Source organism: Paracoccus sp. pheM1 (assembly GCF_018499825.1).
GTDB classification, from domain to species: domain Bacteria; phylum Pseudomonadota; class Alphaproteobacteria; order Rhodobacterales; family Rhodobacteraceae; genus Paracoccus; species Paracoccus versutus.
The window spans coordinates 938,215-994,283 of record NZ_JAGXCX010000002.1 but is presented as its reverse complement, the minus strand read 5'-3'; the positions used below and the strand labels follow the sequence as shown (position 1 = coordinate 994,283).

The following is a 56,069-nucleotide window of genomic DNA, read 5'->3' as shown; positions in this document are numbered from 1 at the left end:
AAGGCCTCGTTGTCCCAGCCGGTCTCGTTCCAGCTGCCGATGCTTTCGCGGGCATAGGCCAGCGTCAGCATCATGTCCTCGTTGACGCGGCCCGACCATTTGGTGGCGAACATCGGGCGCTTGCCCCAGATGTTCGACCAATAGCCGTCGTCCGGCTCGCGCTTGACGTCGATGGTGATGCCGGCGCGGGAGGCCTGCTCGGCATAAAGCTGGGCCATGTTGGTCGCGCCGGTAAAGGGCGCCTCGGCCACATGCAGCGGCACGGTCAGGCCCGAGACGCCGGCCTTGTCCAGCAGCGCCCTGGCCTTGTCGGGGTCGTAGGCATGCTGCGGCAACTGCGGGTCGAAATCGGGATAGGCCTCCGAGATCGGCTGGTCGTTGGCGATCGAGCCATAACCCGACAGGATCTTGTCCAGCATCTCCTGCCGGTCGATGGAGAGCTTCAGCGCCATGCGGACATTCGGATCGGCGAACAGCGCATCCTTGCAATTCATGCTGAAGGCATAGTGCTGCTTGCCCTTGGTCTGCAGCAGCTTCACGCCGGGCATGGCGCTGAGCAGCATGGCCGTCGCCGTATCCGCCGCGCCGATGGCGTCGATCTGCCCGGTCTGCAGGGCGGTGGTGCGGGCGTTCACATCGGCGATGGCATGGATCTCGACCGCGTCGAAATGGGCGCGGCCTTCCTTCCAGTAGTTCGGGAAGCGCTTCACGAGGCTGCGCACGCCCGGCTCGAAATTCTCCAGCACATAGCCGCCGGTGCCGATGCCCTTGCCGAAATCCTTGTCCCCGGCCGGCACGATCAGCAGGTTGACGAGCGCCATCAGTGCCGGGAAGCCGGAATTCGGCCCGTTCAGGCTGATGCGCACCTCGTTCGGGGCAGTCGCCGCGATGTCGGTGATCGTTTCCAGCAGGGACTTGACCTCGGACACCGTGTCCGGGCCGCGATGCAGGTTCAGCGAATAGACCACGTCGTCGGCGGTCATGGTCTTGGCATTGTGGAACTCGACGCCCTGGCGCAGCTTGAAGGTCCATTCGGTCAGCTCGGGGTTCGAGCCCCATTCGGTGGCCAGCTCGGGGATCAGCTTGCCGCCGGGGCCGACTTCGACCAGGCAGTTGCGCAGCTGGTATTGCAGCTGCATCATGAAGCGCGTCTCGTTCAGCTGCGGGTCCAGCGTGTCGGCGCTGTCGAAATCGGCCACGGCGACGCGGAAGGTGCCGCCCTTGCGCGGCGCATCCTGCGCCAGCACGGGCAGGGGCCGCAGGCCCAGCGTGGCCGCCGCGGAAAGCGCCCCTGCACCCAGCAGCACGGAACGCCTGGTAAACAAACTCGCCATCGGATCTTTCTCCCTGATCTCGTCCCGCCTGCCGGCCGTGCCTGGTCGTTGACGGGAACCTGTTTTTATGACTGACCTAAACGCTAGACTCGGGCCCCATGTCGGACAAATCAGTTTGCGTGGTGCGCGCGACAGTTCAGCTAAACTATCGAATCCAGCCAGGACCTTTCGCCATGAACCCGACGCTGCCGCCGTTGCGTGCCTTGCAGGCCTTCGAATGCTTTGGCCGGCTGGGATCGGTCAATGCCGCGGCGCGGGCGCTGGGGGTGACGCCGGGCGCGATCAGCCAGCAATTGCGGCTGCTTGAAGAGCATGTGGGCGTGGTTCTGCTGGTCAAGGACGGGCGGCGGGCGACGTTGACCCCGGCCGCGCGGGCCTATCACGAGCTGATATCGCAGGGCTTCGGACGGCTGATGCTGGCGCAGGACTATATCCTCGCGCACAAGCAAAGCGAGGAGCTGACCATCTCGGGTTTCCCGACGCTGATGCAGAAATGGCTGAATCCCCGCCTGCCCGAATTCCAGGCGACTGCCCAGGACCTGGCCATCCGCGTGATCTCGACCCATCAGGAACCCGATCCGCATATGCTGGAGCAGACCTTCCGCCTGACCTACGGCGAGGCGGCGCGGCGCTATCTGCACAGCCGCGCCCTGTTCACCGACTGCTGCTTTCCGGCCTGTTCGCCCGAATTCCTGCAACGCCATCCCGAGGCGCTGGATCCCGCCGTCCTGGCCCGCCTGCCGCTGATCGGCATCGACTGGGGCGGCGGCTACACGACCGAGCCGCATTGGCGCGACTGGTTCGAATCGCAGGGCCTTGGCGAGCTGCCGCCGATCCGCCCCGTCGCCGTCCATTCCATGTCCAGCCTGGCGCTGGAGGCGGCGATCGCCGGGCAGGGCGCGGTTCTGGCCCAGGGCTCCTTCGCCGCCGAGGACATCCGCGCCGGCCGGCTGGTCCGGCTGTCCGAGGCCAGCCTGCACATGCCCGACCCCTATTTCGTCTGCTGGGGCCCGACGACGCTGGACCGCCCCGTGGCGCGGGATTTCCTGAACTGGCTGATGCGCGCCACCAAGCCGCTGCGCAGCCGGACGGTTCAGTCCAGCTAAACGATCTGGCTGCGCTTCTGCGCTGAACGCTTCGGCATTCGCCTATACATTTGCCGAAACGCAGCCACATAAGGTGCAGCCATGTTCCTCAAGAACGCCTGGTATGTCGCGGCCTGGAGCCATGAGATCACCGACAGCCTTCAGCAGATCCTCGTCCTGGGCGAAAAGATCTGCATCTTCCGCAACAGCCAGGGCGAGGTGATCGCGCTCGAGGATGCCTGCCCGCATCGCAAGCTGCCGCTGTCCAAGGGCCGCATCAAGGGCGACAATGTCGAATGCGGCTATCACGGGCTGACCTTCGACTGCGCCGGGCAATGCGTCTGGGCGCCGGGCGGCGGGCGCATCCCCTCGGCCGCCAAGGTGCGGCCCTATCCGGTGCATGAGAAATACGGCCTCGTGTGGATCTGGATGGGCAACGCCGCCATTGCCGATGCGGACGAGATCATCGACATTCCGAATTTCGACAGCCCGGACTGGGGCATCAACTGCGGCGCCGCGATGGAGCTGCGCTGCAACTATCTGTTGATGTGCGACAACCTGCTGGATCCGACCCATGTCGCCTGGGTCCATGAAAGCAGCTTTGCCCAGGACGCGACGCGCGACACGCCGCTGAAGGTCACGCGGACCGAAAACGGCGTCATCGTCCACCGCTGGATGATGGATGTCGAGCCGGCGCCCTTCTACAAGAAGATCGTCGAGTTCGACGGCAATTGCGACCGGCTGCAGCATTACGAGGTGCGCTATCCCGCCCACGCCCTGATCCGCGCCGTCTTCACCCCGGCGGGGACCGGCGGGCCGGACGGCACGCTGCACGAAAAGACCTTCGTCATGGACAGCTACAACTTCATGACGCCGACGACCGAGACCGAGACGCGCTATTACTGGTTCCAGCTGCGCAACATCCGCCCGCATGACGAGGAACTGTCGAAGATGATGTCCGAGGACGTGCGCCACGCCTTCGAGGAGGACCGCGCCGTGCTGAACGAGGTGCAGATCGGCATGGCCAGCAAGACCTCGCCGCATATCGACCTGTCCATCGACGCCGGCCAGCTGCGCTTCCGCCGCCAGCTCGAGGCGATGATCGCCGAAGAGCGCATGGTCGACGAGAAGATGAGGGCCTGATCCATGGCCGATCCGTTCCGCCGCTTCCGCCTGGCCCGCAAGGTGCCGGAAAGCGCCTGCATCACCTCGTTCCATCTGGTGCCCGAGGATGGCGGCCCGCTGTGGGACATGCGGCCGGGCCAATACCTGACGCTGCGGATCCCGGCGGCCTCGGGGCCGGTGCTGCGGACCTATTCGCTGTCGGCGCTGCCCGAGGGGCGGGACCATCACCGCATCAGCGTCAAGCGCGAGCCGCAGGGGCTGGGCTCGCGCTGGCTGCACGACCAGCTGGCCGAGGGCGAGGTGATCGAGATCGCCCCGCCGCGCGGCGGCTTCGTGCTGGACGAGGCCAGCACCCGGCCGGTGCTGCTGCTGGCGGGCGGTGTCGGTCTGACGCCGCTTCTGGCCATGCTGCACCGGCTGGCGACGGGGGCGCGGCGGGTGTTCTTCGTGCAGGCGGCCGAGAACGGCGAGGTGCACGCGCTGCGGGACGAAGTGGCGGCGCTGGCCGCAGGCTCGGGCGGGCGGATCATCGCACGCACGGTCTACCGCGCCCCGACCGAGGCCGACCGCGCCGCGCGCCGCTTCGATGCCGAGGGCGTGGTGGACCGCGCCTTCCTGCAATCCCTGCTGCCGCTGGACGATTACGAGGTCTATCTCTGCGGCCCGACACCCTTCATGGTGGCGATGTGGAAGCTGCTGACGGGCTTGGGCATCGCCCCCGCCCGCATCGCATACGAGTTCTTCGGCAAGGGCGGCTCGCTGGCCGCGCTGGCGGCCGGGCCGGGGCCGGCATCCGCACCCGTGCATGGCAACCGCATCCCGGCGCGGGCGCCCAAGTCCCTGGCCAAGCTGGAATTCCTGACCGATCCCGATGCGCTTGGCCTGCCCGATGCGCTGCCCGGCACGGTGGCCGAGGCGACGGCCAAACAGGCAGAACCGACCGAATCCGGCGCCGAGGTGGTCTTTGGCCGCTCGGGCCTGACCCTGCCCTGGAACGGCGCCAGCCGCACCATCCTGGAGCTGGCCGAGGCCGCGGGACTGGAGCCCGAGTTCAGCTGCCGCGAGGGAATCTGCAACACCTGCCGCTGCGCCATCCGCGAGGGCGCGGTGGAATATGTCACCGATCCGCTGGACCCGCCGGGGCCGGGGCAGGCGCTGATCTGCTGCTCGCGCCCGGCGGGGCGGGTGGTGCTGGACCTGTAGGAAAGGGGGCGGTGTATCCGCCCCCTTTTCGTTTCAGCCGATGCGGCGGTCCAGCGCCTCGGGCGCGATCTCGGGGCCGATGACGAACAGGTGGTCGCCATGGCCGACCAGCCCGTTGCGGCGGCGGATCAGCACCCGACCCGCGACCGGCGCCGTCAGTACCTGCGGCGCCTGCGTGATGTCGAAGAGGTCGTAGAGTTTCGCGACCGGCTGCCCCTCGGCCACCTCGTCGCCCAGTTCGACCAGCGGCTCGGCCAGGGCGTGGCGCATGGCGGTGACTTGGCGGCCGCCCGCGCCCAGGTCGACGAAGCGGGTCTGGCAGGCCGGGCCCGTGGCCAGCCGCTTCGTCGCCTCGGGCGCCACGATCCCTTCATGCGCCAGCAGGTTCAGGATGCCGTTCCAGCCATGGCCCAGCGACCGGGGCGAGACCTGCGCCATGCCGCCCAGTTCGCAGGAGATCATGGCGCAACCCGCCGCCAGCGCGGCGCTGTCCAGGTCGCCCCCGGTGCTGCCCAGACCCACGACCATGGTCCAGGGCAGGCCGAAGGCGCGGGCCAGCGCCGCCCCGCGCCGGTCCTGGGCCGGATCGCCGGTCAGCGTCAGATAGGCGGCGTCGAGGTAATTCGTCGTGCCGCCGCCGGAATGCAGGTCGATCACCAGCCCGGCGCGCGGCAGCAGGTGGCGGTTCAGGAACCCCGCCAGCGCCCGCGTCGGCCCCTGTCCCGTCGCGCCGGGAAACACCCGGTTCATGTTGCCGCCGTCCAGCGGCGAGACCCGCGTCCGCGCCATCACCGCCGGCATGTTCAGCGCCGGCACCAGGATCAGCCGGCCGGCGACATCCTGCGGCTCCAGCGCCTCGAACAGCCGGCGGGTGATCAGCTGCCCCTCGTATTCGTCGCCGTGATTGCCGCCGACCACCAGCGCCGTCGGCCCCTCGCCGCCGGCAATGACGCCGATGGGGCTGCGGATCACGCCGAAATCGTGCCGGTCGTCGGAATGGCTCAGGTCGATCCAGCCCGAGGCCTTGCCGGGGGCATCGAGGTCGAGTTCGCAGGTGACGGTGTCGTAGCGGTTCATGCGGCGCCTTTCTCTTGCATCTGTCGCTGCCCCAGCAGGCGGGTCAGCCAGTCCGGGTCCATCTCGGGGACCGAGGACAGCAGTTTCTCGGTATAGGGATGGTGCGGCGGCTGGAACATCTGCGCCTTGGGGCCCTGTTCGACCACCGCGCCGTTCTGCATCACCACCACCTCGTCCGCGATGGAACGCACGGTGGCCAGGTCGTGGGTGATGAACAGATAGCTCAGCCCCATCTCGCGCTGCAAACGGTCCAGCAGGCGCAGGATGCCCTCGGCCACCAGCTGGTCCAGCGCGCTCGTCACCTCGTCGCAGATGATGAGCTCGGGCTCGGCCGCCAGCGCGCGGGCGATGCAGAGCCGCTGCTTCTGCCCGCCGGAAAGCTCGCCCGGCAGGCGGTCGATGAAGCGGTCCGGCTCCAGCTCGATCTGGTCCAGCAAGTCGCGGATGCGGTCCTCTTTCTTGCGGCCGCGCAGGCCCAGGAAGAACTCCAGCGGCCGGCCCAGGATCTCGCGCACCCTGTGACGCGGGTTCAGGGCGGTGTCGGCCATCTGGTGGATCATCTGCAGCCGGCGCTGCAGGGCGCGTGGCCGGTTGCGGGACAGCGGGTCCAGCACCTGCCCGTCGAAGACCACCTTTCCCGCGCTCGGCGGCAGCAATCCCATCACCACCCGCGCCGTGGTCGACTTGCCCGAGCCGCTTTCGCCGACCACCGCCACGGTGCGGCCGCGCGGCACGCTGATCGAGACGTCGCGCAGCACCGGATGCACGCCGTAGCTGGCCGAGACGCCCGCGATATGCAGGACCGGCTCCGGCGCGGCCGGCGCATTGCGCGGCGCGGGCTGGAAGTTCCGCACCGCCCAGAGCGAGCGGGTGTATTCCTCGCGCGGGGCGGCCAGCATCTCGCGGGTCGGGGCTTCCTCGACCTCCTCGCCCTTCAGCAGCACCTTGATGCGGTCGGCCATCTGCGCCACCACCGCCAGGTCGTGGGTGATGTAGATCGCGGCTGCGTCGTGGCGGCGCACCACCTCGCGGATCGCGGCCAGAACCTCGATCTGCGTGGTCACGTCCAGCGCCGTGGTCGGCTCGTCGAAGATCAGCAGCTCGGGGTGGCAGGACATGGACATGGCGGTCATCGCCCGCTGCAACTGCCCGCCCGAGACCTGATGCGGATAGCGCGCCCCGATCCGCTCGGGATCGGGCAGGCGCATCTCGCGATACAGCGTGACCGCCTCGGCCTCCGCCTGGGCACGGGGCATCAGGCGATGCTGGACCGGGCCCTCGCAATATTGCGCGATCAGCCGCCAGGCCGGGTTGAAGGCGGCGGCCGAGGATTGCGCGACATAGGCGATGCGCCGGCCCTGCACCTGCCGCAAGAGCCGCGCATCCGCCCCGGCCAGGTCCAGCCCGTCGAAGCGGACCTGTCCGCCGGTGATGCGGCAGCCCGGCTTGACATGGCCCATGGCGGCCAGCCCCAGCGTCGATTTCCCGGCGCCGGATTCGCCGATCAGGCCCAGGATCTCGCCCCGGTTCAGGTTCAGGTCCACGCCCTTGACGATCTCGGTCCGGCCCTCGCGGCTTTGCGCCTCGATGCACAGGCCGCGGATCTCCAGCAGTCGTGTCATCCTGTCACTCCTTCAATCCGCTGGACAGGTGCAGCACCCAGTCCACCACCAGGTTCACCGCCACGGTCAGCAGCGCGATGGCGCCGGCCGGCAGCAGCGGCGCCAGGCCGAAGGTCGCCGCCTGCCAGCTGGAGAAGTTGGCAAAGGCGATCAGCTTGGCGCTTTCGCGCACCATCGAGCCCCAGTCCGCCGTCGGCGGCTGCAAGCCCAGCCCCAGGAAGGACAGGGCCGAGATGAACAGGAAGACGAAGCAGAATCGCAGGCCGAATTCCGCAATCAGCGGCGCGCTGGCATTGGGCAGCACCTCGCGGCGGATGATCCAGCCCAGGCCCTCGCCGCGCATCCGCGCGACCTCGATGTAATCCATGGTCAGGATGCCCTGGGCCACGGCCCGCGACAGCCGGAACACCCGCGTGCTGTCCAAGACCGCGATCACCAGCACCAGCGCCACGACCGAGGTGCCGGCGATGGTCAGGATCAGCAGCGCGAAGATCAGCGAGGGCACCGCCATCAGCACATCGACCAGGCGCGAGCTCGCCGTCTCGAACCAGCCGCCGAGGGTGGCGGCCAGCAGCCCGGTGCCGGCCCCCAGCGCAAAGGCGAGGATGGTGGTCAGCAGCGCGATGCCGACCGTGTTGCGCGCGCCATAGATCATGCGCGACAACACGTCCCGGCCCAGCATGTCGGTGCCCAGCCAATGCTCGGCCGACCAGGGCAGGTATTTGGCGCCGACGATCGCCGCCTCGGGATAGGGCGCCAGCAGCGGCGCAAGGAGCGCCACCACGGCATAGGCGGCGATCAGCGCCATGCCGATCCGGGCCGAAAGCGGTGCCGTCCGCAGGGTCTTGAGCAGAGCGTTCATGCCTACCTCGGATGCAGGAGTCGGGGGTTCGAGACGATGCCCAGCACGTCCGCCAGCAGGTTCAGCACGATATAGGTGGCGGCGAAGATCAGGCAGGCGGCCTGCACCACCGTCATGTCGCGCTTGGCCACGCTGTCGACCAGCAACTGGCCAAGGCCGGGATAGACGAAGACCACCTCGACCAGCACCACGCCGACGATCAGATAGGCCAGGTTCAGCGCCACGACGGTGACGATGGGCGCCACCGCATTGGGCAGGGCGTGGACGGCGATCACCCGCCAGCGCCGCAGCCCCTTCAGCTGCGCCATCTCGATATAGGGCAGGGCCAGCAGGTTGACGATGGCGGCGCGCGTCATGCGCATCATATGCGCCATGACGATCAGCACCATGGTCAGCGCCGGCAGGAAGGTCACGTAAAGCCGCGCCCCCAGCCCCATGCCGGGCGAGACGGTGGCCAGGCTCGGGAACCATCCCAGCCAGGCCGAGAACAGCAGGATCAGGATATAGGCGACGAAGAATTCGGGAAACGAGATCACCGCCAGCGTCGAGGTCGAGATGAAGCGGTCCAGCGCCGAGCCGCGGTAAAGCGCCCCCAGCAGCCCTAGGCCGATGGCCAGCGGCACCGCGATCACCGCGGCATAGCCGGCCAGGAAGAAGGTGTTTGCCACGCGCTGCCCGATCAGTTCGGCGATGGGGCGCTGGTTGGCCAGCGACAGGCCGAAATCCCCGGTCAGCGCGCCGCCGAGCCAGTGCAGATAGCGCAGCAACGCCGGGTCGTTCAGGCCGTTCCTTTCGCGAAAGGCGGCCAGGGTCTCGGGCGTCGCGGACTGGCCCAGCACCTCGCTGGCGATATCCCCAGGAAGCAGCTCGACGGCCCAGAAGATCAGTGCCGAAACGATAAGCAACGTCAGCGCGCCGATGGCAAACCGGCGCAGGACCAGCTTTAGGATCATGGGTTCCTTGCTCTCTTATGGCTGGGCTTGGGGGTGGATATGACTAGGTATAATGACAGCCCCGCGCCACAGGTCCAGCCTCGCTTAGGTTAGCTGGCCTGTCGGACATGTTAGAGACACTGCGGATGGTTTTGTGCTCATCTGGGGCCAGCAACGCCAAGGTTCAGCATGTGCACGACGACCAGTTTCCGCGTCATCAAGGCGGATATCCTGCGCCGCATCAGCGGTGGCGAATGGCCGCCGGGCTCGCTGCTGCCGAACGAGCTGGCGCTGGCGCGGGAATTCGGCGCGGCCAGGGCCACCGTCAGCCGCGCCATGCGCGAGCTGGTCGACGACGGCATCGTCGAGCGCAAGCGCAAGGCCGGCACGCGGGTGCGGCCGGTGCCGCTGCGACAGGTGCGGCTGGACATCCCGCTGGTCCGGGTCGAGGTCGAGGCGCAGGGTTCCAGCTATCGCTATGCGCTGGTTTCCTCGGAGACCGTGCCGGCGCCGAACTGGCTGCGCGCGCGTCTGGACCTGCGCCAGGGCGCCGAGATGCTGCACCTGGTCTGCCTGCATCTTTCGGACGGCCATCCCTACCAGCTCGAGGACCGCTGGATCAACCTGGGGGCCGCGCCGCAGGCCCGGCAGGCGGATTTCTCGACCCTGGGGCCAAGCGAATGGCTGAGCCGGCAGATGCCCTTCTCGGACATCGAGATCAGCTTCTCGGCCAGCGCCGCCGAGGCGGAGCAGGCCCGGCAGCTGAGTTGCGCCGTGGGAGACCCGCTGTTTCGCATCGAGCGGCAGACCTTCTGGGAGGGCCGGCCGATCACCTTCGTGCGCATGGTCTATCGCTGCGGCCACCGGCTGATCGCCCGGTATTGAAGGACGGAACGGGTGATCCGGTTGGTATTTGCTATGGTCCTTCTTGAAGGAAGCAGGGGCGGCGGCAACGAATCTAGCATTACAGTTGCGTTTTCAGCTTGATATGAGCCTGTCTTGCCGCGGCCTGATGCGCCCTTCGCCACAATGACCATGCGATGATCTGTGCGGGCTGGATTTGACGCTGTGTCATGCGATTGGCGATGCGGCGGATTTCCCGGATAGACCACCGGATCAGGGGTGGAGGCGCGGGTTGCGCATCGTTTTTGGGGGGTGCGACATTGGCATGATGGCGGATGACGGCCATCATGGCGTAGGCAGCATGACCAGGGAAACATGGCGGTGCCAGCCGTGCCACGAGCGCGTCTCGTTGTGATCGAGGCCAAACTCGTTCTTCGCGGTCTCGAAACTGTCCTCGATCGCCCATCGGTGACCCTCGATCCGCACCAGAGTTTCCATAGGCGTGCCCTGCGGACACTAGGTTGAGAAGAAGGCCAGATCGCCGTCAGAGATATTGCGGCGGATCAGCAGACCTCGGGTCCAGAGCTCGCCGAAATTCGCGTCGAAATCCGCAGCATCGAGGTCGGCCAGTTCGATATAGGCCCAGTCATGAAGGCGCTCTCCCTTGGTTCCTGTGCCAGCCGATAAGCGCTGCCAGGCCTCCGGGGGCAGGTCTGCGGCGATATCCCTGGCGGTTCCGGCAACGGCATAAGGCTTGCCCCAGGAGTTGAACGCATGCTTTGCGCTGACCCCAAGCACATATCCCTTGCCAGCACGCCGCAGCGCCATCTCGATATCACCGACCCCATAGACGCTGTCGGCGGCCACCCAGGAAAACGGCACCCCTGTTGCCAGCGCCCGCTCGATCATGGCACGGGCAATCGCGGGTTTGGTAGCGAAGCCGAGTTCCTGCGGCGCATGGGTCTTGCGGCGCCGTTCGGGATCGTCCGCCCAAGCCGTCGGCAGATAGAGCGCCCGGTCAATGAAGGCGTGCCAATGGTGCGAGACATAGGCGGCAAAGACCCCGATCTGGCAATTGGTGATCTTGCCCGCCGAGCCGGTGTATTGGCGTGCAACACCACAAGAGGCATGACCCTGCTTCAGAAAGCCGGTTTCGTCTATGACCAGCACCGCACCCGGATCGGCCAGGGTCTCCAGCGCATAGTCGCGCACGATGTCGCGCAAGGCATCGGCATCTCAGGGAACCCGACCGAGGATCGCCTGCTGCCGCCAGGGGCCCTTGTCGCCGGCGGCTTCCGCCCGCATCCATCCGGTCTTGCGCCGCTCGTTCCCCAGCAGGCCATCAAGAAACTGACGGGCCGATACCGCAACCCGCTCCTGCGTGAACAGCACCCGCATCCGCGACTTCACCTCCCGAAGCGACGAAGCCCAGACCTCCGCGTTTCCTCGACAGGCAATCCCGCCATCCATGATCTCATCCAAATCATGGTAACCTTTTGATTCAGAGATCAGATGAAAACGCAACTGTAATGCTAGCACTACTTTGGCAGAAGTGCATTTTCAGGATTCCCAAGAGTCACTTGCAGTGATTCATAGAGTGCCAGCTTGTGGAGGCTGGCGATGGCGGATGATTGGCGGGACGATCTGACGGAGTGGCTTCGTCCCTTTGTAGCAACATTGGGCGACCGTCGCCGGGCGCGGATGTGTCCGGCTTACGTTGAGGGGCTGATTGGTCCTGGCGATCGCAAGAGCGTGCAGCCCATGGCGATGCGTTCGCCCGGGATTGGCTATGATCAACTTCATCATTTTATTGGTGCCGCGCTGTGGGACAGCGCGCCGCTGGAGAAGGAACTGTGCCGGCAGGCAGACGCCTTGGTTGGTGGCAGCGATGCCTGGCTGATTATTGATGATACCGCGTTGCCCAAGAAGGGGCGTGCCTCGGTTGGGGTAGCACCGCAATACGCGTCGGCGCTCGGCAAGAACGCCAACTGTCAAACCCTTGTGTCGGTGACGCTGGCATCAGGCGAAGTGCCCGTGATGATCGGGCTTCGGCTGTTTCTGCCCGAGAGCTGGACCAGTGATCCGGCGCGCATGGATCGGGCAAAGGTTCCTGACGAGGCGCGCACCTACCGTAGCAAGCCGGAGATCGCATTGGCCGAGATCGACCGTGTGCGCAGCGCAGGTGCGCGCTTTGGCGGCATCCTGGCCGACGCCGGCTATGGCCTGTCTGGCCCGTTCCGGCAGGCGCTCACCGAGCGTGGACTGACCTGGGCCGTTGGCATCCCTCACAAGCAGAAGGTCTACCCGGCCAACGTTGCCCTGATCTTCCCGGTCGCCGGTCGCGGGCGACCGCGCAAGAACCATGTCCCCGATGTCCCATCTCGCCCGGCGCAGGAGATACTTGAGAATGCGAAGTGGCAGGTCGTGAGTTGGCGGCGCGGCACGAAAGGCAGGCTCTCAGCCCGGTTCGCTGCCATGCGTGTCCGTGTCGCCGACGGACCGCCGCAGCGCATTGGCAATCTTGGCCAGCAGCATCTGCCCGGCGAGGAGGTCTGGCTGGTCGGCGAGCACCGTTCCACCGGCGAGCGCAAATACTACCTCAGCAACCTGCCGGCCGACACACCGCTCAAGAAACTGGCCGGGGCCATCAAGGCCCGTTGGGTCTGTGAGCAAGCCCATCAGCAGCTCAAGGAAGAGTTGGGCCTTGACCACTTCGAGGGCCGATCATGGCAGGGCCTGCACCGACATGCGCTCATGACCATGATTGCGTTCTCCTTCCTGCAAGCCCGACGCCTGAAGGCAGCGGGTCGGAAAAAAAAAGGCCCCAGCTCCCCCGCCGCAACCGAGCCTACCAGCTATCAGGCAGACGATCTTGATCCAGTTCAGTCAGCCGCCGCCCAACTGTCCCCACTGCCGTAGGAAGTGGCGAAAAATGCTCAACAGACTTCTGCCAAAGTAGTGCTAGGTCGTGTTGACAAAAGGGATTCCGCTGGTCGGCGACCTATGCTTCAAGCTCATCTCTACGTAGGAGATGATCTTGGCGCGCAACCTGATATCCGACGATGAGTGGGCCTTCTTCGAGGGCTTCATTCGTGCCGTCCGGCACCCGAATGGGCGGAAGCCTGCGGATCATCGTCTTGTTCTGGATGGTATTTTCTGGATCGCGCGAACCGGTGCGCCTTGGCGCGACCTGCCCCAGGAGTTCGGCAAGTGGTCGTCGGTCTACCGTCAGTTCCGCCGCTGGACCTTGGCGGGGCTGTGGGAGGATATCCTGGATGCGCTGAACCACGCGGGGATTGCGCCGGACAAGCTGCAGATGGTCGACAGCACAGTGATCCGGGCGCATCATCATGCGGCGGGCGTAAAAGGGGGGCTCCGAAAGAGGCTCTTGGCCGTTCGAGAGGTGGGTTTGAACCGCTCCGGGTTTTCCGAAGGCTCCATGTGTGGATGCCCCGGTTCATGCAAGGGCAAATTCGTGCCGCCGGGCATGTGATCGGGTGCGGTCATGTGTCAGGCCTGTCGATACGGCGATGTGGTTGCCGCCGGCCGTCATGGAGATACGCGGAGCAGGCGCAAATCAACTCAGCGAGCTTTTCGCTCTTGGAGCCTCGGTGCTTTTCCTGGTCCCGATCAGTCCGATCATTTGCCCTTGACGTTCACGACCTCCTCACATGCCCACCTCTCCTGATCTCGCGGGGACTGAGCTCTTGCTCAAGCGGCTGCGAGGCCGGGATCCCGATAGTCTTCTTCGCCTCACTCCGCACCGAACCGTCGCGCGGACCGGTCACCGGCGCCGAAGGTGGTGCAACGACAAGCGCCGCGAACATCGGCTCCGACGCCGTTTCGGCAGTCAGCGCGAGCTGGCCCGACGCCAGCTTCTTGCGCCAATCATAGATCTGCCAGCGCGTCACCGCGTGCCGACGGGCGACGTCCGAAACCCTTGCCCCGGGCACCAGGCTCTCGGCAGCGATCCGCTCCCGTTCCGGCTCGCTCCGAAGACGGCGACCAGATTACCCCTCCAAAACATTAATCATGCCCGCGTAGCTCTGGAAGATGCGGCGCACGATGGCGACCTCCTCCGGGTTGATCTCGCGATCACCGCGCTTGATCTCGCCATCCTCGGTCAGGCTGCGCAGCACCGTATAGCCGAAGGCATTGCCGCCGCCGGACTTGCCGGACTCGACGCGGCCGCGCAGGCCCCGGCGGATCTTGGCGGCGAGGTTCTTCAGGAACAGCGCGTTCATCGTGCCTTTCAACCCGATTTGCATCTCGTCGATGCGGCCCTCGGCCAGGGTCTCGATGGCGACGCCGGCGAAGGTCAGGTTCTGGTAAAGCGCCGCGATATCGGGCTGGTTGCGGCTGAGGCGGTCGAGGGCTTCGGACAGCACGACGTCGAAGCGCCGCTCGCGGGCATCCTGCTGCAGGCGCTGGATGCCGGGACGCATCGGCGAGGCGCCGGAGGTGGTGGCGGCCTCGTAGCTGCCCACGATCTGCCAGCCGGCGCGGGCGGCGTGCTCGCGGCAGAGCCGGATCTGGTCCTCGATCGACGAGGCCGATTGCAGGTCGGAGGAATAGCGGGCGCAGATGACGGCGCGCAAGGTCATGGGCGGATCTCCGATGGGGCAGGCTGCAGCTTGGCGGTGAAGGAACGGTGAGGGAAAGGGGAGCGGATTGCGGGATGGCTCTGCAACCCGGGCCAGCAACGCCACCCGCGCTGGAAACGCGGCCAACATTGCACTAACAATCAAAATGGACCCGCCAGCGGGGGCTGATCATCCGCGCTGTCGACGGCCAGAACAGCCACAGCCTTGCCACACCAAGATCTTGCCTTTGGCATACCCCGCCAAAGGGACAGGTTGCCGGGTTTCGTGACAGCGGGTAATCTTTTTCCCGACCCGTGGCAGACCGCTTCAGGCCCTCATGGCACCTGTGACATCATGCGCAAGCTGATCGAATCCCCTCCGACGCGTAAGCGGCTGAAGGAGATTTTTCTTGATCGCTACCAGCGGCAGCAACATCCTCCCGAGATGCTGAACTGTGTCGCGCATATGATCCTGGCCATCGACCAGCCCGACGAGATGGTCATGGTCGCGCTGGAGTACATGTCACGCCGGCTGGGAACGTGCCGCGGCGATTTGGGCTTTCCGTCGCCGCGCGATGCGATCTATGCGCCGGTGGTGGTGCATTACAATGACAGCACCGATCCCTTGCGCTGCGACGATGCGACCTATCGCAACCACAGCATGGTGTTCCGGCAGGCTTGGGGGCAGCCCGGCCCGGTGGTCTGCGACGATGTTGCCTCGCACCCGCTGCTGGCGGACAGCCGCGACGAGTTCTTGGCTATCGAAAGCCGGTCGATCCTGTTCCAACGCCTGTCTTTTGCGCATCGGACCGTCGGTATCATGTGCCTGGACTATACGCATGACGCCCATGCCTGGACCGATGCCGACAAGGGCTTCGTGCGCGAGTTCACCACCGTTTTTCTCGGGCCGCTGGCCGGGATCAGCCACCACTGGCACGGCAAGACCGGTGCGCTGGCTGATGGTCCTTCGCGTCGGCCTTCGCAGGCCGAGCTGGAGGCGATCCGGCTGGCCGCGCAGGGGCTGAGCTGCGACGAGATCGGAGAAGTGCTCGGCAAGTCCGGCCGAACCATCGAGAACCAGCTGCGCAATGCGCGCATCGGCTTGCAGGCGGCTAACCGCGCCGAGTTGATCCGCAAATGCGAGGTCTGGCTTTAGGTCCAGGGCCGGCCCTGGGCGCAGGGCGCGATCCCGCAGGCTCAGCCCGGGATCGGCCGACAGGAGGTGCTGGGGGCGGGCTCCGCCACGCGGTATTCCTCGGCGGGCGCGGGCACCTGCACATAATCCACGGGCGCCTCGACCGTCGGATAGGTGATGGTGACGGTCTCGGGCACGTCCATCTGCTGCGGGTTCGTCGCGCCGCGCGCCACGTTATAGGGGTCGGTGAAGGTGCCATAGGTGCCGGGCTGGACGGTATATTGCACCTGCCTGGTCCCGACCCCGGCATTGGCCAGATATTTGTGCGGGTCGTTCCAGTCGCGGCCGTCAAGATTGGCATAGAATTTCAAATCGACCAGCACCGCGTCGCAAAGCGGGGTGACTTCCTCGTATTGCGTCGGCCAGCCGCTGCCGCCGCTGGTATCGGGATAGCGGCCCCAGTCGCCACCCTTCAGCGGGCAGGCGCCGCCGGCATTGAAGGCCGCGCGGTTCGGGTGATGCACGCCATAGAGCGGCAGGCCGACCGCCTCGGCGGTCTCGCCGCCTTCCAGGTGGAAGCGCGGGGCGAGCGTGACCTCGGTCTTCAGCCCGTCCTTGCTGGGCAGGTCGTCCCAATAGGCGCCGTCCGGGCGGACATAGCGGAAGTCGTCATTGTCCGGGTTGTCGAACACCGCCATCAGGAACAGATAGGGTTTGTTGAAGAACGGCCGCTCGACCAGGTAATATTCCACCTGCGTGCGGCTGGCATCGACCGGCTTCCAATCGACATGCAGGGCGTCCTGCCCCGACTGGCCGATATTCACCCAGGAGCGCGCATCTGGGAATTGCGTCAGTTGCAACACCCGGGTGTAGTTTTCCTTGATGTCCAGCCCGGCGCGCTTGCCCAGCGGCCCGACCTGATTGGCACCGGGCTGCGAGAAGGCGAAATCCATGGCCAGCTTGGCATAGGGGAAATCGTTCTCGGACATGGTGCAATAGAAATTGGGCAGGTCGATGGGCACATGCTCGGCATATTTGCCCTCGTATTTCGGATGGGTCACCGGCAGGTCGATGAAGGTCAGCCGGCCCTCGGCATCGACCTGCTGGTCGGGATAGCGATAGCCGTCCCAGCCCTCGCTGGGCAGGTAGGAGGCATAATCCTGACGCACGGTCGCCAGGTTTTCCGGCGCCAGCGGGTCGGCGCCGGGCGCGAGGCCCTTGGCGCCGGGCTTGAGATATTCGCGGATCGTGCCGTTTTCCTGCACGCGCCACAGCCCGTGCTTCCCCTCGCCGATCATCGTCAGCACCTGCTCGGCCACGGTGATGAAGCGATAGGTATAGTTGGTGCTCATGTAGCCGATATAGACCGGCAGATGCGGGATCTGCGAATGGGTCCGCGTCGGCCGGCCGGTGCCGAGCAGCTTCGACTGCCCGTCATCGGCCTTGATCGACTGGTCGGCAGTGTAGAAGAACGGATCGCCCTGCGTCAGGTTGCCCAGATTGGGCATGTCCTCGGCGGCGGCCGCGCCTGCCGTCAGCGCAACCGTCACGGAGATCGCCCCCTTGATGTTCTTCTTCATTTTCTCCTCCCTTTCCGTCGCGCGCGCCTAGGCGGTATCGCGTTGGCGCGCGCCGCAGACGTAAGCCTTGCCCGCGGTCTTGGTGGTGAAGGTCACCGTGGCGCCCTTGGGCAGCAGCAGCACGTCCCCTTCGGTCGCGTCGAAACTGTTCGTGCCGTCCGAAACCGTGATCTCCCCTTCGAGGATCAGCTTGGTCTCGTCGTAATCATAGGTATAGACCAGCGGCTCGGCCGATGCTTCCAGCCGGAAGAATCCGCAGGTGATCGGCTTGTCGGGATTGTCCGCGCCGACCACGTCCTGAAGAAAGGCGTTCACGCCGGGCGTGTCCATGGGCGCGATCTCCATCGAAGCGGCATCGTCGATATGGGTGATCCGGGGCGCATCCTGTGCACTGACGGCGGCGCCCAGCCACATCGACACCATACCGATGGTGATGCCCGCTGCCCAAGTGAATTGTGTCATCCTGCTCTCCTCCTGCGCATGACGATTCTGTCCGGTCAGTATCGAGACTAGCACTGGCGCACATCGTCCCGCATGACAGAGAACCCCTAAGCCCAAAAGGCGAAGCCCTGTCCGCACGCGCCCGACAAGTCCGTGACTACGGATCGCGGCTCCACTGAGAATGATGTCAGCCGACAGGAAATTGCCGCTGATCACGATACGCGACTGGTGCCGCAAGGCGTTTTCTTGGGCCGCAGGCTTCTCGGAGCAGTGGCAAAAACAGGGAGAACGGCAATGGAATTGTCAATCGGCGCACAAAACTGGCTCTGACTCGGATTTGGTGCAGCTCCGTGCTCATGATGTTGCGATGAGCCGGGCCCTGAGCAGATCGATGTTGGCGCGGCCGTACATTTGGCGTTTCAGCGTCTTCAGCCGATTAATCTGGCCTTCGGTCTGCCCGTTTGACTACGGTTCCCGAAGCGCGGCTGCAACGGCGGCGTAGTCGCTTCGAAGGCCGCGGGCGAAGGGCGCGATCATGCTGCCTTCCGCGTTGTCGAGCCAGTTGGCCAAGGCATCCTCGCACCGGTTGCGCACCATGTCCGTGAACCGCGTACGGCGCAGGCTATTTCAGCGGCCTGCCAGAGCTCGCCTGCCATTGTCCGAAAACATCGCCAGGAAATCGGTCCGCGACACCACCCCGTCCAGCCTTGCGCCCAGCTCCATCGCGTAGCGAACCGAGCCCTCGGGGAAGGGATCGCTGTTCACCTGGCCGAAATCGGTCGAGAGCAGGACGCGCTCGGGACCGGTCTTGCGAATGGCCTCGGCGAAAGCCTCCAGCGCCACGCCGTCCTGGGTATGGATGGCGAAGCAATGCTCGATGAAGACTCCGGGGATGCGGATCAGCTCGCGCTGCCGGTCGTCGGACAGCTTGATCGCCGGGTAATGCGGATGGGTCAGGATGATCCGGCGCACGCCGATCTCGGCCGCGAGCGGGACCAGTCGCATCACCTCGTCGGCCGAGAGATGCCCGGTGGCCAGCACGCAACCGTGCCGGGCGATGGCCTCCAGCGTGGCTATCAGTTCCGGCAGCGGCCTGAGATCGTCGTCGAAGGCCAGCACCGGCGTGTCGGGCACGCGTTCGACCGGCTCGGGCTCGTGCCCATGGGTACAGCAGCCCGACCAGTTCGGGTCGAAGCCGAAGCCATGCGTCCGCAGGTGGGCGGCGGCATGCACCGTCGGCATCCAGACAACGATGGGGCAGTCGTCGGGCGCGGGCGCATCGACACGCGCCCGGTTCCCCGAGACCGCGCTTTCCACCGCCGCCGGGTTCAACCCGCCCACAAAATTGTTCAACACCACGCCGCCGTAGAAATTTGCCCCGAACTGCCCCCGTGCCAGCGAGGCCAGCGGGGTCGTCGGATAGGTATGGTTCTTGAGCACCAGCGTCGCGCCGAAGGGCGCCGCCACATCCGCCAGCGTCTTGACGTCGTAGCGGCGGATGACGAGTTCCGGCCCGACATGGTAATGCGTGTCCACGAGGCCGCATCGCTCCAGCAGGTCGCGGGCCTGGCCGGTCGAGGTGAACATGGGGCGTTTCCTTTCCTTTGTGCTGCTCTGTGGCCGGGTCACGACCCGGCCGATACCCGCCGCGCCAGCCGGGTTTCCAACACGCGCAAGGCAATGGCGGTGGGCAGGCTGACGATCAGGAAGATGATGCCGACCATGGTGATCGGCTCGAAATAGCGATAGGTCTCGCTGGCCAGCAGCCGGGCCGTTCCCATCAGCTCCAGCACGGCGATGGTGGACAGCAGCGCGCTTTCCTTGAACATCATGATGACATAGTTGCCAAGCGCCGGGATCATCGGCGGGATGGCCTGGGGCAGGATGATCTCGCGCCAGGTTCTGAACCGCGGCAGGTTGAGCGCCCGCGTCGCCTCCCACTGGCCTTTGGGCACGGCCTCGATCCCGGCGCGATAGACCTCGGACATGTAGGCGCTGGTATGCAGGCCAAGCGCCAGCACGCCGCAGGTCAGGGCCGAGAATTTCAGGCCGATATCGGGCAGGATGTAAAAGACGAAGTAGAGCTGGATCAGCAGCGGCGTGCGGCGGATGAACTCGACGGTCCAGTATCCCGTCCTGCTGATCCAGCGGTTGTCGGACCGGCGCATCAAGGCGAAGCCAAGCCCCACGAACAGTGCCAGCAGCGTGGCAAGCCCGGTAGCCTGCACGGTGATCGCGAGACCCTCCATCAGGCGGGGCAGGATCTCGCGGACATAGGTCCAGTCCCAGTTCATGATGCAGCCCTCCTTGTTCCGTCGAGACCCTTCGCCAGCTTCTTCTCAAGTGCGTTGAACAGGGCGACGATCACGGTCGAGATGAGGAAATAGACGATCAGGATGCCGCCGAAGGCCTGCAAGGCGCTGCCGGTCTGCTGGCGGAACAGTTGCGCGACGAAGGTCAGGTCGGCGATGGCGATCAGCGAGACCAGCGGCGTCTGCTTGAGCAGGTCGATTATCAGGTTGCTGAGCGGCGGCAGCATCGGGACGACCGCGTTCGGCAGGATGACGTGCCGCATGCGCCGGTACCACGAGAAATTGAGCGCCGTGGACGCCTCGGTCAGGCCCTTGGGTACCGCGAGGATGGCGCCGCGCACCACCTCGGAGCCGAAGCTGCCGACGTTCAGGCCGATGGTGATGATGCCGACCAGCATCGCGTCCAGATGGATCCCGCACAGCGGCAGGGTGAAATACAGCCAGAACAGCTGCACATAGCAGGAGGTGCCGCGGAAGAATTCGACATAGACGGTCGTGGGCCAGTAGATCCAGCCGCGCGGCGACAGCCGGCCGATGCCGGCCGCAAAGGCCACGATCAGGGCGAGCACGCTTGCCCCCAGCGTGATCCAGACCGTAACGAGGGCGGCCTGGGTGAAGGGCCCGATGAAATCGAGGATGGACATGGCTTCGACCTTTTCCAGTAAGCGGCCCGCCGGCGCGGGGCCTTCGCCGGCATGCGGCGAAGGCGGGCCGGCCGCCGGGGCTCAGCCCCCGGCGCTGCAAAGCTGTTCGCGGGTGACGGTCTTGGCGAATTCGGGGTTGAAGCCGTATTCGCTGACGATCTCGTCGTATTCGCCGGATTCCTTCAGCGCCTTGAGCTTGGCGTCGAAGGCGTCCCGCAGTGTCTCGGCGCCGCGGCGGAAGCCGACGCCCGAGCATTTGACCGGCTCGCCCTGCGCCTCGACCACCTCGACATTGTCGAGGCCCATGTTCTTGACCGTGGCCCGCAGCGCCAGGTCGGGCGCGGCATAGACATCGACCCGGCCGTCGATCAGCATCTTGATGCCGTTCTGGTGGTCCGGTACGGTGATGATGCGGTCGCGCGGCACGCCCATCTCGACCGCCCGGCGTTCGGCCGAGCAGCCGCTGCACACGCCATAGATGATGCCGCCATCGGCTGCGATGTCGGCCAGGCCCTGGATCTTCCTGGGATTGCCGGCGACGACCGCGAAGCCTTCCGAGACGCAAAGATCGGGTTCCGAGAACAGAATCGCCTTGCACCGCTCGGGATTGATGTAGAGCCCGGTCGAGATGACGTCCGCCCGCCCGGCCTGCAGGCTGGGGATCAGTGCGGCAAATTCCATCAACTGCGGCTTGATCTTCTCGACGCCCAACTCGCTCATGATCCGCATGAGCAGGGTCGGCGCGGCGCCGCCCACGGCGCCCGAGCCCTGATAGTCGGTATAGGGCGGCTCATGGGCCAGGGCCACGGTCACCTCGCCGCGGCTGACCAGATCCTCGAGCTGGTCGGCGCGGGCCTCGTTGCCGGAAAGCCCCGTGAGGGCGAGCGCGGCGGTCAGGGCGCAAGCGCCCAGAGACCTGATTGCAAACATGATGTCCTCCTGCTGTTGTTGGTTGTCGCGGCCTTTCACCGCCTCAGTCCAGCCTTTGGCCGGCGGCCACGACCTTCTTGAGGAAACTCCGGGTGCGTTCCTCGCGCGGGTTTCCGAAGATCTCGTCGGGATGACCCTGCTCGACGATGCTGCCACCGTCGAGGAACAGGATCCGGTCCGAGAATTCATGCGCGAAGCTCATCTCATGCGTGACCATCAGCATGGTCATCTTCGTCTCGCGCGAGATGTCGCGCAGGACGTTCAGCACCTCTTCGACCAGTTCGGGGTCGAGCGCCGAGGTGACCTCGTCGAACAGCATGATCTCCGGCCGCATCGCCAGGGCGCGCGCGATGGCTACGCGCTGCTTCTGCCCGCCCGAAAGCTGCGAGGGATAATGGTCCATCTTTGCGGACAGCCCGACCTTGGCAAGCAAGGTTCGCGCGGTCTCCTCGGCCTCGTCCTTTCGCGTGCCCAGGGCAAGCTGCGGCGGCCGTGCCACGTTCTCGAATGCGGTCATATGCGGGAACAGGTTGAAGTGCTGGAACACCATGCCGATGCTGCGCCGCATCACGCGCAGGTGGCTTTCATTCGCCGGTTCCAGTCCCTTGCCGGTCTGGCGGTGCCAGAGCGGCTTGTCGCCGATCCAGACCACGCCGCCTTCGATGCGCTCAAGCGTCATCAGAATGCGCAGGATCGTGGTCTTGCCCGAGCCGCTGGGCCCGATCAGCGAAACCTTTTCGCCGCGCCGGATCGCCAGGTTCAGATCCTTCAGGACCGTGACATGGCCGAAACGCTTGGAGACGCCCTCGAACCGGATGAATCCGTTGCCGTCGTCGTCTTTCTGCTGCATCTGCGCTCCTCCGCTCGTGCCAGTCCCCGCTGGCCGGTCCGGCGAGGATGCGGTTACGCGCTCCTCCCCGGTCTTGCGCCGTCCTGCGGACACGGCACTCCCCCTTTGCCGTTGCCTTCCATCATATGGCCGGGCGGGGGGAAGGGCAGAACGATCAGTCCAACCTTGCTTGCGGTTTCCGCAAGTTGGACCGCGGGTGGCAGGGCCGGATGGGGTCAGGCGGCGGAAACGCCATGCAGGACGCGCAGAAACAGTTCCGTGCGGCGGCTGCGGCTGACGCGGCGCAGCGTGCAGGCATAGAAGGGCACCGCGCATTCCGGCCCTTCCAGCGGCAGCCGCCGCAGCGCCGCGCCCTGCTTCAGCGCCTCGATGGCGTGCACCGGCAGAAAGCCCAGATACAGGCCGGACTGCACCAGCGACAGGATCACGTCGATGTCGTTCGCGCCGATCTCGGCCACCAGACCCAGGGATTGCGCGCGCAGATCGGTCGGGGAGCCATGGGTCCTGGCCACATAGGCCATGCCTTCCAGCGCCTCGCGGCCAAAGGCGGTGCGCCTGTCCTCGTAGAGCGGATGGCCGGCGGCGCAGTAGAGCCCGGCCTCCTCGCGGAAGATCGGCGTAAAAACCAGTTCGGCCGGCTGTTCGCTGGTTCCCAGGATGCCCAGATGCAGCTGCCGGCTTTCGACCTGCCGCATGATCTCGCCGGGGGTCAGCACCTTGCAATCTATGACAAGGTTTGGCGCCTTGCGGCGCATGATGCGCAGCACCTCGGGAAAACGCAGTTCCGGCGTGGAAAGCAGATGGTTGACCACGCCGACATGCAGCACGCCCGACAGGCCGTCGCGCAAACCTTCCAATCGTTCCTCGCAGGCTTGCAGGGTTTCGACCAGCAGGCAGGCCACCTCATAGGCGGTGTGCCCCTGCGAGGTCAGCGCAAAGCCGCCTGGGCCGCGCTGGCACAGTTCCAGTCCCAGCCGAATCTCCAGATCCTTGATCTGGCGGCTGACCGTCGACAGATCGACGCCCAGGGCATCGGCCGCCGAAGACAGCCCGCCGCTTTCGACCACGGCCTTGAACACCCCGAGCCGATGAATGTCCGCGCCGCGCAGCTTCTGAAGTCGGGGTCCGTTTTCCATGTGTGTAGGTTCATACAACCAAGCTTGGAGACCTTGCCCTGTTATAGGACCCCGGCGGCGCTATCTTGGCAAGCCAGGACAGGGGCGGAGGTCCAGATGGAAACAGACCGCGAATATCGTGGAACAATTTTTCCGAACCATGCCGCCTGGGGCATCTGGCCAAGCGCCCGCGACAGCCGGGGTGGGTGCGGCTTGCCCTGAGTTGCCGCCGCCCCTCGAGCGACGAATTTTCAGACCGACCTGCAAAGAAAAAGGACGTCTCATGACAACCTCATTGGTTGCGCCGCCGAAGCGCGAGTTCCAGAGCTTTCATGATTTTCCCATCGTGACCGACCTCGACACGCTCAAGGCCGATATCGCAATCCTGGGCATCCCCTATGGCGACCCCTATTCGATCGCCGAGGTCAGCAACGACCAGTCGAACGCCCCCACCCATATCCGCCGCTATTGCGAGCGTGCGCTGCGGGGGCTGGACCGCTACGATTTCGACATCGGAGGCACCATGCTGGACGGCCGCGACATCAAGGTGGTCGATTGCGGCGACGTGATCGCCGACGCGCGCGATATCCCGGGCAACCACGACCGCTCGGAACAGGCGGTCCGCAAGATCTTGCGGGCCGGGGCGATGCCGATCATCCTGGGCGGCGACCATGCGATCCCGATCCCGATCTTTCGTGCCTTCGAGGGGCGGGGTCCGATCACGCTTATCCAGATCGACGCACATGTCGACTGGCGCGACCGCTTCCACGGTGTCGATCACGGCCTGTCCAGCGTGATCCGCCGCGCCTCGGAGCTGGAGCATATCGACCGGATTTGGCAGATCGGCCTGCGTGCGGCCGGTAGCGGTCGTCCCGACGAGGTCCAGGCGGCGCTGGATTATGGCTCGCATCTGGTGCCGGACATCGAATTGCAGGAGGTCGGGATGCAGGCCATCCTGGACCGCATCCCAGATGGCGGAAACTATTACCTGACCATCGACGCGGATGGCGTCGATCCCACCATCATGCCGGCGGTCGCCGGCCCGGCGCCGGGTGGCGTGACCTATGCGCAGATGCGTACCCTCATCAACGGGCTGGCGCGCAAGGGCCGGGTCGTGGGCATGGACATCGTCGAGATCACACCCAGGAAGGACGTGAACGGCATCACCGCCATCACCGCCGGCCGCTTCGTCTGCATGATGATCGGCGCGGCCGTCCGCGCGGGGTATTTCGACTGAATGCAGGGCGGCCTCGAAATCATTGATCAGCCATTTTCTCGAGGTTCTGTTGCAAACCGTGTAGCGGGTCCGGCATCTTTCTCGCCCGCGCCGGGTTTGCGGGAGGCTGATTTCGGTTAGTTGTGTGGCATGGATTCAGTTTCCAGAGCCGGGCAGAAATTGGCCTCGGCTTCCGCAGGCGGGATGTTCCCGACGGGCTCGAGCAGGCGGCGGCGCTGAACATGGGGTAATCGCGGTGCGATTGGCCACTGGCAGCCATGGCGTTGAGTGAGGTGGTTGCTCCCCGATGAGATGGAAAACGGGCTCACGATCTGCACCGGGCCCAAGCATCGAATGGAGGGCAACCATGGAGCAGTATATCGGGTTGGATGTTTCGCTGAAAGATACCGCGATCTCGATCCGGCAGGGCGGCTCGCGGATTTGGCGAGGCAAGTGCGCGTCGGATCCCAAGGTTCTGGCTGACATTATTTGTAAGCAGGCGCCACAGGCGAAGTGTGTAGTTTTCGAGACTGGCCCGCTTTCGACATGGTTCTACCACGTACTGTCGCTCGAGGGAGTGCCAGCCGTCTGTATCGAAGCGCGCCACGCGCAAAAAATTTAGAACGAGACGCTGAACAAGACTGATGCCAATGACGCGGATGGCTTAGCACAATTGGCCGAGGCCGGCTTTTTCAAGACTGTTCGCGTGAAGGGCTTCGATGCCCTGCTGACCCGCACTTTGATCGGCGTTCCCAAGCAAGTTGCCGGCATGTCGATCCAGCTCAGCAACCAAATCCTTGGGGTCATGAAAACATTCGGCCTTATCGTGCCCAGAAGCAAAGGGCGAATGTTCGAAGGGCATGTCCGGGAATTGCTTGCCGAAAATGACAATCTGGCCAGAATCATACTGTCACTGCTCGATGCATGGCGTGATATTCGCAGACATGTCGCCAACCTTGACCGGCGATTGCTGGCAGCAGCGCGGACCAGCAAAGCGACGCAACTATTGATGACAATCCCCGGCATCGGCGCTATCATGTCACTGTCGTTCTCAGCTGCAATCGAGGATCCCGACCACTTCAAGCGATCGCGCTCGGTCGATGCCTGGCTCGGGTTGACCACGACGCGGTATCAATCTGGAGAAATCGATTACGACGGACACATCTCCCGACGGGGAGACCCGGAACGAAAGGGCCGACTGACACTGAGAATGCTGGCTGGGACATCAGCGGCGGGATAGGGGGCAGTCCGGACCGCAAGCCCGAAAGTCGCGCAGCCCGCCATGATTGCCTTTCTGCCACAAGAAGTCCGGGGAAATGACTATGCCAGCCGCGCGTTGTGGCGGTGCCGGCGGTCATAGACCTTGCGGTATTCTTCGGCCGAGGCGGGCAGGTGCGCGCGGACGGCCTCGACATAGGCGGTCCGGTCGCCGTTCCGCAGCGCCTCGATGATCGCCCAGTGCTGGTCGATGACTATGCGCATATGGGCGTCGTCGTCGTATTTTACCGCCCGGATCGACTGCACCCGCCGCGAGGTGTCCTCGATCATCTGCGCCAGGGTGGCATTGCCGCAAAGCCCGTAATGCAGCCGGTGGAATTCCAGGTTCAGGCTGAAGACCGCCTGCGAATCGCCCGCCTCATAGGCGGCGGCGTGGCGGCGGCAAAGATCCTCCAGCGCGGCGATGTGCGGGGGGTCAAGCGGCAGGGGCGTGCGCGCGGCGGCGGCGGTCTCCAGTACCATCCGCGCCTCGTAGATTTCCTCGACCTCCTCGGGGGTCATCTCGATCACCTGCGCGCCGCGATTGGGCAGGCGGACGATCAGGTGCCGGTTTTCGAGCGCGACCAGCGCCGCCCGCACCGCATGGCGCGAGGCGGAATAACGCTCGATCAGCCGGTCCTCGATGAGGCGGCTGCCGGGCGGGTAAAAACCGAAGACGATGTCGTCCTCGATCCACTGTTCCAGTTCGGCGTTCATGGCCTGCTCCTATGATGGCCTGCATCCGTTGTAAAGATCCTCGACGAGATCGTCAAAATAATTATCGACAAAATTATTGACAATTTATTGATTCGACCTGTAAGTGGCTGCAAGCAACCGGGCTGACCCGTTGCATCAGGGGAGGAGACATGAGGATTCTGAGAATCGCGGCCCTGGCCGGCCTGATGGGATCGACCGCCGCGGCGGGAACCCTGACCGAGGGCAAGCCCTATGATGGCACCGTGCTCAAGGCGCTGCTGGTGAAATCCTCGCAATTCGAGGCGCAGCAGGCGCGGCTGCAGGACTTTACCGACAGGACCGGTATCGAGGTGCAGATCGACTATGTGCCCTTTCCGAACATGCGCGAGGCGCTGTCGGCCGAGATGATCGGCGGGACCGGCTATGACATCGTGGCGGTGATGGACCAATGGGTGCAGTCCATGGACATGCTGCTGGCGCCGATCGACGAGATGGTCGAGCGCAACAACCTGGACCTGGCCGATTACCCCAAGATCCATCTGGACCGCGCCTATATCGACGGCGCATTGTCGGGCCTGCCGATCCGCGGCCATATCCAGCTGCTGTTCTATCGCAAGGATCTGCTGGCCGATGCAGGGGTCGAGGTACCGGCGACCTGGGACGAGGTGACCACGGCCGGCCAGGCGGTCAGGGAAAAGACCGGCGTGGCCGGCATCGCCCTGCCTTACGGCAAGCTGAACGGCCAGAACCTGATGGTCTGGTACAACCTGCTCTGGGGCCATGGCGGCGATGTCATCGATGCCGACGGCAAGCCGCTGTTCAACTCCGAGGCCGGGGTCAAGGCCACCGCGCAGTATATCGACTACCTGCGCAAGGATGGCATCGTCTCGGACGGCGCGGCGGTCTTTACCGAGCAGGATGCCGTGAACAGCTTCAAGCAGGGCAATTCCGCCATGCTGCCGGTTTGGTGGTGGGTGCGCTCGCAGCTGACCAATCCCGAGCAGTCCAAGCTGACCGATGCGCAGATCGGCATCGCCACGCTGCCGGCTGTCACCGGCCTTCCGCCGACCACCTATACCAACACCTGGTATTTCGGCATCACCGAGGAAACTGAAAACCGCGAGGCGGCGATGGAGTTTCTGTCCTGGGTTTCCGACGCCGCGCTGGAAAAGCAGATCCTGCTGGATCCCGCGCTGAACGAGGTTGTGGCGGTCCACAAGTCCAACCTGACCGATCCCGAGGTCAATGCCCGCTGGGGCGGCATGCACGAGGCGGCGGCCGTCGCCATCGAGCATTCGCCGATGATCCCCTATGGCCCGGACTGGCCGCGCATCTCGGAGGTGCTGGAGACGGCGATCTCCTCGCTCGCCTCGGGTGCATCCGGCGATGTCGCCGCCACGCTGGACAAGGCGGCGCAAGAGATCGCGGCCCACTGATCGCCCGAACCGTGGAGCGCCGCGGCGCTCCGCATCAACTTCACCGCAAGACACCGGACGGAGGGCACAGCGTGCGCGACCGCTCACTCCAGTATTACCTGCTGGTGCCGGCCTTCATGATCGTCGTGGCGACGACGATCTATCCCCTGGCCTATTCCTTCATCACCGCGTTCCGCGACTGGGATCTGTCGAAACAGCGCCGCCCGCAGGGCTTCGTGGGTGCGGACAACTTCACCCAGGCGCTGTCGGACGCCAACTTCCTGTCCACGGCCTGGGTGACGGTGGTCTTCGTCGTCGTCAGCGTGGCGCTGACCGTGGTGCTGGCCATGGGCCTTGCCCTGCTGCTGCGCCGGCGTGGCCCGCTGCACGACTTCACTCGGGTTATCCTGATCCTGCCTTTCGCCATGAGCCCGGCGCTGATCGGCGTCAGCTACCGCTTCATGTTCAACCCCGAATACGGCGTCATCGCCAAGGGGCTGGGCCAGGTCTTTCCGCCGTTGGCCGGCGTTCCCTGGCTGGCCGATCCGCATCTTGCGCTGGGGGTGCTGATCGCCACCGATGTCTGGCACTGGACGCCCTACATGACCTTCATGTGCCTGGGCGGCCTCGCCTCGGTCCCGCGTGCCACCGAAGAGGCGGCACGGATGGACGGCGCCTCGTCGCTGCGCATCCTGTGGGACGTGATCCTGCCGCAGATGACCGGCGTGCTGGTCGTGGTGGCGGTGCTCAAGACGATCTTCGCGCTGAAGATGTTCGACCAGGTCGTGACCCTGACCGGGGGCGGCCCCGGCGTCGCGACGGAAACCCTGGCCTTCTACGTCTACAAGGTCGGCTTCAAGTGGTTCGACATGGGCTATGCCTCGGCCTTGGCTTGGGTGCTGACGGCGATCCTGATGGCGGTTTCGGCCGGCTATGTGCGGATGCTCCTCAAGGAAAGAAAGATGGCCACGGCATGAAACGTTCCGCTCTTTCGCGCGCTGCCGAGACGATCACCCTGCTTGTCGTCTGCTTCGTCGCGCTGTTCCCCATCCTCTGGATGTTCCTGACCGCGTTCAAGAGCCCCCGCGACGCCTATGACATCTCGCTGAACTTCCAGCCGACCTTGCAGAATTTCGTCACGATCTTTTCGAACCCCTGGAACCTGGGCCATGCGTTGCTGAACAGCACCATCGTGGCCGGGGCCACGGTGCTGATCTCGATCCCGGCGGCGGCGCTGGCCGCCTACAGCTTCTCGCGCTTCCGCATGAGAGCCCGTAAGTCGCTGTTCTTTGCCGTGATCTCGACCCAATTCGTGCCGGCGGTGGTGATCGTGCTGCCCTTCTTCCTGATGTTCCGCACCCTGGGCCTGTTGGATACGCGCATCGCGCTGGTCGTGGTCAACGTGGCCATTGTCACCCCCTTCGTGATCTGGATGATCAAGGGCTTCATCGACGCCATCCCGCTGGACAGCGAGGAGGCGGCGATGATGGACGGCGCCTCGCGCCTGCGGGTGATCCGCGACATCGTGCTGCCGATGGCGGCGCCGGGCATCATCACCTCGGCGATCTTCAGCTTCATCCTGACCTGGAACGAGTTCCTCTTCGCCCTGATCCTGACCCGCCGCCATGCCACCACCCTGCCGGTCGCGCTGACCAATTTCCGCACCGAGCGCGGCGACCTGTGGGAGCTGATGAGCGCCGCGGGCGTGCTGATCACCGTGCCGATCTTCCTGCTGGCGCTGGTCATCCAGAAACATTTCACGCGCGGCATGACCGCCGGCGCGGTCAAATAGGAGAGCGCCGTCATGGCAGACATCCGACTTGTCGAAATCGTCAAGAAATACGGCGAATTCCTGGCCGTCCCGCAGCAAAGCCTGACCATCCACGATGGCGAATTCCTGGTCCTTCTCGGCCCCTCGGGCTGCGGCAAGACCACGACCATGCGCATGATCGCGGGGCTGGAGGACATCACCGAGGGCCAGATCTTCGTCGGCGACGTCTGCGTCAACGATCTGCCGCCCAAGGACCGCGACATCGCGATGGTGTTCCAGAATTACGGGCTTTATCCGCATATGACGGTGGGCGACAACATCGCCTATCCGCTGAAGCTACGCGGTATGTCACGGGCCGAGCGGCGGGAACAGGCCCGCATCACTGCCGAGAAAGTCGAGCTCGGCCCCTACCTGGACCGCCGCCCGGCCGAGCTTTCCGGTGGTCAGCGCCAGCGCGTCGCCCTGGCCCGCGCCATCATCCGCCACCCCAAGCTGTTCCTGATGGACGAGCCACTGTCGAATCTGGACGCCAAGCTGCGCGTGACGATGCGGGCCGAGCTGAAGCACCTGCATCACGGGCTGGGCATCACCACGGTCTATGTGACCCATGACCAGACCGAGGCGATGACGCTGGCCTCGCGCATCGCCATCCTGAACCACGGCCGCATCGTGCAGCTGGACACGCCCGAGCGGATCTATTCCGAACCGGCCGACCTCTTCGTCGCGGGCTTCATCGGCAACCCGGCGATGAACCTGATTGAAGGCGAGATCCGCGGCGGCGTCTTCGAGGCGCCCGCGGTGCGCATCCCCGGCCTCGGCGCCGCCGCCCAGGGGCGGGTGGTACTGGGTGTGCGGCCCGAGCACCTGCGGATCGCCGAGACCGGCCCGATCGAGGGCCCGCTCTATGCCAACGAGCTTCTGGGCGATTCCACGCTGGTCACGCTGCGCCAGCGCGGCACCCATGTCTGCGCCCGCGGCCCGGCCGATTTCCGGCGCGAGCTGGACCAGCCGGTCAGCTTCGCCCCCACCCAGGACGCGCGACTTCACCTGTTCGATGCGGAAAACGGCACCCGCATCGCCACGCAATCCTTCTGAAAACCCGGAGAATCCAGATGACCCACCTGTCCCCCGAAGACGCCAGCAAGCGCCATGTCCGCCGCGCGGACTACGTGTCCTGCACCGTGGCCTTCATCGACTGCAAGAAGCCCGGCTCGCACCTGAAAGAGAACTATTCGATTATCGGCCCCGGCGTCAGCTCGGCCGCGGACCAGGTGGTGAACCTGCCCGAGCCGCATGGCTTCAACATCGGTGCGGCGGCGATGCCGAACGGCATCACCAACAACCTGCACATCCATTTCACTGCCGAGGTCTTCATGAACTTCCGCGGCGAGTGGACCTTCCGCTGGGGCTCGAAGGGCGAAAACGAATTCGTCGGGCACGAGGGCGACATCCTGTCGGTGCCGACCTGGATCTTCCGCGGCTTCACCAATACCGGCGCGGATGACGGCTGGCTGTTCACCTGCCTCGGCGGAGACAATACCGGCGGCGTGATCTTCCATCCCGAGATCATCCGCGAGGCGGCGCAATACGGGCTGTATATCTCGAGCGAGAACATGCTGATCGACACCGCGCGCGGCGACGAGAAGCCGGGCGAGGACGGGGTGATCGCGCCGATGGCCGACGCGGATGTCGCCCGGCTGCGCGAATGGACGCCCGAGCAGATGCGCAAGCGCATCGTGACCGAAGCCGACCGCGATTTCCGCCCCGCCTTCCTCGACCGCGGCCTGACCGGCTGCGGCGCCGAGATTGCGCCGGTCATCGGCCCGGGCATCACCCAGAACCGCGACCATGCCGCGCCGATCACCAATCCGCACGGCTTCTCGCTGGAATGGCTGCGGCTGGCGCCGGGGCAGCAGGTCTCGCGCTTCCGCATCCCCGAGAAGATGGTGCTGATCGCCCGCCACGGCGGCGCCCGCATCGAGCTGAACGAGACTGGTGACGTCGCGGTCGATCTGGGCGCCTGGGACACCTGTTCGGTGCCCGGCGATGTCTGGCGCCGGATCCGCAACACCTCGGACCACACGGTCGAGCTGGTGCTGATCGCCTCGGGCGACCATCGCAAGCGGCCGGAATTCGCCAAGGAGGTGGTGGCGATGGCCGACGTGGCCGGGCTGGCGCTGGACGCGGGCGGCTTCGTCGCGCCGGCGCATCTGCTGCCCGTCTACAAGTTCGCCTGACATGAGCGCGCAGCCGGACATGCGCCGCAACATCCTGCGCGACATGGTCGCGCAGGGGCGCACCATCGTCAACGCCTGGCTGTCCATTCCCTCGTCCTATTCGGCCGAGGGGATGGGGCATACCGGGGTCCATGCGGTGACCGTCGACATGCAGCACGGCATGCTGGGACGCACCGAGGCGCTGCACATGCTGCAAGCCATTTCCGGCACCCCGGCGATCCCGCTGGTGCGGGTGCCGGCGCTGGACGGGCCGACGCTGATGCATGTGCTGGATTGCGGCGCCTATGGCGTGATCTGCCCGATGATCTCGACCGCCGAGGAGGCGGCGGCGCTGGTCCGCGCCTGCCGCTATCCGCCGCATGGCAACCGCTCCTTCGGGCCGTCGCGCGGGCTGCTCTATGGCGGGCCGGACTATGTGCGGCGCGCCGATGCCGAGATCATGGTCATTCCGATGATCGAGACAGCCGAGGCGGTCGAGAACATCGACGCCATCCTCGCAGTGCCGGGGATCGACATGATCTATGTCGGCCCGAACGACCTGGCCTTCGCGCTGGACGGGGCCGTCGGCACCGACCGCAGCCGCTCGGAATCCGCCATCGCGCAGGTGCTGGACCGGGCGAAGGCGGCCGGCATTCCCGCCGGGATCTTCTGCGCTGACGGGGCCGACGCGGCCAGGCGCGCGGCGCAGGGTTTCGCGCTGGTGACGCCGGGCAACGATTTCGGCACGCTGACCCGCGCGATGCGGGCGGCGGTGGCCGAGGCGCTGGACCGGCCGGGCGCGGTGCCTATCGCCTCGGGGGGCTATTGATGGGCGGGCAATGGTGGCTGATCCCCGGCACGCTCTGCACGGCCGAGGTCTTCGCGCCGCTGCTGGCCGAGCTTGGGGTTTCGAACGGCGATTGCCGGGTGGTGCGGCTGGACCGCCCGGCGGTCGAGGATTACACGGCCGAACTGGCCGCGATCCGGCCCGAGGATGTCGTGCTCGGTTTCTCGCTCGGCGCGATTCTGGCGGCGCATCACCTGGACCATATCCGGGCCCGCACGGTCGTCCTGCTGGCGGCCAATCCCTTCCCGGATGTGCCCGAGAAACGTGCGGCCCGGCTGGCGATGCTGGAACAGGCCCGGCAGCGGGGCGCAGCGGCGGCGCTGGCCGAGGGGCTTTCGTCCCAGCTAGGTGCCGGGGCGGCGGATCGGCCCGAGATCTGGCAGCGCATCCTCGCCATGGCCGAGGGCGGTGAGGCGGTTCTGGAGGCTCAGACGCAACTGGCCTTGTCGCGGCCCGGCGCCACGCCGATGATTGCGGCGGCGCAGGGCCGGGTGCTGTTTCTCAGCGGCAGCGCCGATCCCGCCGCGCCGCCCGACCGCGCCGCCAGCGCCGCGGCCCTTGGCGGCCATCGTTTCGAACTGGTCGAGGGCGCGGGCCATTACCTGCCGCTGGAGGCGCCCGGCGCCTGCGCACGGCATATCGCGGATTTTCTGGGAACGGGCGGGGCTTCACCATGCTGATCGGCGCCATCGGGGACGACTTCACCGGCTCGGGCGACCTGGCGAACATGATCGCGCGGGCCGGGCTGGACACCCGGCTCTATGCCGGCGACCTGCCCGCGCGTGCCGGAACCGAGGCGGTGGCCGTCGTCGCGCTCAAGACCCGCACGCTGCCGGTGGCCGAGGCCGTCGCGCAATCCCGCGCCGCGGTCGGCTGGCTGAAGCGGCAGGGGGCAGGGCGCATCCTGTTCAAATACTGCTCGACCTTCGATTCCACGCCCGAGGGCAATATCGGCCCGGTGGCCGAGGCGCTGGCCGAGGATCTGGGCGCCGGCAAGGTGCTGTTCGTGCCCAGCTTTCCCGAAACCGGGCGCACGGTCTATCAGGGCCATCTGTTCGTCGGCGACCGGCTGCTGTCGGAAAGTCCGCTGGCCGACCATCCGCTGACGCCGATGACCGACCCGGACTTGCGCCGCTGGCTGGGCCTGCAGACCCGGCAGCCCGTGACCCACCTGCCGCTGGCGACCCTGCGCGGCCCGGATGCAGCAGCGGCGCTGGCGCGGCTGGACGGCCGCTTCGTCATCGCCGACGCCATCGATGACGGCGATATCGACCGGCTGGGGCTGCTGGCGCGCGACGCGTCGCTTGTCACCGGCGGCTCGGCCATCGGCGCCGGCCTGGCGCGGGCGCTGGGGGCCGACGGGCCAGCCTATCGGTCATGGACCGGCTCGGACGGGCCGGCGATCCTGCTGTCGGGCAGCTGCTCGGCGGCGACGCTGGGCCAGATCGCCGCCTATGCCGGCCCGAAACGCCTGCTGACCGCGGGCGAGGCGCTGGCGGCGGACGGCGACACCATCCGGACCATGGCGGATTGGGCGCTGGCACAGACCGAGCCGGCACTGATCGCCGCCTCTCAGCCGCCCGAGATGGTCCGCGCCGTACAGCGTGCCCATGGCCGTGAGCGCGTAGCCGTGGCCATCGAGGATGTCTTCGCCCGCCTCGCGCGGCTGCTGCGGGACAAGGGCGCCACCCGCTTCGTCGTCGCCGGCGGCGAGACCTCGGGCGCGGTGGCCACCGCGCTCGGCATCGCCAGCTTCGATGTCGGCCCCGAGATCGCGCCCGGCGTGCCGGCCCTTGCAGCAGGTCCGCTGCGCCTGGCGCTGAAATCCGGCAATTTCGGCGGCCCCGACTTCTTCGCCGCCGCGGCCGCGGTGCTGGCGGGCGAGGCGGCGTCATGACCGCGGAAGCGCGGCTGCGCGAGCGGATCTGCGCCTTGGCCCGCTCGATGTTCGAGCGCGGGCTGACGCATGGCTCGACCGGCAACCTCTCGGCGCGGACGCCGGATGGCGGGCTTCTGGTCAGCCCGACCGGCACCAGCTTCGGCCGGCTCGATCCAGCACGCCTTGCGCGCTTCGACGCGCAAGGCCAGCAGATCGGCGGCGACAGGCCCACCAAGGAGATGCCGCTGCACGTCGCCTTCTACGAGACGCGGAGCCGGACGGCGGCGGTGGTGCACCTGCATTCCTGTCATGCGGTAGCGCTCTCGACCCTGCCGGACGCCGATGCCGAGGATTTCCTGCCGCCGCTGACGCCCTATGCCTTCATGCAGCTGGGCCGGGTGCGGCTGTTGCCCTATTTCCGGCCCGGCGACCCGGCCATCGGCGATGCGGTGCGCGGGCTGGCGGGCCGGCGCTCGGCGGTGATGTTGGCCAATCACGGCCCGGTCGTCGCCGGCCTCGACCTCGAGGCAGCCTGCAACGCCATCGAGGAGCTTGAGGCGACGGCGCGGCTGGCGCTGCTGCTACGCGGGACCACGCCGAACCGGTTGACACCGGCGCAAGTCGATGAACTGGTGCGGTTGCACGACATCGCCTGGGGGGACGAATGACGCGGTTTTCGGCCAATCTGGGCTTTCTCTGGGCCGATCTGCCGCTGCCGCAGGCGATCCGCGCCGCCCGTCGCGCCGGGTTCGACGCGGTGGAATGCCACTGGCCGCATGAGGTGCCGCCCGAACAGGTCGTGGCCGCGCTGGCCGAGACCGGCCTGCCGATGCTGGGCCTGAACACCCGGTGCGGCCGGCCGGGCGAGAACGGCCTTGCCGCCCTGCCGGGCCGCGAGGCCGAGGCACGGGCCGAGATCGAGCGCACCCTGGACTATGCGGCCGCCATCGGCTGCGGTACGGTGCATGTCATGGCGGGCAATGCCGACGGGCAGACGGCCGAGCGGGTTTTCCTGGCCAATCTCGACCATGCCTGCCGCCTGGCCCGACCGCTGGGCATCACCATCCTGATCGAGCCGCTGAACCGCCATGACGTGCCCGGCTATTTCCTGACCGGCTCGGACCAGGCGACCCGGATCATCGAGGTGGCCGGGCACGACAACCTGCGGCTAATGTTCGACTGCTATCACATGCAGATCATGGAGGGCGACATCTCGCGCCGCTTGCGGGCGCATCTGGGGATACTCGGGCATGTGCAGATCGCATTTGGGGGGCGACGAACAACAGGTTGCCCATGACCGACAGGCGTCGCAGCAGGCGCGGTTCGCAAATGCCACGCCGATCCTGCGGGGCAGGGCGGTGATGCGGCCCGCGTTCGGAACTATAAGCTGTAGCGGTTTCAGATGAACTCATCTCCCAAAACCGTACTTTTCAGACGGGCCGCCTTCGGAATCGATCTCAGGCGATGGACGGCGTCTTGTGTCGCCCGGAGAAGGCGGGTTCGACATGCGGGCGTGGCACCGGCATCCTGCTCTAGCAATCCATCGGCGAGGGGTAGCGGTCCGGCCGGCCGGGCGGGATCCTGGTCGTGAATGCCGCTTGCGGCATAACCCAGCCGCACGATCTCGCGCGACAGGGCCAGCAGCTCGCGATTCCATGCCGCGGCGTCGCGGTCGGACCGATAATATGCTTCGAGGCCGGTCTCGACGCTTGCCAGTGCTTTCATCAGGCCAAAATCTTGCCCCAGGGCCGAAGTCGCATTGCCCGCAAGGGCGGCAAGATGCGGCGAAAGCCGCGCCATGGTGCGGCGATAGTCCAGCGGCAGCCGTCCCCTGGCCGACAGGCGCAGGGCCAGAAGCGCGTAAAGGCGGATGTCGTTGGCCAGCACGGCACGGTCGGCGATCTCCATGGTGTCGTATTCGCTATGCCATGCCGGATCGCCGCCGCAGCCCCCGACCGCATACCAGCCACGGGCGTGGCGTTCCTGCTCGGGCACCATGGAGCTGGTCAGCATGCAGCCGGTGATGCCGAGATTGCAGAAGGAATAGTCGCCGGCCCGGCCGGGCGAGGTCAGCTCGGTCGGTTGCCCGAAAAGGTCCATGATCGCGCCGGCCACCAGCGGCTCCGCCTCGATCATGCCGCGGATCGAGGCATAAGAGGTCGCGCCGCGGCAGCCCGGACTGTCGCAGTTCACATGCGCGACGCAATGCTCGTGCAGCGCGCGGCCGAAATGGTCGGCATACCAGGTGCTGCCGGCATAGCGCCCGGCGGAATGCCCCGGCCACCAGGCGAAGCGGATGGTGCGGGTAAGATGCTGGCGGTTCCGGCTCAGCAGTCGCGCCACTTCGAGCAGCACGGCATTGCCGGTGGCATTGTCGCCGACGCCGACCTCCCAACTGTCGTAATGGCTGTGGAGCAGCACGAAATCCGCGCTCGGCCCACCTGTCGGATGCACGTCGACGGTCAGGACGGGCTGCTCGTGCCAGCCATGCAGCATCTCGGCCTCAAGCGTCACCGGCGCGCCAGCGGCACAGGCTGCCAGCAATGCCGGGCCCGCCGCATGCGGCACCGCAATGGAGGTGATGCGCGGCAGTTCCGCCATGGTGCGGTCGTCCGGGTTGCCCCAGATCAGCGAGTTCGTGCCCCAATGCGAGCGGTCTCCGGGGTTCACGACTATGACCCCCAGGGCACCGAGATCCTCCAGCAGCCGGGTGCGGGCAGGGTTCGACAGCCCGTCGGTCACGACGATACGGCCCCTGACCCTGGCCAGCACCGCTTCGGCTGGTTCGGTTCCGAAGTCGAACAGCACCGCCGGATCGCCGCTATGCAGGCGGCCCACGCCCTTGCGGGACGGCAGGCGCAGCGCCGGCCCGGTGACGGCGGCCTGGGGGGAAAGCGCTGAGGCCTTGGCGGGAATCACTTGCCCTGCGACCCGGACCTGGGCCGAGATCGGGATACCCAGATAGATCTCGGCCTGATGCGTGACGGGGTCGAGCCCGGCCTCCAGCAGCCGCGTGCGCAATTGCTCGGCGCCCTGCCGGACCTCGTCGGGCAAACAGCGGAACTGGCGCGAGAATGTCTCGATCAAGGATCAGCCAAGATCCGTGTCCGCTTGCTCCAGAACCGCAGTCTCAACAGGGGTCAGCATCCTCGTCCTCCTCGGGTGGCGACATTTCTGTTGCACGATCCGGCGATCTTTGCAATAAAATAAAACCAAGTTTTGATGAATAAAACTGGAGGAAATGATGATGCTGAAATCGACGCTGTGCTGCAGCGCGGCCGCGCTGGCCCTTCTTGCCGGCGGCGCCTGGGCCGAGGCTTTGGACATCGGCATCAAGGCCGAGATCTCTTCGGCCGACCCGCATGTGTTGTTCGGCCCGAACCGCAATATCGGCGGACAGGTCTATGAACCGCTGTTCGGCACCGACAACGCCCAGCAGCCGGTGCCGGGGCTGGTCGAGACATGGGAACTGGTCGAGCCGACCGTTTATCAGTTCCATCTGCGTCCGGGCGTCACCTTCCACGACGGTAAGCCACTGACCGCCGAAGACGTGAAATTCTCGATCGAGCGGGCGAAGACCCTGAAGGCGTCGCGCACCTTCGCCACCTATCTGAACGATGTGAAGGCGGTTGAGATCGTCGACGACCTGACCTTCCGCATCCACACCACCCAGCCCTCGGCCATCCTGATCAACAATCTCACGACCTTCGGCATCGTTTCCAGCGCGGCCGCGAAGGACGCGGCCGAGCAGGATTTCCTGTCGGGCAAGGCCGCCGTGGGCACCGGGCCCTATAAATGGGTCGAATGGGTGCCGGGCGACCACGTCACGCTGGAAGCGAACGACGCCTATTGGGGCGGCGCGCCGGAGTTCGACAAGCTGACCTATCGCTTCATCGCCAATGACAGCACGCGCGTGGCGGCGCTGCTGTCGGGCGACGTGGACGTCATCGACGAGGTGGCGCCGACGCTGGTCGCCCGGCTGAAGGGCGAGCCCAAGGTGCAGGTGTTTTCCGGCACCTCCTACATGCTGAACTATGTCGCGCTGAATCAGCATGCGGAAAAGAATCAGTATGTCACCGACCAGAGCGGGGCGCCGATTCCCAACCCGTTCCTCGATGTCCGGGTCCGACAGGCCGTGTCGCTGATGTTGAACCGCGAGTTGATCTCGGACCGGATCATGGACGGGCTCGCCACCCCCGCCGGCCAGTTCGTGCCCGAGGGCATGGTCGGGCATTTCCCCGAACTGACCGCGCCGGCCTACGATCCGCAGAAGGCGCGCGCGCTTCTGGTCGAGGCGGGCTATCCCGAAGGGTTCAACCTGACCATCCACTGCACCTCGGACCGCTATATGAACGACGCCAAGGTCTGCCAGGCGATGGGCCAGCTTCTGTCGGCGGGGGGCATCAAGACGCAGGTGCAGACGCTGCCCGGCTCGACCTTCTTCGGCCGCGCCAGCAATGGCGGCCCGAACGGCGAGCCGGAATTCGCCTTTTTCCTGGTCGGTTTCGGCGCCGCGAACGGCGTGGCCGATGCCGCGCTCTCCGCCTTGGTGATGACCTATGACGACGAAGCCGGCACCGGCGCCAACAACCGCGGCCGGTTCTCTGACCCCGAGGTGGACCGGCTGTCCAACGAGGCCGTGGTTGAAAACGACCCGACAAAGCGCGAGGAACTGCTGAAGGCAGCCGAGACCCAGGCGCTCGACGAGGTGGCGATCGTGCCGGTACATTTCCTGTCGGGTGTCTGGGCGGCGCGCGAGGGGTTGACGGTCACGCCGCGCACCGATGTCTTCACCCGCGCCTCCAACATCACCGCGACGCAGTAAGGCCGGTTTGCCGGGGCGCCTGATCGCGCCCGGCCTTCGGTTTTGCCCAGCCAGCGAGGACTTCGCCAGTGACCGAATACCTTATCCGACGCATCCTGACCGCCGCCATGATCATCCTGGCCATGATGGTCATCGTGTTCTTCGGCCTCAACCTGATCGGCGACCCGGTCTATCTGCTGGTCGATCCTTCGGCCAACCAGGCCCAGATCGAGGAGGCGCGGCGCCATCTCGGCCTCGACCAGCCGATCTGGACGCAGTTCCTGGTCTTTGTCTCCAATGCGCTGCACGGCGATTTCGGGCACAGCTTCGTCTTCAACCGCCCGGTCTTCGACGTGATCATCGAGCGGCTGCCCGCGACGCTGGAACTGGCGGCCGCGGCCTTCGTGATCGCGCTGAGCGTCGGGCTGCCCGCCGGGCTCTATGCCGGGCTGCGGCCGAAAAGCTACCTGTCGCGGCTGATCATGGGCGGCTCGATCTTCGGCTTCTCGCTGCCAAGCTTCTGGGTCGGCATCGTGTTCATCCTGGTCTTCTCGGTGACGCTGGGCTGGTTTCCGGCCACCGGGCGCGGCGACACGGTTTCGGTTTTCGGTATCCAGTGGAGCTTCCTGACCTGGGACGGGCTGAGCCACCTGTTCCTGCCGGCGCTGAACCTGTCGCTGACCAAAATGGCCATCATCACCCGGCTGACGCGCGCCGGCACCGTCGAGGTCGCCTCGCAGGACTATGTCAAGTTCGCCCGCGCCAAGGGCGTGCGCGGGCCGCGGCTCTATATCAAGCATATCGGCAAGAACGTGATGATCCCCGTGGTCACGGTCATCGGCATCGAGCTGGGCCACCTGATCGCCTATTCGGTCGTCACCGAGACCATCTTCGCCTGGCCCGGCATCGGGCGGCTGATCATCACCTCGATCCTCAGCCTCGACCGGCCTGTCGTCGTCGCCTACCTGATGATGGTCACGCTGCTTTTCGTCGTCATCAACCTCGTCGTGGACCTGCTCTACGTCGCGCTCGATCCGCGCATCCGCCTCGGCTCGGTGCAGGACTAAGGCCGGACACAGAAAGGCTGACCCATGTTTTCGCTTCAATTGCGCGATCGCGGCGCCCAGTTCGCCCGCAGCCCGGTGGCTGTCCTTGCGCTGATCGTGCTGATCCTGCTGCCGCTCGTCGCGCTTTTTGCGCCGCTCATCGCCCCGCAGGATCCTTATGACCTGTCGCAGGTGACCATCTTCAACGGCCGGCTGCCCCCCGGAACCGAGGCGTTCGACGGCTCGATGACCTATCTGTTGGGCACCGACGAGGCGGGTCGCGACCTGCTCAGCGCCATTATCTACGGGCTGCGCATCTCGATCGGCATCGGCCTGTCCAGCGCCCTGATCGGGGCGATGATCGGCGCAAGCTTCGGGCTGCTCGCGGCCTATCACGGCAAGCGCATCGATCAGGCCATCATGCGGATCGTCGATCTGCAGCTGTCCTTTCCGGCGATCCTGATCGCCCTGGTGCTGCTGGCGACTCTGGGATCGGGCATCGACAAGGTGCTGATCGCGCTGATCGCTGTGCAATGGGCCTATTACGCCCGCACGGTGCGGTCGGTGGCGCTTTCCGAAATGGCCAAGGACTATGTCGCCGCCGCCCGCTCGCAGGGGCTGGGCGCCACCCGGATCATGTTCCGCCATGTCCTGCCGAACTGCCTGCCGCCGCTGCTGGTCATCCTGACCATCCAAACCGCCCATGCCATAACGCTCGAGGCGACGCTGAGCTTCCTCGGCCTCGGCCTGCCGCCGACCGAGCCTTCGCTGGGCCTGCTGATCGCCAACGGCTTCGAGTTCATGCTGGGCTCGGAATACTGGATCTCGATCTATCCCGGGCTTGCGCTGCTGATCCTGCTGCTGGCGATCAACATTGTCGGCGACCGGCTGCGCGACATCTTCAACCCCAAGCTGGAGGCCTGATACATGACCCGAGAGCTTCTGGAAATCAGCGGGCTGAAGACGCATTTCTTCACGCGCGGCGGCGTGGCCCGCGCCGTCGATGGGCTCGACCTGCAAGTCGGCCGCGGCCAGATCGTGGCGCTGGTCGGTGAAAGCGGCTCGGGCAAGACCGTGGCCGGCTTCTCGATCCTGGGGCTGGTCAGCGCGCCGGGCCGGATCACCGAAGGCAGGATCCTTCTGAACGGCGAGGATCTGGTGGGAAAAAGCGATGCCGAGATGGCGCGGATCCGCGGCGACCGCATCGCGATGATCTTCCAGGACCCGATGATGACGCTGAACCCGGTGCTGCACATCGACGACCAGATGATCGAGACCATCCGCATCCACGACCGCAAGGTGTCGAAGGCCGAGGCCCGCCGCCGCGCGCTGGAGGCGCTGCGCGAGGTCGGCATCCCGGCGCCCGAGGCGCGGCTGCGCAACTATCCGCACGAGCTCTCCGGCGGCATGCGCCAGCGCGTGGCCATCGCCATCGCCCTGCTCAACAAGCCCGACCTGATCATCGCCGACGAACCGACCACAGCGCTGGACGTGACGATCCAGGCGCAGATTCTCTACCTGATCCGCAAGCTGTGCGAGGAGTACGGCACCGGCTTCATCTGGATCACCCGCGACCTGGGCGTGGCGGCCGAGATCGCCAACCGCATCGCGGTCATGTACGCCGGCCGTATCGTCGAGGAAGGGCCGACCGATGCCGTACTCGACCGCCCGCATCACCCCTATACCGAGGGGCTGATCCGCTCGTTGCCCGAGGGCCAGCCGCGCGGCGCGGCGCTGTTCCAGATCCCCGGCATGACCCCCTCGCTGCTGAATCTTCCCGAAGGCTGCCCGTTCCGCCCGCGTTGCCACCGCGCCACCGAAGCCTGCCGCGCGGTGCCGCCCGAGCGCGTCTCGGCCGAGACCCGCTTCCGCTGCTTCCACCCCGCGCATGCTGCCGAAGGAGCCCTCCATGAGCTTTCTTGAGATCAAGGGGCTGAAAAAGACCTTCTCGACCCGGCCCGACCTGATCGCCCGCGGCCTGGGCGCCCTGGCCCTGCGCAACTCGACCCCGCCTGCGGTCCATGCCGTGCGCGAATTCAGCGCCTCGCTCGAGCGCGGCGAGGTGCTGGGGCTGATCGGCGAATCCGGCTGCGGCAAGTCGACCGTGGCCCGGATGCTGGCGGGGATCACCCGGCCGACGGCGGGGCGGGTGCTGCTGGACGGTCATGACGTCATCGCCCGCGACACGCCCGAGGCGCGGGCGGCGGCGCTGGACATTCAGATGATATTCCAGGATGCCGCCGCCGCGATGAATCCGCGCTATCGCATCTTCGACATCATCACCGAGGCGCCGCTCTATCACGGCCGCATCAAGCCCGCGCAGGCGCGCGACAAGGTTGCCGAGGTACTGGAAGCGGTGTCGATGAGCCCGGATGCCGCCGACCGCTATCCGCACCAGTTCTCGGGCGGGCAGCGTCAGCGCATCGGCATCGCCCGGGCCCTGGCGATGCAGCCCAAGCTGCTGATCTGCGACGAAAGCGTCGCGGCGCTCGACGTCTCGATCCAGGCGCAGGTCATCAACCTGTTCATGGAGTTGCGGGAACAGTTCGGGCTGACCTATGTGTTCATCAGCCACGATCTGTCGGTGGTACGCCATCTGAGCGACCGCGTCGCCATCATGTATCTGGGCGAGATCGTCGAGTCGGCGCCGGCGGCCGAGCTGTTCGCCCATCCCGAGCACCCCTATACGCGGGCGCTGATGACGCAAAATCCGTCGCTGAAGAACCGCGCCCGCCGGCATGCGCCGCTGGCGGGCGAGGTTCCCTCGCCGCTCGACCCGCCGCAGGGTTGCTATTTCAACCCGCGCTGCCGGCAGGCCATGGAGGTCTGCCGCGCCCAGCACCCGGCGCTGGCGGCGCTGCGGGCCGGGCATGAGGCGGCCTGTTTCCTTCACTCGACTTCCCGGACCAATCCATGATTCACGATACAGACACGCTTACCCCGTTCACCATCAACTCGGCCGTCGGGGGGCGGCGCGTTCCCGTCATCCTCGATTCCCCGCATAGCTGGCGGGCCTATCCCGCCGACTTCGCGCCCATCGCGGCCGAGGCGGAGCTGCTGACTTCCTGGGACGCCTGGGTGGACGAGCTTTTCGGCGCGGCGCCGTCGCTGGGCGCGGCCATGCTGGTGGCGCGCTTTCCGCGCTTCTATCTGGATCTGAACCGGGCCCGCGACGACATCGACCCGGCGCTGGTGGCCGGCGATATGCCCTTCGAGGCGCGGCCGGGCAACAAGAGCGCCGTGGGGATGGGCCTGCTGCGCCGCCTGGCGCTGCCGGACGTTCCCGTCTATCCCGCGCCGCTGCCGGCGGCCGAGGTGCTGCGTCGCATCGAGACCTGCTACGACCCCTATTACACCGCGCTCGGCGGGCTGATGGACGACACCCATGCGGCATTCGGCCGGGTGGTGCATCTCGATTGCCATTCGATGAAAGCGCGCGGCAATGCGATGAACGACGACCCCGGCGCGCAACGGCCGGATATCGTCGTCTCGGACCGCGACGGCACGACCGCCGACCCGGAGCTGACCCGCCTGCTGGCCGGGCTGTTCGAGGCGCAGGGGCTGAAGACCACGATCAACTGGCCCTACAAGGGCGGGCAGTTGATCCGGCGCTTTTCCGATCCGGCACGGGGACGGCACGCCATCCAGATCGAGCTGAACCGCGGCCTCTACATGGACGAGGCGCGTTTCGAGAAGAAAGAACCGGGCTTTTCCAGCCTTCGTGGGCAGATTACTAACGTTTTGCGCGATTTCATCGCGGCCATCTGAGGAAAGGACCAGGGCGGGATGCGAGAAGAAGCGGCCGAGAGCAGACAGCGCTACGTGGTCGAGGCGGCGGATGCCTGCCTGCGCGTGCTGATGTTCGTCTCCGAGAATCCGCATCTGACCCTGACCGAAATCCAGAGTCGGCTGGGTCTGAACAAGTCGCGCACCCTGCGGTTGCTCGCGACCCTGGAGGCGCGCAACCTGGTGGTGCGCGACAAGACCGAGCGCTGGTCGCTGGGGGTCGAGGCGCTGCTCATCGGCAATGCGGCGGCGGCGCAGCTGAACATCGCTGCACTGATCCAGCCCTATCTGGACTCGCTGCGCGACCGGGCGCAGGAAACGGCGCAGTTCCGCCTGCTGTCGGGCCGGCAGACCTATTGCATCGCCAAGGCCGAGACCCACCACGCCGTCCGGGTCCATACCGTGATCGGCCGGCCGCGGCCGCTTTATATCGGTTCCTCCAAGGCCATCCTGGCCTTTGCGGATCGAGAGCTGTTCGACAGCGTCGTGGCTTCGGGGATGGAAAGTTTCACCGAGCAGACCCTGACGCCAGAGGAGTTGCGCAAGCAACTCGACGAGATCCGCGCCCGCGGCTATTCGATCAGCCGCGGCGAAGCGGTTCCGGGCGCCCTGGCACTCGGTGCCCCGATCTTCGACGCCGGCGGCTCGGTCGTCGGCTGTCTGTCGCTGCTCGGTCCCGAAGCGCGGCTTGGCGAGCGACTCGAAGAAGTCGCCCCGATGCTGGTCGAGACGGCTCGCGAAGTGTCCGATTTCATCGGATTTCAGCGGAGCTGACTATCCTTAGGATCAGATGGGGTATTCGGCTTGAATGGCGTGGGGGTCCGGCTTGAGAGGCTTGGGCTGAAAGCTGGTCCGTTGTCCTAGTTTGAGGGCTTGGCCAAGGCCGGCCTTCCGGCGATCTGCATCGAGACGCGCCACGCCAAGGCTTTTCCAACAGGCTGCTGAAAAAGGACTTTGAGAGGGCGACGCAGCGGAAATCGTTCTGGAGCCAGCTGATATCGGCCCGAAAATGGGGTGTTTTCGGCAAATTTGAGGCGGATTTCCCGGTTCCCCGCCCGCGCTGTCCTGTCGCAAGGACTTTTTCAGCAGCCCGCTAAAGGCGCAGGTGAACAAAACCGACCGCAATGACGCGCGCGGGATTGCCCATCGTCGGCCTTTACATAGCGCCGCCGAACCGGGCCATCGCGTTGTGCATGGACGGAAACGGGCGGGCGAGCGTTGCCGGTTCGGGCCGCCGTCCGCGAACGCAGATCCAGGCGCTGGAGCGCGAGCAGCCGGTGCTGCCGGGCATCCCTGAATGCAAAACCCATATGCGTATGCGATTGAACGCAATGGTCGCTATGCGCAAACGTTAGGCGACCAACAAGCTCACTCGGCTGCGATCGGCGACATGAGGCGCAACCTCTCGATCTCGGCTTGTTTGCGCTTCTTGGCGCCGCTCTTCCGGTCGCGCTTCGATGGAGGCTTCTGAATCCCGAAATGATTGGAGGCCGTGGTGAGGTCCATGCTGAGCAGACTCGGCGATCCGAGTTCGACGACCTCGTCCGGCTTCGTTTTCTCGAAGGATGCGGCGGTCACGATCGCACCGGCGACCGCCCGAGCCAGAGGCGGCGGGACGGCGTTCCCGATCTGGCGCGCTCCGTGCCATTTGGTCGCATTGAAGCGGAACCAGTCCGGAAACCCGTGCAGCCGAGCCATCTCGCGGACTGTCACGCAGCGGCGCGCGGAGTAATGGATCGGACGCGGGCTGGTGAAGGCGCCGCGTGCGCCGTCGGTCCCCGCCCGAAGGGTGTTGCTGAGGCCGTTCGGATGGAGCTTGAATAGGCGCGAGATGGGCTCCACCGTGCCGGGTTCGGTCGCTCCGAAGCGTCGCCGGGAGATCTCCGAATGGTCGGTGTAGGCACTGGAGGTCAGCGCCGTCGAATCGAACCCCCGGCGATATCCGCAGAACCATCCGGACTCGTCCACGCAGCGCATGATTTGGGCGTATTCCGACGGTTTTCCCCAAGACTTCGTTCTTACGCTGTCGCCCGATTTCAGCGACGCGAATTTGTCCGGGTTCGGGAGATCGCCCAATGCGTCCTTGCACGACGGACCGGAGGAAAGCTTGTCCGAAGGTTCGGCGTCGGCCGGGGTGCATGTGGCGGAGGGATAGACCGGCACGGGCAGGCCTTTTTTCGCGCCCATCAGGAACAGGCGCTCCCGGTGCTGAGGCACGCCGAAATCCGCGGCGTCGAGAACCCGCCACGGAAGGCGAATCTCGTACCCGGCCTCCTCGAACAACTGAACGAGCTCGTCGAGCATCGCCCGATGCTTGCCGACGGTGAGGCCTTTGACGTTCTCGAGGACGACGTAGGAAGCGTCGAGTTCGCGTGCGATCCGGACGAAGTCCTTCAGCAGGGAGTTGCGTGGATCGTCCAACTGCCGTTTGCCGATCAGCGAGAAGCCTTGGCAGGGGGGGCCGCCGAACACCAGGTCGACCCTGCGCTCGCCGAGCTTCGCCGCCTTGCGGATCTCCTCTCCGGACACGTCGGAAACGGAGCCGCAGATGACGGCGCAGTCGGGGAAGTTGAATTCGTGCGTCGCCGCGTGGACGGGGTCGATCTCGACGGCGGCGACGACATCGAAGCCGGCCTGCTCGAAGCCCAGGCTCATCCCGCCGGCCCCCGCAAACAGATCCACTGCCACCGGTCGCATCCGTTACTCCCTCGTCGTGAATCACCCCTTTAGCGCGAGGCTAAAGGACTTGCGACCCGAAGTCGATCGGAAAATGCGGTCTTGGCGAAAGAATGCCGCAACGATAGCCTCGCGGCGAGAAGACGAGAGGGACGACGTGTCGAGCAAGAAGCGCGGAAAATCCGAGAAAACCGCCGTGATCAGCCATCTCGGCGAAAAGTACCTGCAAGGCAAGTTCCCGGACGGCATCGTCACCGGCACCGAGATCACCCGAGCCATGGCCGATCTGGGCTCGAAGTTGAGCCGGAACAACCCGGCGAACTTCCTGAAAGACCTGCTCCGCCACAACCCGGAAGGAAACTGGCCCGAGGAGTTGCTGGAAAAGCGCATATACGGGCGCCAGGTTTACGGACAGGGCAGGGTCCTTCAGTTCTTCGAGGCTCCGGAGGGCGTCGATCCGTTCGCGGAGGACGCCGATCTTCCGGACGAGATACCGGTCGAGAAAATTTCCTCGTTGCCGATGGACTCCCTGGCGCGAAGCCTGGGACGCACCGAGGAGACGTGGCTGACCCAGGTGGTCGTCAACCTGGGACTGATCGGGCAGCATCTGGCGGTCCATTCCCCCGATGCCGAGACCATCAAGGATCTGCGGTTTCTTCAGGTGGGGATGAAGACCCAGCCCGAGATCGACGCCGTGTTCGTCGCCGAGTACGCCTTGCCGGACGCGCCGGAGGTCGAGAACGTCTTCGTAACGGTGGAGCTGAAGCAGCGCCGCGAACGGGTTCTGCCCGATCAGATCCGCGAGCAGGTCAGGAAAGCTTTCGAGGAGACGGCGAAAATCCGGGACCGGGAGATATGCGCCGTCAAGCCCATGGCCGTGAACGTGATCCGAAAGGAGTTCGAGGGCGTCGAGGAGGACCTGATTCTCGTCAGGGAATACGGACCCGTCCGCAGGAATGATTTCGACGAGAAGTATGCGCGCCTGATCGGCGAGGAGGCCGTGTACGAGCTGCCTCTCTCCGTGGTCGCGTGCTCGGCTTATGCGGTCCGCCCGGCTATCGGAGCGTTGGGGGCCCGGAGGGCGGGCGGCAAGCGAGGTTGAGGAAGTCGGACAATTCCCGGTCGAGGTCCGGCCCCGGCCGCGTCTCGCATTCCCAAAGGATCAGGACATGCCACCCGTTGTCCTCCAGCGCGGCGATCGCCGCCTGATCCCGCGATCTGTTGCGTTCGAGTTTTTCGGCCCAGAACTCCGAGTTCGTCGACGGGATTCGACAGCGACGGCATCCGGGGTGCGAATGCCAGAAGCAGCCGTGGACGAATATCGCCGCCTTGCGGGGTCTCATCACGATGTCGGGGCGACCGGGCAGTTCCTTTGCGTGAAGACGGAAGCGGACGCCCATGGCATGCAGCGACCGGCGAACGATCATCTCCGGCTTCGTGTTCTTGCCGCGCACCTTCGACATGAGGGCGCTTCGCTTTTCGGGGGTCAGGAAGTCGGCCATGATCTCGATATGGTCTCTCTTTCCGGAAAAGTTAAGGCCCGTCTTCCGGGGTGGGCCGCGTCTTGCGGGGCTCACGAAGCGTATCGTGCTTCGACGGTCTGGCCGACCAAGTGTCGAGAGCGGCGCTCCTGGAGGCACGGAGGAGAGCGGACGGGTCGTTTTGCTGTGCGATCCCTCGGCGCATAATCGTACCAGACTGGCGGCCGGGTTTGCGAAACGAAGCCGATAAGCTAATATGATGTTTGAGAACCGTATGGAGAGACGTTCGAACTACGCCGCAGCACGAAAAAGGCCGCCACGGCTACGTGACGTAAGCGAGGTTTTTGCGGGATGTCTGGTTGAAGTAAACCGCAAGTATTGACGGATGCCTACACCTGCAACCATCTTTACTTGCTCCGGGCGCAAGTAAAGATCATAGCTTGCCCCCGCAACCAGAAATCCTACACTTTCTCCAACCTCCTGTTCACAGGAGGTTTTTTGCTGTCCGGCCAACTGGTCCACATTCAGGCTCAGCGAAAGAATCCCCCGCCAGATCGCCGTGAAGCGTCAGTTCGAGCCTGTTACGCTTGCCGGCCGTCGGCACGGGGGTAGCCACGATCTTCTCGATCAGGCCCCGGATCGCCTCGCGGACCTCGCTCTCCCGGTCCGGTTCCGTCAGCCCGGCGATCAGCACCTGGATCCGGTCGTGATAGGTCTCGGCGATGCGCGGATGCAGGCGGGTCGTCGTCGTGGGGCCGCGGCCAGCTCCGCCTCGAGTTGCTTCTGTCTTGCCTCGAGCTGCTCCATCTTTGCCTTGATCCGTTCGGGCGGCAGGCCGGAGAGCAGCGCGTTCACCAGCGCATCCTGTTCCTTGATGAGTTTTGTCAGTTCCTTCTGCTTGACGGCCCGGTCATCGACATGGCTGGCGGCCAGACGATTGCGCTCGGCGATGTATTCGGCGGCGAAGACCTTCACCAATTCGGGATTCATCAGCTGCTGGGAGAGGATCGCCAGGATACGGCCCTCCAGATCCTGGCGGGTGATGCCGGTGCGGTTGGTGCAGACCGAGGTCCCCTTGTTGCGCGAGTTCGAGCAGCCGAAGCGGTCCTTGCCGATGGTCGAGAAGCCGCCGCCACAGCAGCCGCATTTGACCAGGCCGGTGAGCAGGAAGCGCGGCTTGCGCCGTTCCCAGGCTTCCCTGTCGGTCTGTTCGATCTTGCGGCCCTCCTGGCGGGTCTTCACCCTGTCCCAGAGGGCCTGGTTGATGATGCGGAGTTCCGGCACCTCGGTGACGATCCATTCGGATTCCGGGTTCGGACGGGCCTGGCGCTTGCCGGTGACGGGGTCCTTCACGAAGGACTGCCGGTTCCAGACCAGGCGGTCGACATAGAGCTCGTTGTTGAGCACGCCGGTGCCGCGTTTCGGGTTGCCGTGAATGGTGGATTTGTCCCACTTGCCCGCGCGCGGGCCGGGAATGCCCTCGCGGTTCAACTGGTCGGCGATGCGGTTCGGAGACAGGCCATCGGCATAGGCGGTGAAGATGCGGCGCACGATGGCGGCCTCGTCCTCATTGATCTGGCGGTCGCCGCGCCTGACCTCGCCGTCCTCGCCCATATGGCGCAGCACCGTATAGCCATAGGCATTGCCGCCGCCGGACTTGCCGGCCTCGACGCGGCCGCGCAGGCCTCGGCGGGTCTTGGCGGCGAGGTCCTTCAGGAACAGCGCGTTCATCGTGCCCTTGAGGCCGATATGCATCTCGTCGATGCGGCCCTCGGCCAGGGTCTCGATGGCGGTGCCGGCGAAGGTCAGGTTCTGGTAAAGCGCCGCGATATCGGCCTGGTTGCGGCTGAGCCGGTCGAGCGCCTCCGAGATCACGACGTCGAAGCGCCGCTCGCGGGCATCCTGCTGCAGGCGCTGGATGCCGGGACGCATCAGCGAGGCGCCGGAGGTGGCGGCGTCCTCATAGCTGCCCACGATCTGCCAGCCTTCGCGGCTGGCGCGTTCGCGGCAGAGCCGGAACTGGTCCTCGATCGACGAGGCCGATTGCAGGTCGGAGGAGTAGCGGGCGTAGATGACGGCGCGCAGGGTCATGGGCGGATCTCCGTGTGGAGGGGCAGGTCAATCGTCAGGCGCGCCGCGTTCGGCGGCGCGATCGGCGCGGGCGGCATCGCGGGCGAGCGCCCGGATGAGGGCGAGCAATTGGTCGTGATGCGGCGCGGGCTGCCGATTCCCGGCAAGACTTCTGTCGACCTGAGATGCCACGGGGGCGGCGGCCGCTTTTGCGGTGCCGTCCTTCCTGGCAATATCTCTCCGGTCTCGCACCATGGGCCGAGTTTCTCCCTGCGCCTGAGGGCAAGGCCCGTCGGCGTTCGATGATGATGATCCTGTGCGGGGATGAGCCCGCTGCTGTTTGGATGATCATAGGGCATGGGGACGGCTCTCTCAGGGCAAAACACGGCTCTCGGGTCTCATGAATGTGGATAACCACCTGAAAGTACGGAAATCTCACTCCCAAGAGGGGCGGGCCGGAGATGACTGTCGTTCTTGGATGTGCGCGGTGGCCGCATCCTGATCGCCGGACGAGGCGACAGCCGGGCGCAACGGAACATCGGGCGCGAATTATCCGGATTTTAGGGCACGGGCGGGACAACGATACCCGCCAGCGCACCGTGCCAAAGGACAGCGCTTTCCAGGCGCCGCTGTCCTTCTCGGTCCTGTCGCGATCTTGCCGAAACGTCGGATGTATTCCGAGTGTTTTGATGTTTTGGCTCCTGATCTTTGCGTTCTTTGCTTTTTATTCCGTGGATGATGGAGTGGGCGGCGGGCAGGACCCGCCGCTGGGAGCACCGTTTTTGGTTTTTGGCTTTTTGATTGCGGCGGTGCCGCTTTCTTTTGTTTTGGTCTCTTTGTTTGTGGGGGAACTGGTTCGATGAGATGACGCGCGCCTCCGGCAGGTGTCATCCCTCCGTTGCTATTGCGGTTGCTGTGCTGATCGCGCGTCACGGTCTTCGTCTGGCGCGGCATTGCACAGGCGCGCGAGCCAGTCCTCCGCCTCGGCACGGTCCATGTCGCGCGATGCCATCAGGGCTTCGGCCATCTCTTCGAGCAGGGAACGATGGCCGCTGAGGATCTGGGTTGCGCGCTTCTCTGCGTTTTCCAGCTCTCGCTTGACGCGGAACAGGGTGTCCGGGTCCAGCATGAGCTGCGTTTCCGGATCGGCAGTCCAGACCGGACCCTGGGCGCCGAGGCCGAAGCGGGTCTGGATCGATGTGGCGATCATCGTCGCCTGGGCCAGATCGGAGTCCGGGCCGCCGCCGGCACCGGCAGAGACATCGCCGAGGACCAGGCGCTCGGCCGCGCGGCCGGCCAGCAATTGCACCAGACGATCCTGCATATCCGCCAGGACACCATGTTTGGCATCGGCGTCGAACACCGTGCCGCCCCCGCCGTCGCGGTTCAGGAAAACGCGGCGCACCGGCCCCAGGTCCAGTGCGGCGCAGGTGATGGCGTGGCCGCATTCATGCAGGGCGACGCGGTGGTCGATGGCGGGGTCGTGGTCGAGGACGAAGACCTGACGCAGATCGTCGAGGGTCATCGCCCGTTTTTGCCCCCGTGCCATCGCCCGCGTCTGCCGGATGACGGCATCGACATCGGCGGCGGAGCAACCGACGGCCCGCGCGGCGAGATCGCGCAGATCGGTCTCGCGCCAATCCGGCAGGCAATGCCGGAAGACGCTGAACAGACCCTCGGCATCCGGCAGCGGCAGGGAGACTTTCATGTCGAAGCGACCGGCCCTGAGAACCGCCGGATCGATCAAGTCCGGGTGATTGCAGGTGCCGACCGAGGGGGCTTTGGTGCGCGCATCACGAAAAGTCCGACGCATCTCGCGCAGCATGTCGCCGAGATGGCCTGCGGCTTGCCATTCGCCGAAGGTGCCGGTCACGACGCTGAACCCTGCGCTGTTGCCCATCGCGCGGGCGATCCAACTCTTGCCGGTGCCGGGCGGCCCGTAAAGCAGCAGCGTCCGCGTCAGGTCCGGCCAGGCGACCTCGCCGGTCTTCCAGCCGCGCAGGTCGCGCACGATCTGCCGCGCCGCGCGCAGTGCCGGACTGTCGCCGTGGATATCCTCGAGCCAGGCGGCCTGCGCGCCTATTGCGAGCAGTTCACCCAAAGCTACACCGAATGGTGGGACGACCTGGGCAAGCCGCAGCTGACGCCGGAGACCATCGACAGGCTGGTCGAGGGCCTGGCCGAGGAAATCGACGGCCGCGACTACGCCACCTTGCGCCGGCAGCGCGACGACCAGCTGGTCGCGGTCCTCAAGGCGCTTGGCGAGACCCGCAAGACGCCTGCCGCCCCCGAACACGCCTAGAGACCGACAGGAGATCCCATGAAACGCAAAATCGTCCTGACCTGTGCCGTGACCGGCGACGGGCCGATCCACCCCCGCTTTCCGAACTATCCGGTCACGCCCGCCCAAATCGCGGATGCCTGCATCGAGGCCGCCGATGCGGGCGCCTCGGTGGTGCATATCCACGGCCGCGACCCGGAAACCGGCCTCGGCAACCGCTCGCCCGAGGTGTTCCGCGAGATCGTCCAGCGCGTCCGCGAAAGGAACGACCGCGTGGTCATCAACCTGACCACCGGCATGGGCGCCACCTTCGTGCCGGATCCCGCGGACGAGGCCGTGGCCCATCCGACCACCGATGTCGCGAGTGCCGTCGAGCGCGTCGGCCATGTGCTGGAGAACCGGCCCGAGCTTTGCACGCTGGACGTGACCACGATGAACCTGGAAGGCGGCATTGCCGGGGCGCCGGACTGCATCTTCATGAACACGCCCGGCACGCTGAACCGCATGGCGCAGCTGATCCGCGAAGGCGGCGTCAAGCCCGAGATCGAGGTCTTCAACCCCGGCGACATCCTGCTGGCGCGGCGGATGATCGAGCAGGGGCTGATCGACCCGGCGCCGCTGTTCCAGATCTGCCTGGGGGTCAAATGGTCGGCGCCCGCCGACGCCAAGACGCTGATCTACATGAAGGAACTGCTGCCCGAGGGCGCGTTGTGGAGCGCCTTCGGCATCTCGCGCTGGCAAATGGACATCGTGGCGCTGTCCACGATCCTGGGCGGCCATTGCCGGGTGGGGCTCGAGGACAACATCTACCTGGAACGCGGCGTCTTCGCCACCAACGGCCAGCTGGTCGAGCGCGCCAGCCGCATCATCGCCGATCTGGGCTGCGAGGTCGCCACCCCCGACGAGGCGCGCGGGATCTTGGGACTCGATGCGCTTGCCGAAAAACGCCTGGCGGGCTGAGGAGATGCGCTTTCCCGTTTCGCTCAATGCCGTGGTCGCGCATCGCTGGCATTGCGATCATTTCGGGCATCTGAACGCCCGCCATTACGCGGCCGCCTTCGACGACGCGACCTTCGTGTTTTGGAGCGGCCTTGGCTTCCGGCCTGACTCTGACAGTCCGATGCCGGTCACGTTGGAGGTGAAGATCAGTTTCCGCCAGGAAATTCCCGCCGGCAGCGTAGTCCGCATTGAGGCGCAGGTGAGCAAGGTTGGCAACAAATCTGTTGGCCTGACCTTTACTATGCGTGAAGCGGGCGGTGATGAACTGGCCATCTGTGAGGTGGTCGGGGTCTTTATACACCCAAAAAGCCGCCGGAGCTGTCCGATCCCTGCGGCCCTGCGGGCAGCTCTGTCGAAAGAGTCCCATTCACCGCCAGGTTGAGTAGCCCTTTGATCTGCATGGATACCCGGAGCATCTTCCTTCCAAGGCATTCGGAACCAAGGTCATGGGTAATCCCGAAGTGAGAAGACAGTCCAGCATGACGCTACGCCTGCTTATCCTGGCCTGTCTGACCAATGCGGTAATGGGGCTTCTCTATGTCTGGAGCCTGTTTCTCCTGCCGCTTGAGGCTGTGCTCGGGGCGCCGCGTTCAGCGCTTAGCCTGATTCCGGCGTTGGCACTCGTCACCTTTACTCTCGGCATGATGGTGCATGATCGGCTGCTCGCGGCATTGAGATTCCGAGCCTTTTCGCTGCTTGCCTTCGGCTTCGCAGGCGGCGGGCATCTTCTCTTTGCCTTCGACGGAGGCTACGCGGCGCTGCTGACTGGCTATGGTATGCTGTTCGGGCTGGGAGCGGGACTCGGCTATGGGCTGGCGCTCGCATTGGTGACCCGGCTACCCACCAGAGTTCGGAGCCTGGGTCTCGGGCTGGCGATGGCTGCCTTTGCGATCAGCGGGGTTGTTTTGTCGGGCCTCTTTGCCCAACCAATCCGTGAGACGGATCTGACCGCAGGCTTTCTGATCATCGGCCTCGCTATCCTTGCGGCAGGATCGGGGGTGACTGCCTTCCTGCCAACCCAGCCAGCGCGGCCAATGGCGGTGCAAGAGTGCGCGCGGCCGGCCGCAAAGCCTCGTCGCGGCGTGCGCGGTCCGACTGCAGCGCCGGGTCAGCCCGCTTCGCCAGATGATCGTAATAGGTGGACAGGGCGATCGGCAGCACGCTGCAGATCGGCTCGACCCGGTGCGTTTCCCGAAGCATATCAATGAACGACACCATCACTTCAATCGGCGGTCGAGCTCCGCCATGGCAAAATACGCGCTCGCCTTGCGCAGGATCTCGTTGGCTTGCCGCAGCTCGCGGTTCTCGCGCTCCAGGGCCGTCAGCTTCGCGGCCATCTCGGTCGGGATCCCTGTGCCTTCCGCTGTCCACCTCTGCCTTCTTGACCCAGTCGTTCAACGTCTGCGCCGAGCAGCCGATCTTCGCTGCAATCGACATGATCGCCTGCCAGCGCGATGGATGCTGGGCCTCGTTGTCGAGAACCAGTCGCACGGCACGTCCGCGCACTTCAGGGGAAAACTTGCTCGTCGTCTTGCTCATGATGCTCCATCCCTGAACTTGGTCAACTCGACCGACGACGGATCGCGGCCCTCGTCGGACTCGCACCACATGCCAATGAGTCGGGGCGCCGCCGCGGTATGGGGTGGACGTGCTGCGATCAGGCCGGCTCTCTATCTAGCAGCACTCACCGCCAGCAGGTTCGACCCGCGGGTTCCACGTCTTCAAAGAGCACTTCCTTGCGTCCGGAAAGGCCAGGAAGCTCGTCATCGTCGCTTGCGCGCGTAAATTCCTGACTGTGCTCAACGCGATGATGAGAACCGGAACGGACTACCGAGACGCAATCGCCTAAAACACAGTTCCTACTCAGGAGTTGGTGCCTCCGGCAAACCCGGCGCGGTTCACTGGCGCAGCCCCTCATTCGTCCAAATCCTGGGATTATCAAAACAAATTTTAGTCC

Annotated in this window: 50 protein-coding genes, 6 pseudogenes and 1 other annotated feature (1 of these 57 running past the window's edge); of the genes and pseudogenes, 31 read left to right on the top strand and 25 right to left on the bottom strand. The window is 65.7% G+C overall.

The features are described 5' to 3' along the window. Positions 1-1,334, bottom strand: the 5' portion of a protein-coding gene (locus KF941_RS19015) for an ABC transporter substrate-binding protein (protein WP_214274237.1). 223 nt of this gene lie to the left of the window's left edge; 1,334 of the gene's 1,557 nt are visible here — the first part of the coding sequence; the start codon lies at positions 1,332-1,334; its stop codon lies beyond the left edge, outside the window. Positions 1,335-1,507: 173 nt separating this feature from the next. Between KF941_RS19015 and KF941_RS19010 the strand changes: the two genes are divergently transcribed. The 3 genes from KF941_RS19010 (at position 1,508) to KF941_RS19000 (ending at position 4,747) form a co-directional block, all read left to right on the top strand. Next, positions 1,508-2,440 carry a LysR substrate-binding domain-containing protein gene (locus tag KF941_RS19010; RefSeq protein WP_036750767.1) on the top strand — a complete coding sequence of 311 codons (933 nt, stop codon included), beginning with the start codon at positions 1,508-1,510 and terminating at the stop codon, positions 2,438-2,440. A gap of 81 nt (positions 2,441-2,521) precedes the next feature. Further along, positions 2,522-3,562 (top strand): aromatic ring-hydroxylating dioxygenase subunit alpha, encoded by a 1,041-nt coding sequence (locus KF941_RS19005; RefSeq protein ID WP_036750770.1) that lies wholly within the window; start codon positions 2,522-2,524, stop codon positions 3,560-3,562. 3 nt (positions 3,563-3,565) lie between these two features. Beyond that, positions 3,566-4,747 (top strand): 2Fe-2S iron-sulfur cluster-binding protein, encoded by a 1,182-nt coding sequence (locus tag KF941_RS19000; protein ID WP_214274236.1) that lies wholly within the window; start codon positions 3,566-3,568, stop codon positions 4,745-4,747. Between the two features lie 33 nt (positions 4,748-4,780). Here the strand turns inward: KF941_RS19000 and KF941_RS18995 are convergent, their stop codons facing one another. Genes KF941_RS18995 through KF941_RS18980 form a run of 4 tightly spaced genes read right to left on the bottom strand, consistent with a single transcriptional unit; the run spans position 4,781 to position 9,261 of the window. Then, positions 4,781-5,824 (bottom strand): succinylglutamate desuccinylase/aspartoacylase family protein, encoded by a 1,044-nt coding sequence (locus KF941_RS18995; RefSeq protein WP_214274235.1) that lies wholly within the window; start codon positions 5,822-5,824, stop codon positions 4,781-4,783. Further along, positions 5,821-7,446 (bottom strand): ABC transporter ATP-binding protein, encoded by a 1,626-nt coding sequence (locus tag KF941_RS18990; protein WP_214274234.1) that lies wholly within the window; start codon positions 7,444-7,446, stop codon positions 5,821-5,823. The genes KF941_RS18995 and KF941_RS18990 overlap by 4 nt, the downstream gene beginning before the upstream one ends. A 4-nt stretch (positions 7,447-7,450) precedes the next feature. After that, positions 7,451-8,308 carry an ABC transporter permease gene (locus KF941_RS18985; protein ID WP_214274233.1) on the bottom strand — a complete coding sequence of 286 codons (858 nt, stop codon included), beginning with the start codon at positions 8,306-8,308 and terminating at the stop codon, positions 7,451-7,453. Positions 8,309-8,310: 2 nt separating this feature from the next. Further along, complete coding sequence (locus KF941_RS18980) at positions 8,311-9,261, bottom strand: ABC transporter permease (protein ID WP_214274232.1); 951 nt, start codon at positions 9,259-9,261, stop codon at positions 8,311-8,313. Positions 9,262-9,429: 168 nt separating this feature from the next. Here KF941_RS18980 and KF941_RS18975 point away from each other — a divergent pair, with 168 nt between their 5' ends. Next, positions 9,430-10,125, top strand: coding sequence for a GntR family transcriptional regulator (locus KF941_RS18975; RefSeq protein WP_214274231.1), 696 nt, complete (start codon positions 9,430-9,432; stop codon positions 10,123-10,125). A 277-nt stretch (positions 10,126-10,402) separates the two neighbouring features. Here KF941_RS18975 and KF941_RS18970 read toward each other — a convergent pair. Continuing rightward, positions 10,403-11,549: pseudogene (locus tag KF941_RS18970) on the bottom strand (IS701 family transposase); the annotation flags it as partial. A 154-nt stretch (positions 11,550-11,703) separates the two neighbouring features. Between KF941_RS18970 and KF941_RS18965 the strand changes: the two are divergent. Next, a pseudogene (locus KF941_RS18965) lies at positions 11,704-12,903 on the top strand (IS701 family transposase); the annotation flags it as partial. Between the two features lie 211 nt (positions 12,904-13,114). Next, positions 13,115-13,494 (top strand): annotated as a pseudogene (locus KF941_RS18960) (IS5 family transposase); the annotation flags it as partial. A 599-nt stretch (positions 13,495-14,093) separates the two neighbouring features. On the opposite strand, the gene KF941_RS18950 reads toward KF941_RS18960, so the two are convergent. Continuing rightward, positions 14,094-14,687 carry a recombinase family protein gene (locus KF941_RS18950; RefSeq protein ID WP_240540492.1) on the bottom strand — a complete coding sequence of 198 codons (594 nt, stop codon included), beginning with the start codon at positions 14,685-14,687 and terminating at the stop codon, positions 14,094-14,096. 252 nt (positions 14,688-14,939) lie between these two features. Here KF941_RS18950 and KF941_RS18945 point away from each other — a divergent pair, with 252 nt between their 5' ends. Further along, on the top strand, positions 14,940-15,821 hold the full coding sequence (locus KF941_RS18945; protein ID WP_214274229.1) for a LuxR C-terminal-related transcriptional regulator: 882 nt from the start codon (positions 14,940-14,942) through the stop codon (positions 15,819-15,821). 41 nt (positions 15,822-15,862) lie between these two features. Here the strand turns inward: KF941_RS18945 and KF941_RS18940 are convergent, their stop codons facing one another. From KF941_RS18940 to KF941_RS18905, 9 genes and pseudogenes are all read right to left on the bottom strand, one after another. Continuing rightward, the gene (locus KF941_RS18940; protein WP_214274228.1) at positions 15,863-17,380 is read right to left on the bottom strand and encodes a hypothetical protein; all 1,518 of its coding nucleotides are present in this window, start codon (positions 17,378-17,380) and stop codon (positions 15,863-15,865) included. A 27-nt stretch (positions 17,381-17,407) separates the two neighbouring features. Then, on the bottom strand, positions 17,408-17,842 hold the full coding sequence (locus KF941_RS18935; RefSeq protein WP_214274227.1) for a cupin domain-containing protein: 435 nt from the start codon (positions 17,840-17,842) through the stop codon (positions 17,408-17,410). A 333-nt stretch (positions 17,843-18,175) separates the two neighbouring features. After that, positions 18,176-18,382, bottom strand: a pseudogene (locus KF941_RS28135) (transposase); the annotation flags it as partial. A gap of 66 nt (positions 18,383-18,448) precedes the next feature. After that, a complete protein-coding gene (locus KF941_RS18930; protein ID WP_214274226.1) occupies positions 18,449-19,408 on the bottom strand; it encodes a DUF6282 family protein in 960 nt (319 codons plus the stop codon). Between the two features lie 38 nt (positions 19,409-19,446). Then, positions 19,447-20,115 carry an ectoine/hydroxyectoine ABC transporter permease subunit EhuD gene (gene ehuD, locus KF941_RS18925; RefSeq protein ID WP_214274225.1) on the bottom strand — a complete coding sequence of 223 codons (669 nt, stop codon included), beginning with the start codon at positions 20,113-20,115 and terminating at the stop codon, positions 19,447-19,449. Next, positions 20,112-20,777 (bottom strand): ectoine/hydroxyectoine ABC transporter permease subunit EhuC, encoded by a 666-nt coding sequence (ehuC, locus tag KF941_RS18920; RefSeq protein WP_214274224.1) that lies wholly within the window; start codon positions 20,775-20,777, stop codon positions 20,112-20,114. Before ehuC ends, ehuD begins: the two co-directional genes overlap by 4 nt. Before the next feature lie 81 nt (positions 20,778-20,858). Continuing rightward, positions 20,859-21,707 carry an ectoine/hydroxyectoine ABC transporter substrate-binding protein EhuB gene (gene ehuB, locus KF941_RS18915; protein WP_214274223.1) on the bottom strand — a complete coding sequence of 283 codons (849 nt, stop codon included), beginning with the start codon at positions 21,705-21,707 and terminating at the stop codon, positions 20,859-20,861. A 43-nt stretch (positions 21,708-21,750) separates the two neighbouring features. Continuing rightward, on the bottom strand, positions 21,751-22,557 hold the full coding sequence (gene ehuA / locus KF941_RS18910; RefSeq protein ID WP_214274222.1) for an ectoine/hydroxyectoine ABC transporter ATP-binding protein EhuA: 807 nt from the start codon (positions 22,555-22,557) through the stop codon (positions 21,751-21,753). Between the two features lie 215 nt (positions 22,558-22,772). Continuing rightward, the gene (locus KF941_RS18905; protein WP_214274221.1) at positions 22,773-23,693 is read right to left on the bottom strand and encodes a LysR family transcriptional regulator; all 921 of its coding nucleotides are present in this window, start codon (positions 23,691-23,693) and stop codon (positions 22,773-22,775) included. A gap of 262 nt (positions 23,694-23,955) precedes the next feature. On the opposite strand from KF941_RS18905, the gene KF941_RS18900 reads away from it, so the two are divergent. Then, complete coding sequence (locus KF941_RS18900; protein WP_214274220.1) at positions 23,956-24,909, top strand: agmatinase; 954 nt, start codon at positions 23,956-23,958, stop codon at positions 24,907-24,909. Positions 24,910-25,255: 346 nt separating this feature from the next. After that, positions 25,256-26,068, top strand: a pseudogene (locus KF941_RS28130) (IS110 family transposase); the annotation flags it as partial. Positions 26,069-26,208: 140 nt separating this feature from the next. On the opposite strand, the gene KF941_RS18885 reads toward KF941_RS28130, so the two are convergent. After that, a complete protein-coding gene (locus KF941_RS18885; protein WP_214274217.1) occupies positions 26,209-26,862 on the bottom strand; it encodes a GntR family transcriptional regulator in 654 nt (217 codons plus the stop codon). Positions 26,863-27,011: 149 nt separating this feature from the next. Between KF941_RS18885 and KF941_RS18880 the strand changes: the two genes are divergently transcribed. The 10 genes from KF941_RS18880 to KF941_RS18835 all read left to right on the top strand — a co-directional run bounded on the left by KF941_RS18880 (position 27,012) and on the right by KF941_RS18835 (position 36,266). Continuing rightward, complete coding sequence (locus KF941_RS18880; protein ID WP_214274216.1) at positions 27,012-28,277, top strand: sugar ABC transporter substrate-binding protein; 1,266 nt, start codon at positions 27,012-27,014, stop codon at positions 28,275-28,277. A 71-nt stretch (positions 28,278-28,348) separates the two neighbouring features. Next, on the top strand, positions 28,349-29,233 hold the full coding sequence (locus tag KF941_RS18875; protein WP_214274215.1) for a sugar ABC transporter permease: 885 nt from the start codon (positions 28,349-28,351) through the stop codon (positions 29,231-29,233). Beyond that, positions 29,230-30,048 (top strand): carbohydrate ABC transporter permease, encoded by an 819-nt coding sequence (locus tag KF941_RS18870; RefSeq protein ID WP_214274214.1) that lies wholly within the window; start codon positions 29,230-29,232, stop codon positions 30,046-30,048. The genes KF941_RS18875 and KF941_RS18870 overlap by 4 nt, the downstream gene beginning before the upstream one ends. Positions 30,049-30,060: 12 nt before the next feature. Then, complete coding sequence (locus KF941_RS18865; RefSeq protein WP_214274213.1) at positions 30,061-31,122, top strand: ABC transporter ATP-binding protein; 1,062 nt, start codon at positions 30,061-30,063, stop codon at positions 31,120-31,122. A gap of 17 nt (positions 31,123-31,139) precedes the next feature. Then, on the top strand, positions 31,140-32,264 hold the full coding sequence (locus KF941_RS18860) for a hypothetical protein (RefSeq protein ID WP_214274212.1): 1,125 nt from the start codon (positions 31,140-31,142) through the stop codon (positions 32,262-32,264). Position 32,265: 1 nt separating this feature from the next. Next, complete coding sequence (locus KF941_RS18855; RefSeq protein WP_240540491.1) at positions 32,266-33,072, top strand: aldolase/citrate lyase family protein; 807 nt, start codon at positions 32,266-32,268, stop codon at positions 33,070-33,072. Then, the gene (locus KF941_RS18850; RefSeq protein WP_214274211.1) at positions 33,072-33,770 is read left to right on the top strand and encodes an alpha/beta hydrolase; all 699 of its coding nucleotides are present in this window, start codon (positions 33,072-33,074) and stop codon (positions 33,768-33,770) included. Before KF941_RS18855 ends, KF941_RS18850 begins: the two co-directional genes overlap by 1 nt. Next, positions 33,764-34,987, top strand: coding sequence for a 3-oxo-tetronate kinase (gene otnK, locus KF941_RS18845; RefSeq protein ID WP_214274210.1), 1,224 nt, complete (start codon positions 33,764-33,766; stop codon positions 34,985-34,987). The genes KF941_RS18850 and otnK overlap by 7 nt, the downstream gene beginning before the upstream one ends. Beyond that, entirely contained in the window at positions 34,984-35,637 is a 654-nt protein-coding gene (locus tag KF941_RS18840) for an aldolase (RefSeq protein WP_214274209.1), read from the top strand. Before otnK ends, KF941_RS18840 begins: the two co-directional genes overlap by 4 nt. Further along, positions 35,634-36,266, top strand: coding sequence for a TIM barrel protein (locus tag KF941_RS18835; RefSeq protein WP_346429014.1), 633 nt, complete (start codon positions 35,634-35,636; stop codon positions 36,264-36,266). Before KF941_RS18840 ends, KF941_RS18835 begins: the two co-directional genes overlap by 4 nt. Positions 36,267-36,367: 101 nt before the next feature. On the opposite strand, the gene KF941_RS18830 is transcribed toward KF941_RS18835, so the two are convergent. After that, positions 36,368-38,056 carry a M28 family peptidase gene (locus KF941_RS18830; protein WP_214274208.1) on the bottom strand — a complete coding sequence of 563 codons (1,689 nt, stop codon included), beginning with the start codon at positions 38,054-38,056 and terminating at the stop codon, positions 36,368-36,370. A 154-nt stretch (positions 38,057-38,210) separates the two neighbouring features. Here KF941_RS18830 and KF941_RS18825 point away from each other — a divergent pair, with 154 nt between their 5' ends. The 7 genes from KF941_RS18825 to KF941_RS18795 all read left to right on the top strand — a co-directional run bounded on the left by KF941_RS18825 (position 38,211) and on the right by KF941_RS18795 (position 45,379). Further along, positions 38,211-39,794, top strand: a complete 1,584-nt coding sequence (locus KF941_RS18825) for an ABC transporter substrate-binding protein (protein ID WP_214274207.1) — start codon at positions 38,211-38,213, stop codon at positions 39,792-39,794. A gap of 68 nt (positions 39,795-39,862) precedes the next feature. Beyond that, positions 39,863-40,840, top strand: a complete 978-nt coding sequence (locus KF941_RS18820) for an ABC transporter permease (RefSeq protein WP_214274206.1) — start codon at positions 39,863-39,865, stop codon at positions 40,838-40,840. Between the two features lie 24 nt (positions 40,841-40,864). Beyond that, positions 40,865-41,743 (top strand): ABC transporter permease, encoded by an 879-nt coding sequence (locus KF941_RS18815; protein ID WP_214274205.1) that lies wholly within the window; start codon positions 40,865-40,867, stop codon positions 41,741-41,743. A 3-nt stretch (positions 41,744-41,746) separates the two neighbouring features. Next, positions 41,747-42,742: an ABC transporter ATP-binding protein gene (locus tag KF941_RS18810; RefSeq protein WP_214274204.1), complete on the top strand. Its 996-nt coding sequence runs from the start codon at positions 41,747-41,749 to the stop codon at positions 42,740-42,742. Further along, on the top strand, positions 42,729-43,736 hold the full coding sequence (locus KF941_RS18805) for an ABC transporter ATP-binding protein (RefSeq protein ID WP_214274203.1): 1,008 nt from the start codon (positions 42,729-42,731) through the stop codon (positions 43,734-43,736). The genes KF941_RS18810 and KF941_RS18805 overlap by 14 nt, the downstream gene beginning before the upstream one ends. After that, entirely contained in the window at positions 43,733-44,587 is an 855-nt protein-coding gene (locus KF941_RS18800) for an N-formylglutamate amidohydrolase (RefSeq protein WP_214274202.1), read from the top strand. Before KF941_RS18805 ends, KF941_RS18800 begins: the two co-directional genes overlap by 4 nt. An 18-nt stretch (positions 44,588-44,605) precedes the next feature. Further along, on the top strand, positions 44,606-45,379 hold the full coding sequence (locus KF941_RS18795) for an IclR family transcriptional regulator (protein WP_214274201.1): 774 nt from the start codon (positions 44,606-44,608) through the stop codon (positions 45,377-45,379). Positions 45,380-45,973: 594 nt separating this feature from the next. Here KF941_RS18795 and KF941_RS18790 read toward each other — a convergent pair. Then, entirely contained in the window at positions 45,974-47,302 is a 1,329-nt protein-coding gene (locus tag KF941_RS18790; RefSeq protein WP_214274200.1) for a DNA cytosine methyltransferase, read from the bottom strand. 136 nt (positions 47,303-47,438) lie between these two features. Here KF941_RS18790 and KF941_RS18785 point away from each other — a divergent pair, with 136 nt between their 5' ends. Then, on the top strand, positions 47,439-48,383 hold the full coding sequence (locus KF941_RS18785) for a hypothetical protein (protein WP_214274199.1): 945 nt from the start codon (positions 47,439-47,441) through the stop codon (positions 48,381-48,383). Here KF941_RS18785 and KF941_RS18780 read toward each other — a convergent pair. From KF941_RS18780 to KF941_RS18770, 4 genes are all read right to left on the bottom strand, one after another. After that, on the bottom strand, positions 48,337-48,783 hold the full coding sequence (locus tag KF941_RS18780) for a very short patch repair endonuclease (RefSeq protein ID WP_214274198.1): 447 nt from the start codon (positions 48,781-48,783) through the stop codon (positions 48,337-48,339). The two genes, KF941_RS18785 and KF941_RS18780, sit on opposite strands and share 47 nt — an antisense overlap. A gap of 463 nt (positions 48,784-49,246) precedes the next feature. Beyond that, positions 49,247-49,456, bottom strand: coding sequence for a hypothetical protein (locus tag KF941_RS28125; protein WP_240540490.1), 210 nt, complete (start codon positions 49,454-49,456; stop codon positions 49,247-49,249). Then, on the bottom strand, positions 49,450-50,853 hold the full coding sequence (locus KF941_RS18775; protein WP_240540489.1) for a recombinase family protein: 1,404 nt from the start codon (positions 50,851-50,853) through the stop codon (positions 49,450-49,452). The genes KF941_RS28125 and KF941_RS18775 overlap by 7 nt, the downstream gene beginning before the upstream one ends. A 27-nt stretch (positions 50,854-50,880) precedes the next feature. After that, complete coding sequence (locus KF941_RS18770; RefSeq protein ID WP_214274197.1) at positions 50,881-51,087, bottom strand: hypothetical protein; 207 nt, start codon at positions 51,085-51,087, stop codon at positions 50,881-50,883. 206 nt (positions 51,088-51,293) lie between these two features. Here KF941_RS18770 and KF941_RS18765 point away from each other — a divergent pair, with 206 nt between their 5' ends. After that, positions 51,294-51,695, top strand: a complete 402-nt coding sequence (locus KF941_RS18765; RefSeq protein ID WP_214274196.1) for a hypothetical protein — start codon at positions 51,294-51,296, stop codon at positions 51,693-51,695. 38 nt (positions 51,696-51,733) lie between these two features. Here the strand turns inward: KF941_RS18765 and KF941_RS18760 are convergent, their stop codons facing one another. Continuing rightward, positions 51,734-52,843 (bottom strand): AAA family ATPase, encoded by a 1,110-nt coding sequence (locus KF941_RS18760; protein ID WP_346429013.1) that lies wholly within the window; start codon positions 52,841-52,843, stop codon positions 51,734-51,736. A 36-nt stretch (positions 52,844-52,879) separates the two neighbouring features. Between KF941_RS18760 and KF941_RS18755 the strand changes: the two genes are divergently transcribed. From KF941_RS18755 to KF941_RS18745, 3 genes are read left to right on the top strand one after another with little or no spacing between them, the layout of a single operon-like run. Further along, complete coding sequence (locus KF941_RS18755) at positions 52,880-53,134, top strand: hypothetical protein (RefSeq protein WP_072464430.1); 255 nt, start codon at positions 52,880-52,882, stop codon at positions 53,132-53,134. An 18-nt stretch (positions 53,135-53,152) separates the two neighbouring features. Beyond that, a complete protein-coding gene (locus KF941_RS18750; RefSeq protein WP_214274195.1) occupies positions 53,153-54,073 on the top strand; it encodes a 3-keto-5-aminohexanoate cleavage protein in 921 nt (306 codons plus the stop codon). A 4-nt stretch (positions 54,074-54,077) separates the two neighbouring features. After that, positions 54,078-54,494 carry a thioesterase family protein gene (locus KF941_RS18745; RefSeq protein ID WP_036752780.1) on the top strand — a complete coding sequence of 139 codons (417 nt, stop codon included), beginning with the start codon at positions 54,078-54,080 and terminating at the stop codon, positions 54,492-54,494. Between the two features lie 683 nt (positions 54,495-55,177). On the opposite strand, the pseudogene KF941_RS18740 reads toward KF941_RS18745, so the two are convergent. Beyond that, positions 55,178-55,651 (bottom strand): annotated as a pseudogene (locus KF941_RS18740) (transposase); the annotation flags it as partial. Continuing rightward, positions 55,256-55,372: a sequence feature (AL1L pseudoknot), on the bottom strand. It overlaps the preceding pseudogene by 117 nt. Positions 55,652-56,069: the final 418 nt, after the last annotated feature.

What these genes read in the sequence shown, in the direction of transcription:
- KF941_RS18885 (WP_214274217.1), bottom strand. Translation starts at nt 26,862, where the DNA reads ATGAACGCCGAACTGGAACAGTGGATCGAGGACGACATCGTCTTCGGT.
- ehuD (WP_214274225.1), bottom strand. Translation starts at nt 20,115, where the DNA reads ATGAACTGGGACTGGACCTATGTCCGCGAGATCCTGCCCCGCCTGATG.
- otnK (WP_214274210.1), top strand. Translation starts at nt 33,764, where the DNA reads ATGCTGATCGGCGCCATCGGGGACGACTTCACCGGCTCGGGCGACCTG.
- KF941_RS18745 (WP_036752780.1), top strand. Translation starts at nt 54,078, where the DNA reads ATGCGCTTTCCCGTTTCGCTCAATGCCGTGGTCGCGCATCGCTGGCAT.
- KF941_RS18770 (WP_214274197.1), bottom strand. Translation starts at nt 51,087, where the DNA reads ATGGTGCGAGACCGGAGAGATATTGCCAGGAAGGACGGCACCGCAAAA.
- KF941_RS18880 (WP_214274216.1), top strand. Translation starts at nt 27,012, where the DNA reads ATGAGGATTCTGAGAATCGCGGCCCTGGCCGGCCTGATGGGATCGACC.
- KF941_RS19010 (WP_036750767.1), top strand. Translation starts at nt 1,508, where the DNA reads ATGAACCCGACGCTGCCGCCGTTGCGTGCCTTGCAGGCCTTCGAATGC.
- KF941_RS18990 (WP_214274234.1), bottom strand. Translation starts at nt 7,446, where the DNA reads ATGACACGACTGCTGGAGATCCGCGGCCTGTGCATCGAGGCGCAAAGC.
- ehuB (WP_214274223.1), bottom strand. Translation starts at nt 21,707, where the DNA reads ATGTTTGCAATCAGGTCTCTGGGCGCTTGCGCCCTGACCGCCGCGCTC.
- KF941_RS18850 (WP_214274211.1), top strand. Translation starts at nt 33,072, where the DNA reads ATGGGCGGGCAATGGTGGCTGATCCCCGGCACGCTCTGCACGGCCGAG.
- KF941_RS19005 (WP_036750770.1), top strand. Translation starts at nt 2,522, where the DNA reads ATGTTCCTCAAGAACGCCTGGTATGTCGCGGCCTGGAGCCATGAGATC.
- KF941_RS18750 (WP_214274195.1), top strand. Translation starts at nt 53,153, where the DNA reads ATGAAACGCAAAATCGTCCTGACCTGTGCCGTGACCGGCGACGGGCCG.
- KF941_RS18980 (WP_214274232.1), bottom strand. Translation starts at nt 9,261, where the DNA reads ATGATCCTAAAGCTGGTCCTGCGCCGGTTTGCCATCGGCGCGCTGACG.
- KF941_RS18825 (WP_214274207.1), top strand. Translation starts at nt 38,211, where the DNA reads ATGATGATGCTGAAATCGACGCTGTGCTGCAGCGCGGCCGCGCTGGCC.
- KF941_RS18900 (WP_214274220.1), top strand. Translation starts at nt 23,956, where the DNA reads ATGACAACCTCATTGGTTGCGCCGCCGAAGCGCGAGTTCCAGAGCTTT.
- KF941_RS18930 (WP_214274226.1), bottom strand. Translation starts at nt 19,408, where the DNA reads ATGTTCACCTCGACCGGCCAGGCCCGCGACCTGCTGGAGCGATGCGGC.
- KF941_RS18940 (WP_214274228.1), bottom strand. Translation starts at nt 17,380, where the DNA reads ATGAAGAAGAACATCAAGGGGGCGATCTCCGTGACGGTTGCGCTGACG.
- ehuC (WP_214274224.1), bottom strand. Translation starts at nt 20,777, where the DNA reads ATGTCCATCCTCGATTTCATCGGGCCCTTCACCCAGGCCGCCCTCGTT.
- KF941_RS18870 (WP_214274214.1), top strand. Translation starts at nt 29,230, where the DNA reads ATGAAACGTTCCGCTCTTTCGCGCGCTGCCGAGACGATCACCCTGCTT.
- KF941_RS18855 (WP_240540491.1), top strand. Translation starts at nt 32,266, where the DNA reads ATGAGCGCGCAGCCGGACATGCGCCGCAACATCCTGCGCGACATGGTC.
- KF941_RS18810 (WP_214274204.1), top strand. Translation starts at nt 41,747, where the DNA reads ATGACCCGAGAGCTTCTGGAAATCAGCGGGCTGAAGACGCATTTCTTC.
- KF941_RS18860 (WP_214274212.1), top strand. Translation starts at nt 31,140, where the DNA reads ATGACCCACCTGTCCCCCGAAGACGCCAGCAAGCGCCATGTCCGCCGC.
- KF941_RS18805 (WP_214274203.1), top strand. Translation starts at nt 42,729, where the DNA reads ATGAGCTTTCTTGAGATCAAGGGGCTGAAAAAGACCTTCTCGACCCGG.
- KF941_RS18800 (WP_214274202.1), top strand. Translation starts at nt 43,733, where the DNA reads ATGATTCACGATACAGACACGCTTACCCCGTTCACCATCAACTCGGCC.
- KF941_RS18995 (WP_214274235.1), bottom strand. Translation starts at nt 5,824, where the DNA reads ATGAACCGCTACGACACCGTCACCTGCGAACTCGACCTCGATGCCCCC.
- KF941_RS18795 (WP_214274201.1), top strand. Translation starts at nt 44,606, where the DNA reads ATGCGAGAAGAAGCGGCCGAGAGCAGACAGCGCTACGTGGTCGAGGCG.
- KF941_RS18775 (WP_240540489.1), bottom strand. Translation starts at nt 50,853, where the DNA reads ATGACCCTGCGCGCCGTCATCTACGCCCGCTACTCCTCCGACCTGCAA.
- KF941_RS18780 (WP_214274198.1), bottom strand. Translation starts at nt 48,783, where the DNA reads ATGGCCGACTTCCTGACCCCCGAAAAGCGAAGCGCCCTCATGTCGAAG.
- KF941_RS19000 (WP_214274236.1), top strand. Translation starts at nt 3,566, where the DNA reads ATGGCCGATCCGTTCCGCCGCTTCCGCCTGGCCCGCAAGGTGCCGGAA.
- KF941_RS18865 (WP_214274213.1), top strand. Translation starts at nt 30,061, where the DNA reads ATGGCAGACATCCGACTTGTCGAAATCGTCAAGAAATACGGCGAATTC.
- KF941_RS18935 (WP_214274227.1), bottom strand. Translation starts at nt 17,842, where the DNA reads ATGACACAATTCACTTGGGCAGCGGGCATCACCATCGGTATGGTGTCG.
- KF941_RS18975 (WP_214274231.1), top strand. Translation starts at nt 9,430, where the DNA reads ATGTGCACGACGACCAGTTTCCGCGTCATCAAGGCGGATATCCTGCGC.
- KF941_RS18765 (WP_214274196.1), top strand. Translation starts at nt 51,294, where the DNA reads ATGACTGTCGTTCTTGGATGTGCGCGGTGGCCGCATCCTGATCGCCGG.
- KF941_RS18905 (WP_214274221.1), bottom strand. Translation starts at nt 23,693, where the DNA reads ATGGAAAACGGACCCCGACTTCAGAAGCTGCGCGGCGCGGACATTCAT.
- KF941_RS18835 (WP_346429014.1), top strand. Translation starts at nt 35,634, where the DNA reads ATGACGCGGTTTTCGGCCAATCTGGGCTTTCTCTGGGCCGATCTGCCG.
- KF941_RS18950 (WP_240540492.1), bottom strand. Translation starts at nt 14,687, where the DNA reads ATGACCTTGCGCGCCGTCATCTGCGCCCGCTATTCCTCCGACCTGCAA.
- KF941_RS18985 (WP_214274233.1), bottom strand. Translation starts at nt 8,308, where the DNA reads ATGAACGCTCTGCTCAAGACCCTGCGGACGGCACCGCTTTCGGCCCGG.
- KF941_RS18815 (WP_214274205.1), top strand. Translation starts at nt 40,865, where the DNA reads ATGTTTTCGCTTCAATTGCGCGATCGCGGCGCCCAGTTCGCCCGCAGC.
- KF941_RS18840 (WP_214274209.1), top strand. Translation starts at nt 34,984, where the DNA reads ATGACCGCGGAAGCGCGGCTGCGCGAGCGGATCTGCGCCTTGGCCCGC.
- KF941_RS18790 (WP_214274200.1), bottom strand. Translation starts at nt 47,302, where the DNA reads ATGCGACCGGTGGCAGTGGATCTGTTTGCGGGGGCCGGCGGGATGAGC.
- ehuA (WP_214274222.1), bottom strand. Translation starts at nt 22,557, where the DNA reads ATGCAGCAGAAAGACGACGACGGCAACGGATTCATCCGGTTCGAGGGC.